This is a genomic window from Streptomyces durocortorensis, from assembly GCF_031760065.1.
Lineage (GTDB): Bacteria > Actinomycetota > Actinomycetes > Streptomycetales > Streptomycetaceae > Streptomyces.
Window position 1 is genome coordinate 5,098,819 of record NZ_CP134500.1, and the last position, 57,671, is coordinate 5,156,489.

Below are 57,671 nucleotides of genomic sequence, written 5' to 3' on the forward strand. Positions count from 1 at the left end.
CCTCGGCGGCCTGGCTCGCGGGCTCCGGCCTGCTGGCGTACACCTGGCCGCCGCTGATGGACCACTCGCTGCGCGACGACTGGCTGGACCAGCAGACCGAGACGGCGTTCACCCTCGCCGACGACCTCGGCAGCGCGCCCTGGTCGACCCTGTCACTGCCGGTGGACGGCGTGCCCGTGGAGTTCCACTACCGCGAGTCCGAGTTCGGCTGGGTGCTCGCCGGGTCGGCGCACACGGGCGTGCACATCGGGGCGTACGGGCGGGGGATGAGCGCGTACGGGCTGGGCTTCTCGGTCGTCAAGGACATCGAGACATACGCGTAGCAGCGTCACCGGGCGGGCCGGCCGACCACCGGCCCGCCCGGTCACCTCATGCGTGGCCGGGCACCGGACCCGCCCCGTGAACGGGTGTCAGAACTTGTTGCGCGGCGTGATGCCCAGCGACATGCCCGACAGGCCGCGCTGACGGCCGCCCAGCTTCCCGGCGATCGAGCGCAGCGCGCTCCCGGCGGGGGAGTCCGGGTCGGACAGGACGACCGGCTTGCCCTCGTCGCCGCCCTCGCGCAGCCGTACGTCGATCGGGATCGAGCCGAGCACCGGCACCTCGGCGCCGACCGTCTTCGTCAGGCCCTCCGCGACCCGGGCGCCGCCGCCCGAGCCGAACACGTCGACCATCTCGTCGCAGTGCGGGCACGGCATGCCCGACATGTTCTCCACGACGCCGACGATCTTCTGGTGGGTCTGCACGGCGATCGAACCGGCGCGCTCGGCCACCTCGGCCGCCGCCTGCTGCGGGGTCGTGACCACCAGGATCTCCGCGTTCGGCACCAGCTGCGCCACCGAGATCGCGATGTCACCGGTGCCCGGCGGCAGGTCGAGCAGCAGGACGTCCAGATCGCCCCAGTACACATCGGCGAGGAACTGCTGGAGCGCCCGGTGCAGCATCGGACCGCGCCACACCACGGGCGCGTTGCCCGGGGTGAACATGCCGATGGAGATGACCTTCACCCCGTGCGAGGACGGCGGCATGATCATGTTCTCGACCTGGGTGGGCTTGCCGTCGGCGCCGAGCATCCGGGGCACGCTGTGCCCGTAGATGTCCGCGTCCACGACGCCTACCTTCAGCCCGTCCGCCGCCATCGCCGCCGCGAGGTTCACCGTCACCGAGGACTTGCCGACGCCCCCCTTGCCGGAGGCGACCGCGTACACCCGGGTCAGCGAGCCGGGCTTGGCGAACGGCACCTCGCGCTCGGCGTTGTTGCCGCGCAGCGCGTTCGCCAGCTCCTTGCGCTGTTCGTCGCTCATGACGTCGAGGGTGACCTCGACCCGCGAGACGCCTTCGACCCGGGCGACCGCCTCGGTCACGTTGCGGGTGATCGTCTCGCGCATCGGGCAGCCGGAGACCGTGAGATACACCGTGACAGCGACTACACCGTCAGGATCGATCTCGACCGATTTCACCATGCCCAGCTCGGTGATCGGGCGGTGGATCTCCGGGTCGTTCACTGTCGACAGTGCCTCAAGCACCGCGTCTTCCGTAGCCATACCGACGATGTTACGGCGCTGGACCCTACGCGCGGGTAGCCCCTCAGCGGTCGCCTTCGTCACTCTCGGCCGGGATCAGCATCTGCCGGTCCTCCATGTCCTTCACCATGTCCTGGAGCTCCGAGCGGATCCAGTCCCGGGTGGCGACCTCGCCGAGGCCCATCCGCAGCGCCGCGATCTCCCGTGTCAGGTACTCCGTGTCCGCGATGGAGCGCTCGTTCTGCTTGCGGTCCTGCTCGTGCGTGACCCGGTCGCGGTCGTCCTGCCGGTTCTGCGCGAGGAGGATCAGCGGCGCTGCGTAGGAGGCCTGGAGGGACAGGGCCAGGGTCAGGAAGATGAACGGGTACTCGTCGAAGCGCAGGTTCTCCGGCGCGAAGATGTTCCACACCACCCAGACGATGATGGTGAGCGTCATCCAGACGATGAACCGCCCCGTCCCCAGGAAGCGGGCGATCCGCTCCGAGAACCGGCCGAACGCCTCCGGGTCGTACTCCGGCAGCAGCCGCCGCCGGGGGGCCCTCGGCTGGTCGATCCGGGCCCGCGGGGGCCGCACCAGGCCCGAGGCGCCGGTCGACGCCGCCTTCGCCCGCTCATCGCCCGCCATGACCGATCCCCTCCTCCCCGTGCAGATCCGTCTCGCGCCAGTCGTCGGGGAGCAGGTGGTCCAGGACGTCGTCCACGGTCACCGCGCCCAGCAGGGAACCGCTCTCGTCCACGACGGGCGCCGAGACCATGTTGTAGGCGGCCAGATAGGCGGTCACCGTCGGCAGCGGGGTGTCCGGCGACAGCGGCACCAGATCGCTGTCCACCAGCGAGCTGACCAGGGTGAACGGCGGGTCGCGCAGCAGCCGCTGGAAGTGCACCGTGCCCAGGTACTTCCCGGTCGGCGTCTCGTCGGGCGAGCGGCACACGTAGACCTGCGCGGCCAGCGCCGGCGACAGGTCCGCCTGCCGGACCCGGGCGAGCGCGTCGGCCACCGTCGCGTCCGGCCGCAGCACGATCGGCTCGGTCGTCATCAGACCGCCCGCCGTCCGCTCCTCGTACGACAGCAGACGGCGCACGTCGGCCGCGTCGTCCGGCCGCATCAGCGTCAGCAGCCGTTCCTTGTCCTCCTCGGGCAGCTCGGAGAGCAGGTCGGCAGCGTCGTCCGGGTCCATCGCCTCCAGGACGTCGGCGGCCCGCTCCTCGGCGAGCTTGCCGATGATCTCCACCTGGTCGTCCTCGGGCAGCTCCTCCAGGACGTCGGCGAGCCGGTCGTCGTCCAGGGCGGCGGCGACCTCCACCCGGCGCTTGGGCGAGAGGTGGTGCAGGGCGTTGGCGACATCGGTGGGCCGCAGCCGTTCGAATGTGGCGACCAGGCTCTCCGCGCCCTGGCCGTGCTCCTCCAGCGAGAAACCGCTGACCGCCGACCACTCCACCGTCAACGTCTCGCCCTTGCGGCGCAGCGCCCCGCCGCGCCCCTTGCGGACGAAGTACTTGTCGATCTCCCAGTCGCGGCGCGCGGGCAGCTGCTGGATGGCCACGTCCAGGACGGTGACCTCCTCGTCGCTCTCCACCAGCCGCACCCGCCGGTCCAGGAACTCGCCGAGGACGAGGCGCTCGGTGGGCCGCTGCTCGAAGCGCCGCATGTTGACCACACCGGGGGTGATGACCTGGCCCGACTCGATCCCGGTCACCCGGGTCATCGGCAGGAAGATCCGCCGGCGGCTGATCACCTCGACCACCAGGCCCAGGATGCGTGGCGGCCGTCCGCCGACCCGCAGCATCGCCACCAGATCACGGACCCGGCCGACCTGGTCCCCGTTGGGGTCGAACACCGGCACCCCGGACAGATGCGAGACGAAGACCCGGGGGGCGCCTGCCGCCATGCTCCGCCTCCTTCCGTGTCCGTGCCCGTCCGGACCGGTGTCCGCCACCGGTGGCCGTCGTGAACCGCCGTACGTCCGGTCTGCCGGCCCGGCCACGCCGACCAGCGGATTTCGGCGGTACGCGGGATCAGGCTAGCCCGTACCGCCGTGCCGTGCCCTGGCGGACCCGTCCGTACGGCTGGTCGGCCGGGGGCGCGTGACTCCCGGGTACGCTGCCGTCTGCCACCCCCGATCGCCGTTGAGAGGCAGTGCGCCCGTGACCTCTTTTGCCCCGGCCGTGCGGAACCATCGCCGGACCGCCCTAGCTCTGGTGCTGTGCGGGGGGCTCGCTGTGGCTCTCACCGCCTGCGGCACGGACGAGGACCCGGACAAGGGGACCAACGGCATCGCGAAACTCACCGCGTCCGAGATCGACACGAAGGCCAGAGCGGCGGCCGACGCCGCGACCTCGGTACGCCTGTCGGGGACGCTCGTCAGCAAGGGCGGCACCTACCGGCTCGACATGAAGCTCAGCGCCAAGGGCGGCATGGGCTCGGTGAGCTCGAAGAAGCAGAGCTTCGCCCTGCTGCGGATCGAGGACGAGCTGTTCCTCAAGGCGCCGGCCGCGTTCTGGACCCACGAGGACGGCAAGGGCGAGAGCGGGGCCGCCGACGCGGCGGCCGCCGACAAGCTGGGCGGCAAGTACGTGAAGGTCCCCGAGGGCGACCCCAGCTACGGGCAGCTGCGCGGCTTCACCGACAAGAAGGTCCTGCTCGACGGGCTGCTCGCGCTGCACGGAGAGCTCAACAAGGGCGGCCGCGACACGGTCGCCGGGCACCGCACCGTCCAGATCCTGGGCGGCAAGGGCGAGGGCGGGGCGTTCGACGTCTCGCTGGAGGACAAGCCGTACCCGGTACGGGTGGCCCGGGGCGGTGGCGGGGGCACGGTCTCGCTGGCCGACTGGGGGCAGTCCTTCCCCCTGGAGGCGCCGGACGAGGACGACACCGTCGACTACGGCGGCCAGCTCCCCAAGTCCTCCGGCTGAGCCCTCCCCGAACTCCGCGTCAGCGCTTGCGGCGGCGCTTGAGCAGCAGCCGGGGGAGCGCCGCGGGGACCGGCTGCCGCGTGGTGGCGGAGGTCGGCAGCGGGGCGGCCGCCAGCGAGCCGTCCGGAAGCTCGGTGCCGACGGTGTCGGGCGTCAGCCGCACCACCGTGCACTCCTTCGCCCAGCGCTCCGTCATCACCTCGGCGTCCGGTGCGTTCAGCCGCTTGCCCTTCAGCTCGGCGACCACCGCCTCCCACTCCTCGGAGCGCGGGGAGAGCACTCGTACGGTCGCGGTCCAGGCGACGATCCGGCCGCCCTTGTCCTTGCTGCGTACGGTCACCTCGGCGCGGCCGCCGTCGGCCAGGCCCTCGGGCAGCGGCTGCTCGCCGGGCCCGCCGCCGACCAGATGCGCCGCGCCCTCGTGCCAGACGTGCCAGACGGCCCGGGCCGGGCCGGTGCCCCGGACCCAGACGAGAGAGGACTTCTTCGTGGCCTCCTCGACGAGGGCCCTCTCCAGCAGGTCGGCGGCGGCATCGGGCGCGGCGGCGTCAGTCATGGGCGCGAGCTTAGACCCACCGGCAATCGGGGGCCCTGGAGACATCCACCGGCACGGCTCAGAGCCAGCCGTTGCGCTTGAGGATGCGGTGGATGGAGAAACACACCACCCCGATGACGCCCAGCACCATCGGATAGCCGTACTTCCACCCCACCTCGGGCATGTAGTCGAAGTTCATGCCGTAGACACCGCAGATCATCGTCGGCACGGCGATGATCGCCGCCCAGGACGTGATCTTGCGCATGTCCTCGTTCTGGGTGACGGTCGCCTGCGCCAGATTCGCCTGGAGGATCGAGTTCAGCAGTTCGTCAAAGCCCAGGACCTCTTCCTGGACCCGGGCGAGGTGGTCGGCGACATCGCGGAAGTACTTCTGGATGTCGGGGTCGATCAGCCGCATCGGGCGCTCGCTCAGCAGCTGCATCGGGCGCAGCAGCGGGGACACGGCCCGCTTGAACTCCAGCACCTCGCGCTTGAGCTGGTAGATCCGGCCCGCGTCCGAACCGCGCGGGGAGCCCTTGGCCGGGGTGGAGAAGACATCGATCTCCACCTCGTCGATGTCGTCCTGCACCGCTTCGGCCACCGCGATGTACCCGTCGACGACGTGGTCGGCGATGGCGTGCAGTACGGCGGACGGGCCCTTGGCCAGCAGCTCGGGGTCGTCCTGGAGCCGGTGGCGCAGGGCGCGCAGGGAGCCCTGGCCACCGTGCCGGACGGTGATGACGAAGTCCCGGCCGGTGAAGCACATCACCTCACCGGTCTCCACGACCTCGCTGGTCGCGGTCAGTTCGGCGTGCTCCACGTAATGGATGGTCTTGAAGACGGTGAACAGCGTGTCGTCGTACCGCTCCAGCTTGGGCCGCTGGTGGGCGTGGACGGCGTCTTCGACGGCCAGCGGGTGCAGGCCGAACTCCCGGGCGATGCCCGCGAATTCGGCCTCCGTCGGCTCGTGCAGGCCGATCCACGCGAAGCCGCCCTCCTCCCGCACCTGAAGCATCGCCTCGTGCGGGGTCGGGATCGCGGGCGTCTCCAGCCGGCGCCCGTCGCGGTAGACCGCGCAGTCGACGACGGCGCTGGAGGCGGACGGGTCGCGGGTGGTGTCGTACCCGCTGTAAGGGGCGCTGTTCTTACGGAGGGACGGGCGCAGGGACGGGCGCACGGCGGCGCGCAGGTCACGGATCATCGACATGGCTGGCTCCTTCACGGAGGGCCGTCGGCGAGGGCGTGGAACAGCCCGGAATGGGGACGTGGGCTCACGTCCGCAAAGCGGGCGGCACCGCGCGGGCGCGATGACGGCGTTCGCTACAGACAGGCAAAAACGAAGGGCTCTTCCGTCACGCGAACCACTGGCGGGGTCGTGCGAACCGCTGACGGGGTCGTACGAACCACTGACGGAGCGTCATCCGGGCGCGGCGGCGATGGCGGCCCGGACAGGCCGACGAGGTGTCGGATCAGCGGGAGAGGCGAGGCGCGGAAGAGCGGTTGGTACTGCACGGTCGACTTGGATCCATGGCAGTCCCCACCTCCTCCGGCCGGTCCCCCGTGGGGGACGACGTGTCGTCGGGACAAAGAGAGCAACGCTTCTGCGTGCTGTCCCGACCGGCGCCCACGCTATCAGCCGTCCAAGGGCCAATCCCGTACTTTGCCCATTCCGTACGCGATCTATGCTCGCGGTATGGCAGAAATTCTCGCTCTGGTCGAGGCCCGGCTCCGTTCCGTCCTCGGGGAACCGGACGCCCGTGCCGATGTGACGTTCCTCGGCACGGACCGCATCGAGGTGCTGCGCTTCCTCGACGGCGATGTGGTGCGCTACGCGACGCTCGGCATGTCGGGGCAGCCGATGGCCGACCCCACCTCACCGCTCGCCGACCCGGTGAAGGGCCCCCGCGCCGAGCTGATCCTGTCGGTACGCGGCGGACTGGCCGACACCGACCAGGTGCTGCGCCCGCTCGCCGTACTGGCCGCCTCCCCGCAGGTCGAGGGGTTGGTCGTGGCCGCGGGCGCCTCGCTGGACCTGGGCGAGCCGCTGTGGCCCGGGGCGCCGTTCACCTCGGTGCTCGTGGCGGAGTCCGGCGGCCTGGTGGAGGACCTGGAGCTGGACGAGCCGATGGACCCGGTGCGCTTCCTGCCGCTGCTGCCGATGACGCACAACGAGGCCGCCTGGAAGCGGGTGCGCGGTGCGCAGGAGCTCCAGGAGCGGTGGCTCGCGCACGGGACGGACCTGCGGGACCCGCTGCGTACATCGGTGGCCTTGGACTGAGGGCTGTCCCGCCAGGGATCGCGGGACAGCCCTCAGGGCCTGCCGTTCGCGTCCGGGGTGGGGATTGCGTGGTTCCCACTCCTCGCCTGCGATCGGGTGATCGTCCTTGACGCGAGGACCGGCGGAGAGGACCGTGGGTCCCTATGAGGGGCGAACCCAGTTGCCCGAAGTGCGGTGGCCGGGTCAGGGCGCCCGGCCTCTTCGCCGACGCCTGGCAGTGCTCCGTGCACGGCCAGGTCCATCCGATGCAGCCGGTCATCCCGCCGAGCGTCGAGGCGCTCGGCGTCGTGGTGCACCGGGCGCAGGTCCCCGTCTGGATGCCCTGGCCGCTCCCCGTGGGCTGGCTCTTCACCGGTGTGGCCAGCGTGGGCGACGACCGCAGCGGCGGCCGCGCGAGCGCCGTGGCCTGCTCGGGGCCCGGACCGCTCGGCGGGATGGGTGAGCTGCTGCTCGTCGCCGAGGAGCTGGGCGTCGGACTCGGCGCGCGGTACGCGGGCATCGACGGACCGGACCCCGGCCCCCATCTGAACGTCGACTCCGCCCCCGACGCCAAGGTGCACGCCGCGGGCCGCCCCACCCCCCTCTGGCACGTCAGGAACGCCCCGGAGGACCGCGCCGTCTTCGCGGGCGAGGCGCGGGGGCTGTGGCTGTGGGCGATCCTGTGGCCCGAGCAGTCGGGGCTGCTCATGTACGACGAGCTGGTGCTGACCGATCTGCGGGACGCCGGGGGAGAGGTGGACCTCGTCCCGTGCGGAGCGCTCACCCCCCGACTGCTCAGCGCGCCCGAGACCCCGCCCCGGCAGACGGGCGAGCGGTAGGGGCGGGACCCGGCGCGGCGCTAAGGTGCCCCCTGCCCGGCCGAGGCGCGTTCCGCGCGGCCGGAGGGGAGGCGGGCGGCGGTTATCCTTGAGCGGTCCCCCGTCCGCCCACGAGCCCTGGAGCCAGCCGTCGTGCGTATCGACCTGCACACCCACTCCACCGCGTCGGACGGCACGGACACCCCCGCCGAGCTGGTCGCGAACGCGGCCGCCGCGGGCCTGGACGTCGTCGCGCTCACCGACCACGACACCGTCGGCGGCCACAAGCAGGCCATCGACGCGCTGCCCGAGGGCCTCACCCTCGTCACCGGCGCCGAGCTCTCCTGCCGCGTCGACGGCGTGGGCATGCACATGCTGGCGTACCTCTTCGACCCCGCCGAACCCGAGCTGGAGCGCGAGCGCGAGCTCGTCCGCGACGACCGGGTGCCGCGCGCCCAGGAGATGGTCCGCAAGCTCCGCGCCCTCGACGTCCCGGTCACCTGGGAGCAGGTCGCCCGTATCGCCGGGGACGGCTCGGTCGGCCGCCCGCACGTCGCCGCGGCCCTCGTCGAACTGGGCGTCGTGGATACCGTCTCCGACGCCTTCACGCCCGACTGGCTGGGCAACGGCGGACGGGCCTACGCCGAGAAACACGAGCTCGACCCGTTCGAGGCCGTCCGTCTGGTGAAGGCGGCGGGCGGGGTCACCGTCTTCGCCCACCCGGCCGCCGTGAAACGGGGCGAGGTGGTCCCCGAGACCACGATCGCCGCGCTCGCCGCCGCGGGCCTCGACGGCATAGAGGTCGACCACATGGACCACGACGAGCCCACCCGGGCCCGGCTGCGCGGCCTCGCCCGCGAGCTGGGGCTGCTGGCGACCGGCTCCAGCGACTACCACGGCAGCCGCAAGTCCGTACGGCTCGGCGAATACACCACCGACCCCGAGATCTACGGCGAGATCACCCGGCGCGCCACGGGAGCCTTCCCGGTGCCGGGCGCCGGCGGACCCGGCCGTATCTAGGGTCTGTCGTCAGACTGCCGCCTGCCGGGCGGCGCCCTTCGGGCAACGACGGCAGTCTGACGACAGACCCTGGGACCCACCCTCTTCCACCGCACCACGTCCCACTCCTCGCGCGCCCTTTCCCCTGCCGTCGTACGCCGACGGCAGGCCGCCCGGGCCCGTGCCCCCCCGTAACGCCCGTTCATCTCTCGCAAGGCTCACTGTGTTCGACGTCGCTGTCTTCGGATCCCTTTTTCTCACCCTTTTTGTGATTATGGACCCACCCGGAATCACGCCGATCTTCCTCGCCCTCACCGCGGGCCGCCCCGCCAAGGTGCAGCGGAAGATGGCGCTCCAGGCGGTCACGGTCGCCTTCGGTGTGATCGCCGTCTTCGGTCTGCTCGGTCAGCAGATCCTCGACTATCTGCATGTCTCCGTGCCCGCCCTGATGATCGCGGGCGGTCTCCTGCTGCTGCTCATCGCACTCGACCTGCTCACCGGCAAGACGGACGAGCCGACGCAGACCAAGGACGTCAACGTCGCCCTCGTACCGCTGGGCATGCCACTGCTGGCCGGCCCCGGCGCCATCGTCTCGGTCATCCTGGCGGTGCAGCACGCCGACGGTCTGGGCGGGCAGCTCTCGGTGTGGTCCGCGATCGTCGCCATGCACGTCGTGCTCTGGCTGACGATGCGCTACTCGCTGGTGATCATCCGCGTGATCAAGGACGGGGGCGTGGTGCTGGTGACCAGGCTCGCGGGCATGATGCTCTCCGCCATCGCGGTCCAGCAGATCATCAACGGCGTCACCCAGGTCATCCAGAACTCCTGAGGCCCGCCCGCACGTCACAGCGCCCCCGCACGGTCCTTCCGTGCGGGGGCGCTTCGTCGTCGGCGAAGCGTTACGAAGCCGCGCCGTCGGCCGGCCGGATGTAGATGCGCCGGCCCACGGCTGCGGCCTGCTGCACGATCCGGTCGACGGAGGCGGCGTCCACGACGGTGCTGTCGACGGCGGTACCGTCGACGTCGTCGAGTCGCATGATCTCGAAGCGCACTGGGGCTTCCCTTCGTCTCGTCGGTTCCTTGCATGTGACAACGGCTTGCCTGGTACAAACATTCCCTACGCTAAGGAAATTTTTTGGATGTCTAAGTACCCGGCCGATATCGCCGAGCGCCTGGACCGCACCAACGACCTGCTCCAGCGCATGCTCATCGAGGTCTCCAAGACGCCGTCGACGCACGCCATCTTCGTGGACGCGGGCTATGTGTACGCCGCGGCCGGCCTGCTCGTCACCGGCACGGAGGACCGGCGCTCCTTCGACCTCGACGCCGAAGGGCTGATCGAGGCCTTCATCGACAAGGCCCGCACGATCTTCGCGGACAGCAGGCTGCTGCGCGTCTACTGGTACGACGGGGCCAGGCGCCGTATCCACACCACGGAGCAGCAGGCCATCGCCGAACTGCCCGACGTCAAGGTCAGGCTGGGCAACCTCAACGCCAACAACCAGCAGAAGGGCGTCGACTCCCTCATCCGCACCGACCTCGAATCCCTCGCCCGGCACCGGGCCATCAGCGACGCGGCGCTCGTCGGCGGCGACGAGGATCTGGTCTCGGCGGTCGAGGCGGCCCAGGGCTACGGAGCCCGGGTGCACCTGTGGGGCATCGAGGCCGCCGAGGGGCGCAACCAGGCGGAACCGCTGCTGTGGGAGGTGGACAGTCAGCGCACCTTCGACCTGGACTTCTGCCGCCCTTATGTCACCCGGCGCCCGGTCACGACGTACGAGGACGACACCCCGGCCCCCTCCCGGGAGGACGTCCGTTTCGTCGGCGCGCAGATCGCCGCCGCCTGGCTCGCCGCCCGGGGTCGCGATTCCCTCGCCGACCTGCTGCCCGGCCACCCGTATCTGCCGGGCTCCGTCGACCAGGACCTGCTGGTGGAGGCCGAACGACTGCTCCAGCACTCGCTGCGCGGCCACGCCCACCTGCGGCGGGCGCTGCGCGACGGCTTCTGGCAGCACCTCCAGTCGCAGTACTGACCGGCGGTCGCCGTCACGGGGCCGCGGGCGGTGCGTCAGGCGACCGGAAAGGTGTCCCAGAACGTGGCGAGCGCCTTCGCGGTCTCCTGCGGCCGGGCGGTGTTGGGGGAGTGCTCGGCCCCGGCGATCGTGGTGCGGCGGGCGTCGAGACGCCGAGCCATGGCGTCGAACAGCTCCACCGGCCACACGTCGTCGCGCTCGCCGGACAGGACGTGGACGGGCAGCCCGACGGCGGCCAGCTCGTCCACCCGGTCCGGTTCGACGCCCAGCTGTGCTCCGGTGGCGATCAGCTGGGCCGGGTCGTGGCGCATCCAGCGCCGGCGCATGTCCTCGCCGTCGCCGGTGTCCGCGTCCTGCGGCGGGTCCAGCGCCTGCATCGCCTGCCACACCTCGTCCATGGACAGCACGGACAGTGCGTCGCTCAGCATCTTCACCTTCTCCCGCTGGGCCGCGACCACTTCGGCGGGGCCCGAGGACATCAGCGTCAGGGAGCGGAACGGGGTGGCGTCCAGCAGGACGGCGGCACGGGCGATCTGCCCGCCGAGCGAGTGCCCGAGCAGATGCAGCCCCCCCTCGCCGGTGCCCTCGCCCCGGCCGTCTCCGTCGCTCTCGCTGTCGGTCAGGGCGGCCGCCTGGGCCAGTACGTCCCGGGCCAACTCGCCCTGGGCGTACTGCTCCTGACGGTCCGCTCCCTCGGACTCGTACTGCCCCCGGCCGTCCACGGCGATCACCCGGTAGCCCGCCGCCGACAGCGGTTCGAGCAGCGCGATGAAGTCCTCCTTGCTGCCGGTGTACCCGGGCAGCAGCAGGGCGGTGGCCCGTGCGGGTGTGGTCGGTACGGCGTCCAGTACGGCGAAGTCCCCGCGCTCGGTGTGCAGGACCCGGGCGGTGGCGCAGGCGGGAGGCGTGAAGGTGGGCGGGCGGCTCATACGGCGAGGCTATCCCCGCCACCCGGGTCCTGGCTCCACGGGGCGGCCGAAACGGCCCCGGCCCCCGCGGGTGCGGGGGCCGGGGCCGTCGGTCGAGCGGTACTGCGGCGGGGCGTCAGCTCTCGGTCGTCGCCGTTGCCTGGCCCGCCGGGCGGGTGGCGCGGCGGCGGCGCGGCTTCGGCTCGGCGGCGGCCTCGCTCACCACGGCCTCGGCCTCGGAGACCACGGCGGCCTCCTGGGTCGCGGTCGAGGTGACGCTCCGCGTGGCGCGGCGGCGACGGGGCTTGGCCTCCGCCTCGGCGGCCGGGGCCTGCTCGGCGGGCGCTTCGACGACGGCCGCCTTCGCGGTGGACCTGGCCTTGGACTTCGCCGGAGCCTTCGCCTTCGCGGGGGCCTCCGCCTCGGCCGGAGCCTCAGCCTTCGCCGGGGCGTCGGCCTTCTTCCGGGACCTCGTCGCCCGGGTCCGGGGCTCCTTGGCCTCGGCGGCCTCCGGGGTCTCGGTGCTCTTCGCCGCCTTGGCCCTGGTCCTGGTGGCCTTGGTCCCGGCGGCGGGCTCCGACTCGTTCGCGGACTCCGCCTTCGCCGTCTCCGGCTTCGACTCGGTCTTCGGCTTCGTGGTGCGGGCCGGGCGGCGACGCGTCCTCGGCTCCGGCTCCGGCTCGGCGGGCGGGGCGATCTGGAAGTCGACCTCGTCGGCCGGCTTCACGATCCGGGCGCGGCGGCGCGGCCTGACGGCCTTCGGCTCGGCGACCGGCTCCGCGATGCCCGCGGCGACCGCCACGGTCTGGAACTCGGCCGGGGCCGGGGCGGCCGGAGCCTGGGCGGCGGGCCGGTCCGTCTCCTCGGCCACCGGCTTCGCGGCGCGGCTGCGACGACGGCGCGGCTTGGACTCCGTCACCGCTTCCGCCGCGGGCTCCGCGACCGGCTCGGCCACGGGCGCGGCTTCGGTCACCGGGGCGGGCTCCGCCACGGGCGCGGCCTCGGCCACCGGGGCCGGTACCGCGGGGGCCTCGGCGACCGCCACAGCCGCCTCGGTGACGCCTTCCGCGGCGCTGACCCGGGTACGGCGACGGCGGCGCGGAGTGCGAGGGGCGTCGGGAGCCTCGTCACCGGCCGGTGCGGCCGGTGCGGCCTCCTTGGCCGGTGCGGGCACCGTCGCCGTACCCTCCTCGACGGAGGAGCCGCCACGGGTGCGGCGGCGCTGACGCGGCGTACGCGTACGGGGCTCGCGCTCCTCGCGGGCCGGAGCGGGGGCGGCGGACTTGCGGCCGCGGCCACCGGTCTCGCCGAGGTCCTCGACCTCCTCCGCGCGCAGCCCGGCACGGGTCCGCTCGGCGCGCGGCAGGACACCCTTGGTGCCCGCCGGGATACCGAGCTCCTCGAAGAGGTGCGGCGAGGTGGAGTACGTCTCCGGCGGGTCCGGGAACTTCAGGTCGAGCGCCTTGTTGATCAGCTGCCAGCGCGGGATGTCGTCCCAGTCGACCAGCGTGATCGCGGTGCCCTTGGCACCCGCGCGGCCGGTGCGGCCGATGCGGTGGAGGTAGGTCTTCTCGTCCTCCGGCGACTGGTAGTTGATGACGTGGGTCACACCCTCGACATCGATACCGCGCGCGGCGACGTCGGTGCAGACCAGAACGTCGACCTTGCCATTGCGGAAGGCGCGCAGCGCCTGCTCGCGGGCGCCCTGGCCGAGGTCGCCGTGGACCGCGCCGGAGGCGAAGCCGCGCTTCTCCAGCTGCTCGGCGATGTCGGCGGCCGTGCGCTTGGTCCGGCAGAAGATCATCGCGAGTCCGCGGCCGTCGGCCTGGAGGATCCGCGAGACCATCTCGGGCTTGTCCATCGAGTGCGCGCGGTAGACGTGCTGCTGGGTGTTCTTGACGGTCGTGCCCTCGTCGTCGGGCGACGTGGCGTTGATGTGCGTCGGCTGCGACATGTAGCGGCGGGCGAGGCTGATGACGGCACCGGGCATGGTGGCCGAGAACAGCATCGTCTGGCGCTTGGCCGGCAGCATCGTGATGATGCGCTCGACGTCGGGCAGGAAGCCCAGGTCCAGCATCTCGTCGGCTTCGTCGAGGACGAGCCCGCGGATGTGGGACAGGTCGAGCTTGCGCTGGCCCGCCAGGTCCAGCAGGCGGCCCGGGGTGCCGACGATCACGTCGACGCCCTTCTTGAGGGCCTCGACCTGGGGCTCGTAGGCCCGGCCGCCGTAGATCGCGAGAACGCGGACGTTGCGGACCTTCCCCGCGGTGAGCAGGTCGTTGGTGACCTGGGTGCACAGCTCACGGGTGGGGACGACGACGAGCGCCTGCGGCGCGTCGGTCAGCTGCTCGGGCTTGGCGCGCCCGGCCTCGACGTCGGCGGGGACGGTCACGCGCTCCAGGAGCGGGAGACCGAAGCCGAGCGTCTTGCCGGTGCCGGTCTTGGCCTGGCCGATGACGTCGGAGCCGGAGAGGGCTACGGGGAGCGTCAGCTCCTGGATGGGGAAGGGGGACGTGATGCCGACCGCCTCAAGGGCTTCGGCCGTCTCGGGAAGAATACCGAGGTCGCGGAACGTAGTCAGGGTGCTGCCTCTTCTGTGAGACGCGGTCCGAGGCGAACGCGGGGGGTCGTACCGTGCCGGGGTTGGTCATCCAGCCGTGGATGGGCCGGGTGGCGCGGGACCACTGCCGTCGCTCGAGCGCTCGTGCCGCTGAGGGGGCCCCTCATCTGCAGGTCGTACGTGTCGTACACACCGCGTGGAGGGCTGTCGGGTCGGAGCCGATCGGGCCACCGACCGGGCATCCTCATTCAAAGGGCGCGCCTCTGGCACAGCAGTGCTCAGTAGGCGCAATACCACTGTACCCCGGATTCGCGCATCTGTGTTGGGCGAATTCATCGGAACGGTATGACGCCGTCCTCTGACCAGGCCCTTCCGCCCGCCGCCGAGCGGGCTATCGTTCGGTTCATGGAGACGCCTGACCACGCCACTGACACCCCCGCCGAAGGCCCCGAAGCCACCGGAATCGCCGCCCAGGACTGGGCCACCGCGTCCGCCGAGCCGCAGTACCGCGCCGCGGTCGTGGACCTGCTCGGCGCCCTCGCCTACGGAGAGCTGGCGGCGTTTGAACGCCTGGCCGAGGACGCGAAACTCGCGCCGACACTCGGGGACAAGGCGGAGCTGGCGAAGATGGCCGCCGCCGAGTTCCACCACTTCGAGCGGCTGACCGAGCGGCTCACGGCGGTGGACGAGGAGCCGACCGCCGCGATGGAGCCGTTCGCCAAGGCGCTCGACGACTTCCACCGCCAGACGGCACCGTCCGACTGGCTGGAGGGCCTGGTCAAGGCGTACGTGGGCGACTCGATCGCGAGCGACTTCTACCGGGAGGTCGCGGCCCGGCTGGACAGCGACACCCGCTCCCTGGTGCTGTCCGTCCTCGACGACACGGGTCACGGGAACTTCGCCGTGGAGAAGGTGCGCGCCGCCATCGAGGCCGACCCCCGGGTCGGCGGGCGGCTCGCGCTGTGGGCCCGTCGACTGATGGGCGAGGCGCTGTCGCAGGCCCAGCGGGTGGTCGCCGACCGCGACGCGCTCTCGACGATGCTGGTGGGCGGTGTCGCGGACGGCTTCGACCTGGCGGAGGTGGGCCGGATGTTCTCCCGGATCACCGAGGCCCACACCAAGCGGATGGCCGCCCTGGGGCTGGCCGCCTAACACGCCTCCGTGCTCCCGGCCCCGCTACTGGGCCGCCGCCGACCGGGTGAGGCGGCGGCCGCGTGGACGGATCAGGAGCGACAGCGTCACCGCCCCGACGGACACGGCCCCGGCCAGCGTCACCGCCACATGGCCGGGGCCCAGCGCCGCATGCGTCAGATACGCGCCGAAGAGGGCGCCCAGCGCGCCGGTGGGGTACACCGCACGGCCGGACGGGAGCCGGTCGGCCAGTGATCGGAGCGCCACCCAGGACAGGGCCAGTCCGAGCACGGCGGAGCCGAAGGATTCCCAGAGCACAGAGGATCACCTCGCGGGGGTGTGCGGGGCGGGCAAATCGGTCGTAGCCGGTACTACCCCTCGCCCACGGAGGGCAACCCTCCAGTGACCCCTTCCGACCCGCGCGGGTAGGTGCGCCCACACAGAAGCGGCCCGGCGGGAACTCCCGCCGGGCCGCTTCCGCGATCCGTTGACCAACGCGTCCCGTGGACTACAGCGCGCCGAACCCCACCCGCCGGGCGGTGGGCTCGCCGATCTCCACATACGCGATCCGGTCGGCCGGCACCAGAACCTTGCGGCCCTTGTCGTCCGTGAGGCTGAGCAGCTCCGCCTTGCCGCCCAGTGCCGCGGCGACCGCGCTCTCGACGTCCTCGGCGGAAAGCCCGCTCTCCAGAACGATCTCGCGGGGCGTGTGCTGCACCCCGATCTTGACCTCCACGGCTATGTCCCTCCGACGGTCAGTCCCTGCGCGGCGAACCGCGCCGTACGCAGCCACATTAGCCCGGCGGAGGCGGCGTTCACGGCCCGACCGGCAACGCCCGCAGCGAACACGGCGTCACCCGCCTTCCGCCGCCGGGCTCAGTGCTGCTCGGCGCCGTGCAGCGGGAAGCCCGCGATGCCCCGCCAGGCCAGCGAGGTCAGCAGCTGCACCGCCGTGTCGCGCGGGATGCTGGAGCCGCTGGAGAGCCAGTAGCGCGCCACCACCTGGGAGACACCGCCGAGGCCCACCGCGAGCAGCATGGACTCGTCCTTGGACAGGCCCGTGTCCCCGGCGATCACGTCGGAGATCGCCTCGGCGCACTGGAGGGAGACCCGGTCGACCCGCTCGCGCACGGCGGGCTCGTTGGTCAGGTCCGACTCGAAGACCAGCCGGAAGGCGCCGCCCTCGTCCTCCACGTACGCGAAATAGGCGTCCATGGTGGCCTCGACGCGCAGCTTGTTGTCCGTCGTCGAGGCCAGTGCCGTGCGGACGGCCTGGAGCAGCGACTCGCAGTGCTGGTCGAGGAGGGCGAGGTAGAGGTCCAGCTTCCCGGGGAAGTGCTGGTAGAGCACGGGCTTGCTGACTCCGGCCCGCTCGGCGATGTCGTCCATGGCGGCGGAGTGGTAACCCTGCGCGACGAAGACCTCCTGCGCGGCGCCCAGCAGCTGATTGCGTCGGGCGCGGCGGGGCAGCCGGGTGCCCCGCGGGCGCGCCGCCTCTGTCTGCTCGATGGCTGTCACGCCGCCTCCCAAATGTGTGTTCCAGCACAGCCGATCCGTACACGCCGCGCCGCACGGCCATCGTACTTTTGGGTAACCCGGGTATGCGCGGCGCGGACGCAGAATTTCACGGACCGGACGGCTGTGGAAGCCACAGTTCTCCCTGGTCGCGAGCAAACCGGGGCGTACTACCGGTAATCGTCCTCGTCGAGCGGGATGACCCTGCTCTGTTCCGCGACGTCGGCCTCGTTCGCGGTGGCCGGATCGAAACCTTCCACCCGTTCGTCGTCCTCGGGCCGGATATCCGCCCGCTGTTCCGCGAAATCAGCCTCCGGGGCCTCGGGGCCCGCTCCGTCCGGCTCGGAGTCCGTGAAGGTGTCCGGGTCGCTCGGGTCGACCGTCATGGGGTGGCTCCCTTCCTTTCCTTGAAGCGTAGGAGCAACACTCCTACCCCGCGATGTGGCCCTGTGACGGCGAACACATGAATCGCCGCGTGATCGTCTCGTAACATTGCCGCATGTCTTCGACCGAGCTGCCGGGTACCCGAGCCGCCGCCGCAGCGGTGGCTCCCGCGGCCAGTGCCGTCCGTGTCGCCGAGGGCGAGCGGCTGCGCTCCGTGTCGCTGCCGGGGATCGGTCTGAGCATCCGCTGCCGGCCGGGCGACCGCACCGGGCTGCCCCCCGCGCTGTACGTGCACGGGCTAGGCGGCTCCTCGCAGAACTGGTCGGACCTGATGCCGCTACTGGCCGACGTGGTCGACGGCGAGGCGGTCGACCTGCCCGGGTTCGGGGATTCGCCGCCGCCGGACGACGGCGATTACTCCGTCACCGGACACGCCCGTGCGGTGATCCGGCTGCTCGACGCGGAGGAGCGCGGGCCCGTCCATCTGTTCGGCAACTCCCTGGGCGGTGCGGTCGCCACCCGGGTCGCCGCGGTCCGCCCCGATCTGGTGCGCACCCTCACCCTGGTCTCGCCCGCACTGCCCGAATGGCGGGTGCAGCGCCCCGCCCTGCCGACCGGCCTTCTCGCGGTGCCGGGAGTCGCTTCCCTGTTCGCCCGGCTCACGAAGGACTGGACGGCGGAGCAGCGGACCCGCGGAGTCATGGCACTCTGTTACGGCGATCCGGCGCGTGTCTCCGAGGAAGCCTTCCGCAACGCGGTGGCCGAGATGGAGCGACGACTGGAGCTGCCGTACTTCTGGGACGCCATGACGCGTTCGGCCCGGGGCATCGTGGACGCCTACACCCTGGGCGGACAGCACAGGCTGTGGCGCCAGGCCGAGCGGGTGCTCGCACCGACCCAGCTCGTGTACGGCGGACGGGACCAGCTCGTCTCGTACCGGATGGCACGCAAGGCGTGCGCGGCCTTCCGCGACGCCCGGCTGCTGACCCTGCCCGAGGCGGGGCACGTGGCGATGATGGAGTACCCGGAGGCGGTCGCCCAGGCGTTCCGGGAACTGCTGGACGATTGCGGCGGGAGCTGATCCGGGGCGTGGGACGACACAGCCGAAAGGGCTCCAAGGCCACCCGCCCGGACGCCGCAGCGGCGGCTCCGGGCGGCGAACGCGCCGCTCCCCGCCCCGCACCCGGCACCGGCCGGCGCAGGCGGACCGGCCCCGCGCCGACCGGCGACGGGCGCTCCCCGTTCTCCCCCGACGCCCCCCAGGTCCGCGGCGGCCACCCCGAACAGCGCGAGCCGGGCGGCGGCTGGGGGACCGGCCCGCAGCCCCGTCACGGGGACGGCTACGGCTCCCCGGGCGCGCAGCCCCGCCCCGGCGACGGCTCCCCCACGGGGGGCGGGTCCCACGGCCTCCCGTATCCGCCGCACCAGCACCCCGCCCCGAACCGCCGCCCCGGCGCCGTGCCGTACGCTTCCGGCCCCCACGGCCCCGTGGCGCACCAGGAAGCCGCGGCCCGGCAGCAGGCCGTGGCGCGCCAGGTGTCCGCCCAGCGGGCGGCCCAGCGCGCCGCGGACGGCCGGGTGGCGCAGCAGCCGGCCGCCGGGCCCCCGGTGCCGGGCCCGCGCCGCGAGTTCGTCGACGCCTTCGACGAGGAGTCGCCCGATTCCGGCGTCGCCACGTCGTCGGCCGCCGACGGCGCCGACGGCGATGCGGGGGAGCCGGACGAGCACCGCGCGCCCCGGGGCGGCAAGGGGCGGACCTTCACCGGCATCGCCGCCGCCGCGGTGACCACTGTGCTCGCGGTCGTGGTGGCGGGGCAGGTCGCCGAGGACTCCGGCGACCGCTCGTCGGCCGCGCGCGCCGCCGACGTGGAGCGGCAGAGCGGCAGCGGGGAAGCCTCCCGCTCCGACCCCCGGCCGACCCCCCGGCAGCCCTCGGCCAAGCCCGAGGTCAAGCCCCTGTCGTACGCGGACAGGATGGCGAAGCCGTATCCGCTCGACCCGGACCTGAAGGCGAGCGGCACGTTCCAGGCGGTGCCCGGTCTGGCGAAGGCCCCCGGAAAGGGCCACAAATACCGCTACCGGATCGATGTGGAGAAGGGACTCTCCCTCGACGCCGGTCTTTTCGCCGAAGCCGTCCAGAAGACGCTGAACGACGACCGGAGCTGGGCGCACAACGGTGCGATGACCTTCGAGCGGATCTCCTCGGGGCACCCGGACTTCGTGATCACGCTCGCCAGCCCCGGGACCACCGGCGAATGGTGCGCCAAATCCGGCCTGGACACCACGGTCGACAACGTCTCCTGCGACTCCGCCGCCACCGACCGCATCATGATCAACGCCTATCGCTGGGCGCGGGGCGCCGCCACGTTCGGCCCGGACAAACTGCTGCCGTACCGTCAGATGCTCATCAATCACGAGGTCGGCCACCGACTGGGCCACAACCATGTGAGCTGCCGCACGCCCGGCGCCCCGGCCCCGGTGATGCAGCAGCAGACGAAGACCCTGGAGCTGGGGGGCATCAAGTGCAAGCCGAACCCCTGGGTGTACCCCGGTAGCTGATCGAGCCCTGTCCGCATGGCGAGACGGCCGTCCTGTCCCGCTGCGGCGGCGGTCCGACCCGGCGAGGTGCGATCCGGCCCGCGGGCGCGAAGGCCGCCGTGGTCTTCCGGGACCCGCTGTCCTCGCTCGGGCCGCCGCTGCCCGGTCGGTGACCGGATCGCCGAGGTGTACCGGGTCCACCGCCCCGTCCCCGTGTTCGATGCGGCCCGCCGGACGGCCCGCAAGGAGCTGGCCGGGGCCTGACTCTCCGTAATAACCGACCGCTGTATCGCGACGGAACGCTACGGGGGCGGGAAAGTTACGACGGTTCACCCCTTTCGGTGGCGCGATGGACAACCGTCCGTCGCGCCACCGGCGTATCCGCTTACGGTCGTCCCGCTGTGAGTCGCCGTTCCAACGGCGGCCGCCCACAAGGGAGATCGGGGGTGTACTCGTGCGGATCGGACTGCTCACCGACGGTGGCTATCCGTATGCGACCGGTGAGTCCAGACTCTGGTGCGACCGACTGGTGCGCGGGCTGCCGCAGCACGAGTTCGACCTGTTCGCCCTGAGCCGCTCCGCCCACCAGGAGGCGCAGGGCTGGGTCCGACTCCCGCACCAGGTCAGCCGGGTGCGTACCGCCCCGCTGTGGACCCCCGAGGACGGCACCCTGCGCGGCAGCGGCGAACGCGGCCTGCTGGCCCGTCTGGTGACCGGCGGCGAGCAGTCCTACGGGCGGCGCGACCGCGCACGGTTCACGGACCACCTCACCGCCCTCGCCGCCGCGATCTGCACCCCCGACGACACCGGCGGAGCCCCCGGGACCGGCCCCGGCGCGGAGCTCTTCACCGAAGGCCTCTACGGTCTGGCCGAACTGGCCCGGGAGCGCGGCGGACTCCACCTCGCCCTGCGCTCGGAGACGACCGTACGGATTCTGGAGGCCGCCTCCAGGGCCCGGGGCACCGGCCGGACCGTGCAGAGCGCCACCGTTCCCGACCACCTCGTCTTCGCCGCCGAGCTGGAACGCGCGCTGCGCCCCCTCTCGCTCGACTGGTACGACCAGGAGAGCCTCGGCGCGGTCGACCTCTGCCATGCGACCTCCGGCGGCGCGGCCGCCCTCCCGGGGCTCCTGGCCAAACGCTTCTTCGGGGTTCCGCTGCTGGTCACCGAGCACGGGGTGCAGCTGCGCGCCCACTATCTGGCCGCCTCCGACGCCCCGTTCGGCGCACCGGTGCGCGCCCTCCTCGCCGGATTCCACGGGCGTCTCGCCACCGAGGTCTACCGCCAGGCGGCGCTGGTCACCCCCGGCAACACGCATGTCCGCCGCTGGCAGCAGCGTTGCGGGGCCGACCCCGCCCGGCAGCGCACGGTCTACCCGGGCATGGCCGCCGAACGCTTCGGCCCGGTCGGTGAGGACGCCGAACGCTTCGGCGCGGCAGGCGCGGGCGGCCCCGCAACGCTGGTCTGGGTCGGCCGGATCGAGCCCGCCAAGGACCTGATCGCCCTGCTCCACGCCTTCGCCGAGGTCCGCCGCGCCGAGCCCGGCGCCCGGCTGCGGATCTTCGGCGCCCCGGCCCCGGGCCTTGAGGGGGGCGCCTATCTGGCCCACTGCCGGGCCCTGGCCGCCCAGCTCTTCCCGGACGAGGCCACCGGCGCGCACACCGAGGGCGTCTGCCCGGTCACCTTCGAGGAGATCGGCGGGCCCGAGGTCCCCGATCTCGCCGAGGCCTACCGCGCGGGCGGCGTGATCGTGCTGTCCAGCGTCGTCGAAGGCTTCCCGGTCAGCCTCGTCGAGGCCATGTTCTGCGGCCGGGCCACCGTCTCCACCGACGTCGGAGCGGTCGTCGAAGTCATCGGCGGCACCGGCCTGGTGGTGCCCCCGCGCAACCCCAAGGCGCTCGCCGACGCCTGCGTGGCGCTGCTGCGCGACCCCGAGCGCCGGGCCCGCCTGGGCGCGGCGGCCCGGGCCCGAGCGCTCGAACTCTTCACCGTCGAACAGAACCTCGCGGCATTTCGCGGCATTTATCTGGAGCTGATGTCACACACTCCGGTGCGCCGGGAGGCCGACACGGTGAACGCCCACGGCGACCCCCTCCTCTTCGCCACCCCGCCAGAGGCCCGCCTCCTCGGCCCCTGGACCCGGGCGGGGCGCCTGCCGGACCGCTCCGGCGAGCCCGAGGGCGTCTGCGCGGCCTCCGGGGGACCGGGGGACGGCGATGCGTGACCACTCGACGCTTCACGACCACGGAGACCAACCCATGCCCCGTCCGGACGACCAGGCCACCGCCACCGCCCCTCCCGCCCCGGCCGCATCCACCGCCGCCCGCCGGGGGCCGGTCGACCCGGTGAAGTCCCTGATGCACGACCACCGGGACCTCTGCGAACGGGCCGTGGACCCCTTGGAGATCGCCGCCGGACTCGAAGCCCACGGCCTCACCGACCGCACCGCCGCCCGCTACCGCCACCGAGACGTCTTCTCGCTCGCCGAGGAGCTGTACGCCCGCATACCGCCCCGTACGAAGGAGCCCGCCGTGAGCGGACCCCCGGACGCCGGGCCGGACACCGAGGCGCGGGCCCTCTGGACGCTCCTCGCCCTGCTCCCGGGGGCCGCCTGCCTGGCGACCGCCGGGGTGCTCCGGCTCACCGAGGGCGTGCTCGGCGGCGGGACGCGGGCCCTCGTCACCGTGGCCGGTGCCCTCCTGGCCTGCCTGGCGCTCCGGCTGTGCCTGAGCCGCGGGCCCCTGCGCGCGCCGGAAGGAGCGGGCCGCGCGGGGATGTACGGCTGCTGGCTCCTGAGCTACGCGGTGTACGGCGAGGAGCTGCTCGCCCAGGTCATGACCGGCGGCCCGGACGGTCCGTGGGACGGCACCCCCGCCCCGCTGCTCGGGCTCGCCGCCGCCATCGCCCCGGCCGCCTGGTGCGCCCACCTCTTCGCCGTCCACGCCCACCGCAAGCTGACCGGCAGCCGTGCCCTGGAGGAGTTCGGCGCGGGAGTGCGGCCCCTGCTCCTCGCGGCCGTCGCCCTCTTCCTCGCCGCGCTGCTGCCCCTGCTGTACCTGGCCGACCTCGGCCTCGACGGCAACGGGACGCCCGCCGCGGCAGCCGCCCTCGGGGTCCTGTTCTTCGTCGCCCGGCTGCTCGCCGCCCACGGACTGCCCGAGCCCGGCACGGTCGCGCTCGCCGCCGCCTGCGCCGTCGAGGCCGCCGCCCCGGCCCTCGTCCTCTCCTCCCGGCTGCCCGGACTCGAACCCCTCGCCCAGCCCGTGAACGCCCTCGTCTCGGCAGGCGGGACGGGGGCCGTGCCCGCCCTCGCCTGCGGAGCAGCCGCACTCGGGCTGCTGCTGCACGCCTCCCTCGCCCTCTCCCGCGCCTCCGCCCACACCCGTACCTGAACCGCTCCCTCACCACGAGCGCCCCACCGCACACCCCCCACCGCACCACTCCCGCGGAGCCGACGCCGCGGGCCTTCCCAGCACCGCACGAACCGACTGACTGACCTAGGAGAAACCCGCCATGACCCCCCAGTCCCCCGCACCGGCAGTGAGCCGTCGGCACCGAGGCGGTGCGCGATGAGGGTGCTGCTGCTCGGAGCCAACGGATTCCTCGGCCGCTTCGTCGCCGACCGCCTGCTCGCCGACCCCGCCGTCCACCTCACGGCCCTGGGCCGCGGCGACGACGCCGACGTCCGGTTCGATCTCGCGGGCGGCAGCCCCGGGGCGCTCACCCGCTTCCTGGACGCCGTCCACCCCGGGGTCGTCGTCAACTGCGCGGGCGCCACCCGTGGCAACGCCCGCGACCTCACCCGCCACAACACCGTCGCCGTCGCCACCGTCTGCGAGGCGCTGCGCCGCAGCGGCTGCGGGGCCCGGCTCGTCCAGGTCGGCTGCGCCTCGGAGTACGGGCCCTCGCAGCCCGGCTCCTCCACCGCCGAGGACGCCGTGCCGCGCCCCGGCGGCCCGTACGGCGTCAGCAAGCTCGCCGCCACCGAGCTGGTCCTCGGCTCCGGTCTCGACGCCGTCGTGCTGCGGGTCTTCTCGCCGGTCGGGCCCGGCACCCCGGCGGGCTCCCCGCTCGGCAGGCTCGCCGAGGCGATGCGCCGGGCCATGCAGGCGGGCGACGGCGAGCTGAAGCTCAGCGGCCTCGGCGTGCAGCGGGACTTCGTCGACGTGCGGGACGTGGCGCGGGCCGTCCACGCCGCCTCGCTCTCCGCCGCCCAGGGCGTCGTCAACATCGGCACCGGACGGGCCGTCCGCCTCCGTGACGCGGCCGCCGTCCTGGCGAGAGTCGCCGGGTACGCGGGCGCGCTCCACGAGCTGGACACGCCCCCCGCACGCCTGCCCATCGGGGCCCCGCGCACCTCCGCCGAGTCCGTCATGGAGCACCTCTCGGCCACCCCGTCCCCGTATCCGGACGGGTGCGGCGCCTGGCAGCAGGCCGATGTCCGCACCGCGCGGGACCGGCTCGGCTGGCGGCCCCGGATCAACCTGGAGGAGTCGCTCGCGGACATCTGGATGGAGGCGGCGTGCCGCATCTGACCGCTCCCGACGCCGCCCGCCGGACCGCGGGCGGCGAACAGCTCGGCTTCGGCGTCCCGGGCTACGCCCACCCGCTGCTCGCCCCCGCCGAGTGGGCCGAGCTGGTCCGCCCCGGCACGCCGCTGCACTGGGCCGTCCTCAACATCGCGGAGGGCCCCGGCTGCCGGCCCGACCCGCACTGCCTGGCGGCGGCGGGCAGGCTGCGCAACGCCCGGGAACGCGCCCTGCACGGCGGGGCCCCGGACGACACCGTCCGGGCCTCCGGCGGCAGGCTGCTGGGCCACCTCGACCTGGCCTTCGGCGAGCGGTCCTTCGGCGATCTGATCGCCGACGCCCGTGCCTTCATCGACTGGTACCGGGTCGGCGGCTTCTACCTCGCCCGCTGCCCGGCCGAGCGGGCCGGGCTGCCGGACGTCCGCCGTCTCACCGGCACGCTCCACGCCCTGCTGGCGGAGAGCGACAGCGCGGACGGCGGCGGCCGCCTGGTCCTGGGGCACGGGACCCATCCGTACCCCGGTTACGCGGAGGCCGCCGACCAGCTGGTCACCTTCCAGGGCCCCTGGACCGACTACCGCTGGTCACAGGTGGCCGAGTGGACGGCGGACTACCCGCCCGAGCGGTTCGCCCACTTCGTCCACGGTGTCCCGCGCACCCACCTGGAGGAGGCCATGCGCATCGCCCGCTGGCAGGGCGCCGGGACGATCTTCTTCACCGACCGGGACGGACGGGACGGACGGAACGGGCAGAACGATCCATTCGCGGCGCTGCCCAGGTACTGGGACGAAATCGTCTCGCGGATCGGACCTGGTATCTCGGAATGAGAAGGGGCGTGGCAGTGTTACCGGAAGAACAACCGTACGTAGTCGATGTGTGCGTAGTCGATGTACGTAAATCCGACCACCTGCATTGTTGAGGTTCCTGTGTCGCTGCCACCCCTGGTCGAGCCAGCCGCTGAGCTCACCGTCGACGAGGTCCGCAGGTACTCCCGCCACCTGATCATCCCGGATGTCGGGATGGACGGACAGAAGCGCCTGAAGAACGCCAAGGTGCTCTGTGTGGGCGCCGGCGGACTCGGTTCGCCGGCCCTGATGTACCTGGCCGCGGCCGGTGTCGGCACGCTGGGCATCGTCGAGTTCGACGAGGTCGACGAGTCGAACCTCCAGCGCCAGATCATCCACAGCCAGGCCGACATCGGCCGGTCCAAGGCGGAGTCCGCCAAGGACTCCGTGCTGGGGATCAACCCGTACGTCAACGTGGTCCTTCACGAAGAGCGGCTTGAGGCCGACAACGTGATGGAGATCTTCGCGCAGTACGACCTGATCGTGGACGGCACGGACAACTTCGCCACCCGCTATCTCGTCAACGACGCCGCGGTGCTGCTGAACAAGCCGTACGTCTGGGGCTCGATCTACCGCTTCGACGGCCAGGCCTCGGTCTTCTGGTCCGAGCACGGCCCCTGCTACCGCTGCCTCTACCCGGAGCCCCCGCCGCCGGGCATGGTCCCCTCCTGCGCCGAGGGCGGCGTGCTGGGCGTGCTCTGCGCGTCCATCGGCTCCATCCAGGTCAACGAGGCCATCAAGCTGCTGGCCGGCATCGGCGACCCGCTGGTCGGCCGCCTGATGATCTACGACGCCCTGGAGATGCAGTACCGCCAGGTGAAGGTCCGCAAGGACCCGAACTGCGCGGTCTGCGGCGAGAACCCCACCGTCACCGAGCTCATCGACTACGAGGCCTTCTGCGGCGTCGTCTCCGAGGAGGCCCAGGAGGCGGCGGCCGGAGCCACGATCACTCCCAAGCAGCTCAAGGAGTGGATCGACGGCGACGAGAAGATCGAGATCATCGACGTCCGCGAGCTGAACGAGTACGAGATCGTCTCGATCCCGGGCGCCAAGCTGATCCCGAAGAACGAGTTCCTCATGGGCACAGCCCTCCAGGACCTCCCGCAGGACCGGCGCATCGTCCTGCACTGCAAGACGGGCGTCCGCAGCGCCGAGGTCCTCGCGGTCCTCAAGTCGGCGGGCTTCGCCGACGCGGTGCACGTGGGCGGCGGCGTGATCGGCTGGGTCAACCAGATCGAGCCCGAGAAGCCGGTGTACTAGACAACCCGTTGGGGAGGAGGGGCCGGTCCGCGCACTGCGGACCGGCCCCTTCCACATGTTCGTACCGCTACCCGCAGGTCGTACCGTCCGCCGGGACCTTCCCGTCCAGGAAGTAGCCGTCCACCGCCGACGTCACGCAGTCGTTGCCGCCGTACGCCCCGTGCCCCTCGCCGTTGTTGGTGAGCATGACGCCGACGCCCTTGCCCAGCTCGTCCGCCATCCGCTGTGCCCCCTCGTACGGGGTGGCCGGGTCGCCGGTCGTCCCGACGACGAGGATCGGGCCCGCGCCCGGGGCGCTCGTCTCCGGGGTGTCGTGCTCCCCCTCGACCGGCCACCGCGCACACCAGCCCGCGGTGTCCCAGGCGAGGAGCGGGCCGAAGACCGGTGACAGCCGACGGAACTCCGGCAGCAGCGCACGGGCCTCGTCCAGGGTGGGCCTGGCCTTGGTGTCGGCGCAGGAGATCGCCCGCTGGGAGTGGCTCTGGGTGTCGTAACGGCCCTGCTCGTCCCGCCCGTTGTACGAGTCGGCGAGCCGGAGCAGGCCGTTGCCGGTGCCGTCGTCCTCCGCCTCTTCGAGGGCGGCCGTCAGGGCGGGCCAGCCGGACTCGGAGTACAGCGGGGTGACGATGCCGGTGATGGCGAGGGATTCGCTCAGCTCGCGGCCGCTGTCGGTCGGCAGCGGGCTCCTGTCGATACGGGCCAGTAGCCGGGCTATGCGCTCGGTGCCCGCCTTCGGGTTCTCGCCGCGGCTCCTGAGGTAGTTCTCCAGGGCGCGCTGGAAGCCCGTGGCCTGGTTGCGGGCGTGCCCTATGCCGTCGGCCGTGGGGTCGATGACCGCGTCCAGCACCGTGCGTCCCACGTTCCGCGGGAAGAGGTGCGCGTACGTACCGCCCAGCTCCGTACCGTAGGAGAAGCCGAAGTAGGACAGCTTGTCGTCGCCCAGGACATGCCGGATCAGGTCCAGGTCGCGGGCGGCGTTGGACGTGCCGACATGGGGGAGGAGTTTGCCGGAACGGCGCTCGCAGCCCGCGCCGAAGTCCGCGGCGTCCTTGACGAACGCGGCCTCCTCCGTCGCCGTGTCCGGGGTCAGGTCGATGCTGCGGTGGGCCTGCTCCTGCTCCTCGTCGGTGCGGCAGCGCACCCCGGAGCTGGCCGCGACCCCGCGCGGATCGAACCCCACCAGGTCGTAGCGGGTGTTGAGCTTTCCGTACGCTTCCGCCGCGCGCGGCAGTATCTCCACGCCCGAACCGCCCGGGCCGCCGAAGTTGAACAGCAGCGAACCGAGCCGCCGCCCCTTGTCGCGTGCCTCCTTGCGGATCAGGGCGAGGGAGAGGGTGTCCCCGGACGGCTTCGCGTAATCCAGCGGTACGTCCACGCGCGCGCAGCGCCACGCGGACCCCGGGGCCCCGCCGCCGCGCGGAGCCTCGCAGAGCTCCCAGTCGAGGCGCTGGGAGGTGAGGGCGGAGGGCAGGGCGGGCGTCCGCGCGGTGTCCTTCGGGCCCGTCGGAGCGGGAGAGGCGGACGAGCCGCCGGGGCGGCCGTCCGCCGGTGCGGCGGCTTCCGGCGCCGTCCCCGACAGGGCACAGCCGGCGAGCAGTACTGTCGCGAGGAGGACTGCTCCCGCTCGAACGGCGGCCCGATGGGCCCGTCGGTGCGCGCGCATGGTCCGGCTCCCCTCCCCGAGCCCCGAAGCCGGTGAAGCGCCGGGCGCCTGCATTGTTCCGCCATGCTAGTCGGCGCCTCTGACAGACCGTCGGGCCAGACCGTCAGAGCGGGCTCCCGGGGCGCGATCAGCCGCAGACCGTGCCCGACTTCGGCACCGTACCGTTCAGCAGATAGCCGTCGACCGCCCGCTGCACACACGCGTCGTTGCTGTTGTAGGCCCCGTGGCCCTCGCCCCGGTACGTCAGCTCGACGCCGACGCCCTCGCCCAGCTGCTGCACCATCGCCTTCGCGCCCGCGTACGGGGTCGCCGGGTCGCCCGTGTTGCCGATGACCAGGATGGGCGCGGCCCCGGGCGCGCTGACGTCGGGGGTCTCCCAGGCACCCGCGACCGGCCAGCCCGTGCAGCCCATCAGGCCCCAGCCCAGGTAGTCGCCGAAGAGCGGGGAGGCCTTGCGGAAGGCCGGCAGTGCCGCCTTCGTCTGCTCCAGGGTGAACCGCTGCTTGCTGTCGGCGCAGTTGATGGCGAGGTTGGCCGCGTTGGAGTTGTCGTACTGCCCGTCCTGCGAGCGTCCGTTGAGCGAGTCCGCCAGTGCGAGCAGCAGCCCGCCGTTCCCGCCGCCCGCCTCGTCCAGGCCCTGTTCGAGCAGTGGCCAGGTCTCCTTGGAGTAGAGCGCGGAGGCGATGCCGGTGGTGGCCAGCGTCTGCGTCAGCGCGCGGTCGCCCAGCCCGTCGATCGGCTGCTCCTCCAGCTCGGCCAGAAGGTCCGCGATCCCCTGCTCGACCTCCTGCGGGGTGGCCCCGGGCAGCGCGCAGTCGTCGCGCTCGGCACAGTCCTCGGTGAAGTTGTCCATGGCGAGCTGGAACCCCTGGGCCTGGCCGAGGGAGGACTGTTCGGCGTTCTTCGTCGGGTCGACCACCGCGTCGAAGACCGCCCGGCCGACCTTGTCCGGGAAGAGGTGCGCGTAGACGCCGCCCAGCTCGGTCCCGTAGGAGATGCCGAAGTAGTGCAGCTCGTCGTCGCCCAGCACCGTCCGCATCAGGTCCATGTCGCGGGCGGCGTTCGTCGTGCCCACGAAGGGCAGTTCAGGGCCGGAGTTCTCCTTGCAGTCCGCGATGAAGTCCTTCTGCCCCTGCACGAACTGCTCCTCCTCGGCCGCGTTGTCCGGCGTGGAGTCCTCCTGATAGAGGGCGTCCAGCTGGGCGTCGTCCGCGCACTCGACGCCCTCGCTGCGGCCGACCCCGCGCGGGTCGAAGCTCACCAGGTCGTACCGGGTGCGAAGCGTGTCGTACTCCGTGCCGAAGGCGGGCAGCGTCGCCACACCGGAGGCGCCGGGCCCGCCGAAGTTGAACACCAGCGAGCCGATCCGCCGCGCCTGGTCCCTGGCCTCGGCGCGGACCAGCGCCAGCTCGATCGTGCGGCCGTCGGGCTTCGCGTAGTCGAGCGGCACGTCCATGAAGGAGCACTCCCACACCGCGCCGCCGGGCAGCGGGGACGGGGACTCGCCGCCGCCCTGGGCCGTGTTCGGGGCCGGACACGGCGACCAGTCGAGCTTCTGGGAGGCCAGTTCCCGGGCGGTGGCGGACGGCGAGGCGGTCGAGGCCCCGGTGGGCGTCGAGGAGCCGTCCCCGTCGTCGCCGTCCGAACAGGCGGCCAGCGGCAGCAGCACGGTGGCGGTGGCGGCGAGGGCGGCGGCGCGCAGGGCGGGGGAAGTCCTCATGACCCCATCGTGCGGCGGGCCGCCGGGGAGCGCGGCCGGGCGCGGTCCATGCGGGTGGCGGTGCACACCCGGCGGGCCACGGCCCCGGCGGCCGACGAGGACTGCCGGCGCACCCCGGTCGGCCGCCGACGAGGACTGCCGGCGGACTGCGTGCCGCCGCCCTCGACGACTACAGCTCGCCCTTGCGCGTCAGCTGGTTGAAGGCGATCCACCCCGGCAGCACCGGCAGCCACAGCGTCATCACGCGGTACAGCAGCACTGCGGGCGCCGCGACCTCGCTCGGCAGTCCGACCGCGATCAGGCCCAGCGTCAGGGCCCCCTCGACCGCGCCCATACCGCCCGGCGTCGGGGCGGCCGAGCCGATCGCGTTCCCGGCGAGGAAGACCACCGCGATGCTCGCGTAACTCAGCTCGGGGACGTCCGGTCCGCTGAACGCCCGGATCGAGGCGTCCAGGCAGAGCACGAACAGGCCGGTCAGCAGCAGCATGCCACCGATGCCGGTGAGCAGCTTCTGCGGCCGCTGGACCACGTCCAGCATGCGCGGCACGACCCCGGCGAACAGCGAGCGCACCCGGGTCACCACGAACTTCCGCAGGAACGGGACCGCCGTCACCACCAGCACCAGCACCGCGACCGTGAGCAGACCCGCGATCACCGTCCGGGACGGGGTCAGCGAGTCCGGGGTCCTCTCCGTACCGGTGAGATAGCCGAACAGCGCCAGCAGCATGACGTGGGCGCCGAGCCCGAAGAGCTGGGAGGCCCCGACGCTCGCCACCGCGAGTCCGGGGCGCACCCCGGCGCGCTGGAGGAAGCGGGTGTTCAGGGCCACGCCCCCGATGGCGGCCGGCGCGACGATCTTCACGAACGAGCCGGCCACCTGCGCCTGCACGGTCTTCAGGAACGGCACCCGCTCCGGCACGAAACCCAGCAGGCTCATGGCCGCCGCCACGTAGCTCAGTGCCGAGAAGCCGAGGGCCGCCGCCACCCAGCCCCACTCCGCCTGCTCCACGACCGCCCCGAAGTCCGCCTGGGTGACCTGGGAGATCACGAAGTACGCGGCGATGGCCCCGGCGATGAAGCTGAAGAGGGTGCGCGGTTTGATGCGCTCCAGCCGCACCGGTTCGACCGGCGCCTGCGGGCGGATCAGGAGGACCTGGCGGCGGATCTGGGCGAGCAGATCCTCATCACGGGCCTCCTCCAGCGCCTCGTCGATGGCCCGCTTCTCGGCCTGCTTCTCGGTCCGGTGGGACTTGCGCCCGGCCTTGCGGTCCGAGGTGTGCTCGCCCCCGGCTCCCTCGGCCCTCGTCCGCTTGGCCGTCTGTGAGGCCTCCACGGCCGATTCCCGCTCGCGCTGCGAACGCTCGCGCGCGATCCGGCGCAGCGCCGCCCGGGTGGACCGGCTCAGCGCGATCGGCTGGAGCAGCGGCAGACAGTCCGCCACGGCGTCCGGACCGAGCACGGCCAGTGCCCCGGCGACGGACCGCTCGGCCCCCACCCGCAGCCCCAGCGTGGTCAGCAACTGGGCCACGTCCATGCGCAGGACCAGATCACCGGCCGCGATCTCGCCGCCGCGCAGATCCGTCACGAACGCCTTGCCGGAACGATCCACCAGGAGGGCGTCACCGGTCAGCCTGCGGTGCGCGATCCGCCGCGACTGGAGGGCCTTGACCTGACGCCAGGCGCTGCGCACCAGATCGTCGGTGATCTCCACGTCCTCCATCGCGTCCAGCGACCGGCCGCCAATGTGCTCGTAGACGAGCATCACCGCGTCGGGCCCCAGCTCGGAGGTGGCGATCAGCTTGGGCGCGTTCGCCCCGGCGGCGATCGCCGCGTACGCGAGGAGCGCCTCCTGCTCCAGCGCCTGGCGCAGCGACTGGATGGAACGCCGCTGGGTGATCCCGCGCAGCGTGAGCCGTCGCCAGGCCCGGTAGAAGAACCCCTGGGCCTGCTGCTCGCGGTCGACGACGGTGACGTCGAGCGGCGGCCCGTCCTCCAGGGTGACCAGATAGCGCCGCCCCCGGTCGCCCTGGTCGACGCTGTCCTTGTCGTCCCTGTCCCGGTCCGGGGTGTCCTCGGCTCGCATCGCCGCGATCGGGCGGAAGCCGACGTGCCGCAGCCCCGCCATCAGGTGCTGGCCGGTCGGGCGGACGTTCGGCGAGCCGACCGCGTACAGCGTGCCGTACGCCACCGTCCAGCCGATCAGGACGGTCAGGATGATCGAGAACGGGGTGGTGTACCCGCCGACGAGCATCGCGAACGCGTCGAGCAGCAGCACCATCCACAGCACCACGCGCCAGCGAGGCCGCCGCGCCATGCCGACCGCCGTCATGTACGCGATGACCGGCGCGAGATAGCCGTGCACCGGGTCGGTCAGCCCGCCCGTCGTCTGCGGCTGGGTCAGCGCGTCCTGGATGGTGCCGGGCGCGGTCCGCGAGACCCACAGGTCGGTGGCGAGGGTCACCCCGTGGGCGAGGACCGCGGCCAGTACGCCGTCCGCGATGCGCAGCCCGTCCCGTTTGATCAGGCGCTCGATGGCGAAGGCGACGGGCACCAGCAGCACGGCGATGCTGGACACCAGACCGGCGATCTTGATCAGCAGATCGGGCGCCTGCTCGGTGCCCTTGGAGATGTCGTCCTCAAGGCCGGTGGTGGTGCCCTGGGCGAAGGCGGCGATCGAGAGCAGGACCGCGATCGCGAACACCCCGATGAGCAGCCGCATCAGGTCGGAGGGGCGGTGGACCCGGGCGGGCAGCAGCGGTTCGTCACCGGAGACCCGGTCGCTCAGGGCGGCATCGGCGGAAGCCAGGGTCGAACCGGTCAGATGGCCGGAACCGGAGACGGACGTGGTGGGGCCGTCGGCCCGGGGAACTCCGGAGCCCGCGGACGCTCCGGAGTCCTCCGGAGCGCTCGACGAGCGCTCCCCGGCATCAGAGGCGTCCGCCGCCTTCGGTGGCTGCACGCCCTGCTCCTTCGTCGCCTCTGGTTCGTCTTCGTGGTCTCGTATCACCGGTCACCGCCCGCACGATGGTGGCACGGCCCGTAGACAGAGGGGGGCATCAGGGTGCATTGCACGGGCGCGGGAAGCGCAACATACGCTCCTTTGCACCTGTGCGCACGCTGTCCGCCCGGACCGCCACCGTTCCGGGCGGGCTGTCGGTGGCGTACGGCAGGATGGGGCGGATGAGCCAGGACCAGACGGGCGGAGGCGGACCCGGCACCGCGCCGACCGGCCCCGAACTGCCGGATTACGCGGAGCGTGTCCTCGACGTCGCCGATCTGATCCCGCCCGGCCGGGTGATGACGTACGGCGATGTCGCGGAGTGGCTGGGCGAGGGCGGGCCCCGCCAGGTCGGCCGGGTGATGGCCTTGTACGGCTCCGCCGTGCCGTGGTGGCGCGTCGTCCGGGCCGACGGGACGCTGCTTCCCGGCCATGAGCTCCGCGCGCTGGAGCACTACCGCGCGGAGGGTACGCCGCTCCGTGCGGCGTCCCGGCAGTCGGAGGGGCACGTGCCGCGCCTCGACATGCGCCACGCCCGCTGGGACGGCACCGGCGCGGACGGACCCGGGCACGAGCAATCTCACACCTGACAGCGTCCGCTCCCGGTGCGACAAGGGGCGCGTCGCACGTGATGCACGTGATGCACGTGACGTGCATGACGCACGTGACGAGAGACGCAGCGCAGCCGCTGCCTCGCGCGCCGCCGCTGGCGTAGCGTCGTGTTCGCGCGGCACGCTCCGCCCCTTTCCTCGACTGCTTTGACCGCTTTCGCTGCCGTGACCGCCTTGGCTGTCCCGGCTGTCCCGACCCTGTTCCTCATCACCTGTACACCCACCAGGACCGGCGATCCACGTGAGTACCTCCTCCACCCGGCACAGTCCGCACCGTGAGTCACGGCCGCGGACCACGAGCGCGTACCGGCTGGTGCGCACTCCGCCCGGGTCCGTGGATCCCCCCCTCCTGGACGCAGGTCAGCGCGCGGTGGTTGATCACCCCGGCGGTCCGCTGCTGGTCCTCGCCGGACCCGGCACCGGGAAGACCACCACCCTTGTCGAGTCCGTCGCCGCCCGGGTGAACCGGGGCGGCGACCCCGCCCGCATCCTGATCCTCACCTTCAGCCGCAAGGCGGCCGTCGAGCTGCGCGACCGGCTGGCGGCCCGGCTCGGCGCGGCGCGCGGCCCGCAGGCGACCACTTTCCACGCCTACTGCTACGCCCTGGTCCGCGCCCACCAGGACGCCGACCTCTTCGCCGACCCGCTGCGCCTGCTGTCCGGGCCCGAGCAGGACGTCACCGTCCGCGAGCTGCTCGCGGGCCAGCTCGACCTGGAGAAGGAGGGCCTGGCCCATGTCCGCTGGCCCGACGAGCTTCGGGCCTGCCTGACCACCCGCGGTTTCGCCGACGAGGTGCGCGCGGTGCTGGCCCGCAGCCGTGAGCTGGGCCTCGGCCCGGACGCGCTGGCCGCCTTCGCCCGCCGCACGGGCCGCCCGGACTGGACGGCGGCGGCCCAGTTCCTCGCGGAGTACCTCGACGTCCTCGATGCCCAGGGCGTCCTGGACTACGCCGAACTGGTGCACCGCGCGGTCCTGCTCGCCGAGCGCCCCGAGGTCGCGGCGCAGCTCGCGGGCGCTTACGACGCGGTGTACGTCGACGAATACCAGGACACCGACCCCGCGCAGGTGCGGCTGCTGCACGCGCTGGCGGGGAACCGGGGGCGTGCGCCGGGCGGTGCCCGGGGGCGCGGTGAGGACACGCGCGGCGGCCGGACGCTGATCGCCTTCGGCGACCCCGACCAGTCCATCTACACGTTCCGGGGGGCTGACGTGAACGGCATCCTCGACTTCCCGGACACGTTCCGCCGGGCCGACGGCACTCCCGCGCCCGTGGGCGTCCTCACCACCTCACGGCGCTCCGGCTCCGGACTGCTCGCGGCGACCCGGCTGCTCACCCGCCGGATGCCGCTGACCCGGCTGCCCGCCGACACCGTCCGCGCCCACCGCGAGCTGCACGCCGTCCGGGAGGGCGGCCGTGTCGAGACGTACACCTACCCGACCGCCTCCACGGAGCTGGAGAACATCGCGGACCTGCTGCGCCGCGCCCATCTGGAGGACGGGGTGCCGTGGCAGGAGATGGCGGTGCTGGTACGGGCCGGGGGCCGCTCGCTGCCCGCCGTCCGCCGCGCCCTCACCTCGGCGGGCGTCCCCCTGGAGGTCGACGGCGACGACCTTCCGCTCCGCCACGAACCGGCCGTCGCTCCGCTGCTGACGGCGCTGCGAGCGGTGGCGACGGCTGCGCTGCGCGACCGTCCCGTGGAACCGAAGCCGGGGCTGGAGCCGGAACCGGCAGTTCAGCCGAAGCCGGAGCCGGAGCCGCAACCGGCAGCTCAGCCGGAGCCGGAACCACAACGAGCGGTTCAGCCGGAACCGGAGCCGGAACCAGAACCGCAACCGGCAGAGGCTCAGCCGGAGGAAGGGCCCGCCCCCTGGCTCGACACCGAGACCTCGCTCGCCCTCCTCACCTCCCCCCTCGGCTCCATGGACGCGGCCGATCTGCGCCGCCTCGGCCGGGCCCTGCGCGACGAGGAACGGGCCGCCGGAATCCGGGTTCCCGCCCCCTCCGACGCGCTGCTGGCCCGCGCCCTGGCCGAGCCCGAGCGGCTCGTCACGCACGATCCGGCGTACGCCCACGGAGCGCAGCGCCTCGGTGCGCTCCTGCGCAAGGCCCGCGAACTCCTGGCGGGCGGCGGCACTGCCGAGGAAGCCCTGTGGACCCTGTGGAACGGCACCCCCTGGCCGCGCAGGCTGGAGGCGGCCGCGCTGCGCGGCGGGGCGGGCGGGCGCAACGCCGACCGCGATCTCGACGCGGTGTGCGCCCTGTTCGAGACGGCGGCCCGCGCCGAGGAGCGCACCGGCGGGCGCGGGGCCCTCAACTTCCTCGAAGAGGTCGACGCGCAGGACATCGCCGCCGACACCCTCTCCCGGCGGACCGCCCGCCCCGACGCCGTACGCCTGATGACCGCCCACCGCTCCAAGGGCCTGGAGTGGCGGCTCGTCGTCGTCGCCGGGGTCCAAGAGGGGCTCTGGCCCGACCTGCGCCGCCGGGGCTCCCTTCTGGAGGCGGACCGGATCGGCCACGACGGCCTCGCCGAGCCGCTGACGCCCGGGGCGCTCCTCGCCGAGGAGCGCCGGCTCTTCTACGTCGCCGCCACCCGCGCCCGCGATCGCCTGGTCGTCACCGCCGTGAAGGCTCCCGCCGACGATGGCGACCAGCCCTCCCGCTTCCTCACCGAGCTGGGCGTGGAACCCCGCGAGGTCACCGGCCGCCCGCGCCGCCCCCTCGCCGTCGCCGCGCTCGTCGCGGAGCTGCGCGCCACCACGGTCGACCCGGCCGCGTCCGACGCCCTGCGCGAGGCCGCCGCCCACCGCCTCGCCCGGCTCGCCGCGCTCACCGACGACGAGGGACGGCCGCTGGTGCCCGCGGCGCACCCGTACCGCTGGTGGGGCCTGGAGGAGCCGACCCGCTCCGTCGTCCCCCTGCGCGACCGCGACCAGCCCGTCACCCTCTCCGGCAGCGCCCTGGACCAGCTCGCCAACACCTGCGCACTCCAGTGGTTCCTGGGCCGCGAAGTGAAGGCCGACGCCCCGGCCACCGCCGCCCAGGGGTTCGGTAACGTCGTCCACGTACTCGCCGACGAAGTCGCATCCGGCCGTACGCCCGCCGATCTCGACGTCCTCATGGAACGCCTGGACTCCGTCTGGAACGGCCTGGCCTTCGACGCCCCCTGGAAGTCCGAACAGGAGAAGGACCAGGCCCGCGCCGCCCTGGAACGCTTCCTGCACTGGCACGTCCTGGACCGCGCCGGCCGCACGCCCGCCGCGAGCGAGCACGACTTCGACGTGACCCTGGAGGCGGGCGATTACGCCGTACGTATCCGGGGCTCCATGGACCGGGTCGAACAGGACGCCGAGGGCCGGGCGTACGTCGTCGACTTCAAGACCGGCAAGGGCGCGCCCACCAAGGATGAGGTGGCCGCTCACCCCCAGCTCGCCGTCTACCAGCTCGCCGTCCGGGAGGGCGCGGTCGACGAGGTCTTCGACGGAAAGCGCCCCGAGCCGGGCGGCGCGGAACTGGTCCAGCTCCGTCAGCCCGCCCCCAAGAAGGAGGGCGGCGACGCCTTCCCCAAGGTCCAGGCCCAGGAACCGCTGGCGGGGGAGTGGGTCTCCGACCTGCTCGCCACGGCCGCCGGAAAGGTCCTGGACGAACGCTTCACGCCCACCACCGGCACCCACTGCACGCACTGCACGTTCCGCGCCTCGTGCAGCGCGCAGCCGGAGGGGCGGCAGGTGGTGGAGTAGGGCCTTTCGTGGGCATCGGCCCGGGTTGTCAGTGGCTCCGGTTACCGTTTCCCACGTGTCCTCACGCATCACCGATCCCGAGCAGCTCAAGGAGCTCCTTGGGATTCCCTTCACCCCGGAGCAGACGGCCTGCATCACCGCGCCGCCCGCCCCGCAGGTGATCGTGGCCGGAGCCGGGTCGGGGAAGACCACGGTGATGGCCGCCCGCGTGGTCTGGCTGGTCGGCACCGGCCAGGTCGCGCCCGAGCAGGTCCTCGGCCTCACCTTCACCAACAAGGCGGCGGGCGAGCTGGCCGAGCGCGTCCGCAGGGCGCTCATCGCCGCCGGGGTCACCGACCCCGACGTCATCGACCCGGACAACCCCCCGGGCGAGCCCACGATCTCCACGTACCACGCGTTCGCGGGCCGCCTCCTCACCGAGCACGGACTGCGCATCGGCCTGGAGCCCGCCACCCGTCTCCTCGCCGACGCCACCCGCTATCAGCTGGCGGCGAAGGTGCTGCGCGAGGCGCCGGGCCCGTATCCGGCGCTCACCCGGTCCTTCCCCACCCTCGTCAGCGATCTCCTGGCGCTCGACGCGGAGCTGTCCGAACACCTCGTACGCCCTCGGGCGCTGGACACGTACGACACCGAGCTGCTGCGCACCCTGGAGAACGCGAAGCTCAGCAACGCCGACCTGCGCAAGATCCCCGAGACCGCAGAGGCCCGCCGCTCGCTCCTCGCCCTCACCGAGCGCTACCGCTCCGCCAAGCGCAGCCGGGACCTCATCGACTTCGGCGACCAGATCGCCCTCTCCGCCGAGCTGGCCCTGACCCGCCCCGAGGTGGGGGAGATCCTGCGGGACGAGTTCCGGGTCGTGCTGCTCGACGAGTATCAGGACACGTCGGTGGCCCAGCGCCTGCTGCTCTCGGCGTTGTTCGGCGGCGGTACGGGGCCGGGGGCGGCCGGTCACCCACCCACCGGTCACGCGGTCACCGCCGTGGGCGACCCCTGCCAGGCGATCTACGGCTGGCGCGGCGCCTCCGTCGCCAACCTCGACGACTTCCCCGAGCACTTCCCGCACGCCGACGGCACCCCCGCCACCCGCTACAGCCTCAGCGAGAACCGCCGCAGCGGCGGCCGCCTCCTCCAGCTCGCCAACGGCCTCGCGGAGCCGCTGCGCGCGATGCACGAGGGCGTCGAGGCGCTGCGCCCCGCCCCGGGCGCCGAGCGCGACGGACTGGTCCGCTGCGCCCTGCTGAACACCCACACGGAAGAGATCGACTGGCTCGCGGACTCCCTCGCCCATCTCGTGCGCACCGGTACCCCACCGGGCGAGATCGCCGTCCTGTGCCGCACCGCGGGGGACTTCCCCCAGATCCAGGCCGCCCTGGTCGCCCGGGACATCCCGGTCGAGGTCGTCGGCCTCGCCGGGCTGCTGCATCTGCCCGAGGTGGCCGACCTGGTCGCCGTCTGCGAGGTTCTCCAGGACCCGGGGGCCAACGCCTCCCTGGTCCGCCTCCTCACCGGACCGCGCTGGCGCATCGGCCCCCGGGACCTCGCCCTCCTGGGCCGCCGAGCCCGCCTCCTCGTGCACCGGGCGGGCGGCGCGGACGACGGCGCCGACCCGGACCGGCGGCTCGCGGAGGCCGTGGAGGGCACCGACCCGGCCGAGGTGATATCGCTCGCCGACGCCCTGGACACCTTCCTGATCGCGGGGGACGCGGCGGACGACGGGCTGCCGTTCTCGGCGGAGGCCCGGGTGCGCTTCGCCCGCCTGGCCCGGGAGCTGCGCGACCTGCGCCGCTCGCTCGCGGACCCCCTGATGGACGTCCTGCACCGCGTCCTGGCCACCACAGGGCTGGACGTCGAGCTGTCCGCCTCCCCACAGGCGCTGGCCTCCCGCCGCCGCGAGACCCTCGCCAACTTTCTGGACATAGCGGCCCGGTTCGCCTCCCTGGACGGTGAGGCGTCCCTGCTCGCCTTCCTCGGCTTCCTGCGGACCGCCGCGCAGTACGAGAAGGGCCTCGACAACGCGCTGCCCGGCGGCGAGAACACCGTCAAGGTCCTCACCGCGCACAAGTCCAAGGGCCTGGAGTGGGACGTGGTCGCCGTGCCCGGACTGGTCACCGGCCAGTTCCCCAGCGGCCAGTCCCGGGAGGCCTGGACCGCCCAGGCCAAGGTGCTCCCGCACGCCCTGCGCGGCGACGCGGCGACCCTCCCGGCCCTGGACGCCTTCGACGGGCTCGACGCCAGGAGCATGAAGACGTTCAAGGAGGAGATGAAGGAGCACCAGCACACGGAGGAGCTGCGCCTCGGCTACGTCACCTTCACCCGCCCCCGCTCCCTGCTCCTCGGCTCCGGCCACTGGTGGGGCCCGTCCCAGAAGAGGACGCGCGGCCCGTCCGCCTTCCTGGAGGCGCTGTACGAGCACTGCGCGGCGGGCCACGGCGAGATCGAGGCCTGGGCGGACGAGCCCGCCGAGGACGAGGAGAACCCGGCCCTCGCGGCACCCGAAACCGACCTGGCCTGGCCGCTCCCGCTCGACGCCGACGCCCTTACCCGCCGTCGCGCCGCCCGGGACACGGTCCTGGCCCACCTGGAGGGCCTGGCCGTCCACGGGGATCAGCAGCCACCGGCGTACGGCACCGGCCCCGACGACGTAACGGCGTACGAGGCTGACCACGACGAGGCGCCGATCGACGAGGGCCACGAGGACTGGGACTGGGACGAGCTCCCCACCGAACGTCCCCCCGGCGCCCCGGCCCCGGAGTCCGTACGGGAGCCCGCACCGCTCATCCCCGCCGCCCGCCACGCCCCGGAGCCCGGCGCCACGGCAGCGCTCACCCCGGAGGAAGCCCGCACCCTCGCCTCCTGGGACCGGGACCTGGACGCCCTGGCCGGGGAGCTGCGCCGGGCCCGCGCCACCGTGCGCGAGGTCCTCGTCCCCGCCTCGCTCTCCGCCACCCAGCTGCTGCTCCTGGCCGAGGACCCCGACGCCTTCGCCAAGGAGCTGGCCCGGCCCATGCCCCGGCCGCCGCAGCCCGCCGCCCGCCGGGGCACCCGCTTCCACGCCTGGGTGGAGTCCCGGTACGAGGAGCTCCCGCTGCCCATGCTCGGCCCCGACGAACTGCCCGGGGGCGACGAGAGCGACGCGGACATCGCCGACGAGCGGGACCTCGCCGAGCTGAAGGAGGCGTTCGAGCGCACCGCGTACGCCCGGCGCACGCCGTACCGGGTGGAGACCCCGTTCCAGATCACCCTCGCGGGCCGGGTGATCCGGGGCCGGATCGACGCCGTCTACCGCACGGGTGACACGTACGAGATCGTCGACTGGAAGACCACCCGCCACCGCACCGCCGACCCCCTCCAGCTCGCCGTCTACCGACTGGCCTGGGCCGAGCTGCACGACCTGCCGCTCACCGCCGTCACCGCCACCTTCCTCTACGTACGCAGCGGGGAGACCGTCCACCCGCAAGGGCTGCCGGGCCGGGCCGAGCTGGAGCGGATCCTGCTGGACGAGCCGGCCCCCGAGGGCGGATAGGCTCAAGAGCATGAGCGAGACCCCGGACAGCGCCGTCCGTACGTACACCGAACAGCACCGCGCAGGCTTCCTCGACGACCTCGCGGAGTGGCTGCGCATCCCGTCCGTATCCGCGCAGCCGGAGCACGACGGGGACGTACGGCGCAGCGCCGAATGGCTGAGCGCCAAGCTCAAGGAGACCGGCTTCCCGGTCACCGAGATCTGGGAGACCCCCGGTGCCCCCGCTGTCTTCGCGGAGTGGCCCAGCGAGGACCCGGGCGCCCCGACCGTGCTGGTTTACGGCCACCACGACGTGCAGCCGGCCGCCCGAGAGGACGGCTGGGACACCGACCCGTTCGAGCCGGTGATCCGGGACGGCCGGATGTACGGACGCGGTGCAGCCGACGACAAGGGCCAGGTGTTCTTCCACACCCTCGGGGTCCGCGCCCACCTCGCCGCCACCGGCCGCACCACCCCGGCCGTCCACCTCAAGCTGCTGATCGAGGGCGAGGAGGAGTCGGGCTCCCCGAACTTCCGCGCGCTGGCCGAACAGCACGCGGACCGCCTCGCCGCCGACGCCGTGATCGTCTCCGACACCGGCATGTGGGACGAGGAGACGCCGACCGTCTGCACCGGCATGCGCGGCCTCGCGGAGTGCGAGATCGAGCTGTACGGCCCCGCCCAGGACATCCACTCGGGATCGTTCGGGGGAGCCGTCCCCAACCCTGCCACCGAGGTCGCCCGCCTGGTCGCCGCTCTCCACGACGAGAACGGCCGCGTAGCGATCCCCGGCTTCTACGACGGGGTCACCGACCTCACCGACACCGAGCGGGCGCTCTTCGCCGAGCTGCCCTTCGACGAGGCGACCTGGCTGCGTACGGCGAAGTCGCAGGCGTCGCACGGCGAGGCCGGGTACTCCACGCTGGAGCGCGTCTGGGCCCGCCCCACCGCCGAGGTCAACGGCATCGGCGGCGGCTACCAGGGCGCGGGCAGCAAGACGATCATCCCCTCCTCCGCCCTGGTGAAGATCAGCTTCCGGCTGGTCGACGGCCAGGACCCCGACCGCGTACAGCAGACCGTCCGCGCCTGGGCCGAGTCCCGCATCCCGGCGGGCCTCCGCCACAAGATCGCCTTCCAGCCCGCCACCCGCCCCTGCCTGACCCCGCTGGACCACCCCGCCCTCCAGGCGGTCGCCGGCGCGATGGGCCGGGCCTTCGGCAAGAAGATCCTCTTCACCCGCGAGGGAGGCTCGGGCCCGGCCGCCGACCTCAGGGACGTCCTCGGCGCCCCCGTACTCTTCCTCGGCATCTCCGTACCCTCCGACGGCTGGCACGCCCCCAACGAGAAGGTCGAGCTGGACCTGCTGCTGAAGGGCGTGGAGACGACCGCGTACCTGTGGGGAGAGCTGGCCGAGGCGCTCGGCCGGTGACACTGCTGAACCCGCTGAACCCGCCGCACCTCCATGTACCTCCGCACACCCGATCCGCCCAGGGGGAGTAGGAAGCACCTGTGAGCACCTTCGACAACGCCACCGCAGACCGCCCGATCGGCCTCACCGCGCCGGGCGGCATCGACCGCGCGGCACACCACCGCCTCGACGAGGCCTGGCTGTCCGTGGCGTGGAGCCACCCGACGACCCGCGTCTTCGTCGTCTCCGGCGGGCAGGTGCTGATCGACGACACCCCCGACGGGGGCACCGAGATCGTCATGACCCCGGCCTTCGAGGCCCCGGTCACCGAGACCCACCGGTACTTCCTCGGCACCGACGAGGAGGGCGTCAGCTACTTCGCGCTCCAGAAGGACTCGCTGCCCGGCCGCATGGACCAGTCGGCCCGCCCGGCCGGACTCCGCGAGGCGGGCCTGCTGCTGGGCCCCCGAGACGCGGGCCTCATGGTCCACGCGGTCGCCCTGGAGAACTGGCAGCGCCTGCACCGCTTCTGCTCCCGCTGCGGCGAGCGCACCGTCATCGCGGCGGCCGGACACATCCGCCGCTGCCAGGCCTGCGGCGCCGAGCACTACCCGCGTACGGACCCGGCGGTCATCATGCTCGTCACCGACGACCAGGACCGGGCCCTGCTGGGACGCCAGGTGCACTGGCCGGAGGGCCGCTTCTCCACGCTCGCCGGGTTCGTCGAGCCGGGGGAGTCGATCGAGCAGTCCGTGATCCGCGAGGTGTACGAGGAGGCGGGCGTCACCGTCGGCGAGGTCGAATACATCGCCAGCCAGCCGTGGCCCTTCCCCTCCAGCCTGATGCTGGGCTTCATGGCCCGGGCGACCTCCTCGGAGATCAACGTCGACGGCGAGGAGATCGAGGAGGCCCGCTGGTTCTCCCGCGAGGACCTCACGGCGGCCTTCGAGTCCGGTGAGGTCATGCCCCCGTTCGGCATCTCGATCGCGTCCCGGCTGATCGAGCTCTGGTACGGCAAGCCGCTCCCGAGGCCGGGCAGCGTGCGGCACCCGGCCTGAACGGCCCCAGGAAATACCGCTGCCCCCGGCGGTGCCGGGGGCAGCGGGGCGCGCGAAGAGCCCAGGGTCAGGCGGCGAGCGCCTGCTTCACTTGGGCGAGCGACGGGTTCGTCATGACCGACTCGGTGCCCGAGGGGGCCACGATCAGCAGGGTCGGCACCGTCTGGTTCCCGCCATTCGCCTTCTCGACGAAAGCGGCCGATTCCGGGTCGTGCTCGATGTTGACCTCGTTGTACGCGATGCCCTCGCGGTCCATCTGGCTCTTCAGCCGACGGCAGTAGCCGCACCAGGTGGTGCTGTACATCGTCACAGTGCCCGCCATGTCGCTGGCGCTCCTTCGTCTCGTCCGTACCGCTGCGCGGCCGGCAGCGTCACTTGCGGTCCGGCGGCTTTCCCGCGCGTTCCCGCACGGAATGGAACGTACGGGACACGGCCACCATTCCCACAACCGCCCCGGCCGGGGCGCACGGGACCTCCGCACGGCACACTCCGGCACACCCGGGCACGCCACACCCCGGCGCACTCGGGCCACCCGGGCAAGCAGCGATCACCCGGGCACGCACCAGTGCGCACCGGTACGACGAATACCGCATCCCTGTGGACAACCGCCGCACCCGCCCCGTGCGACCTGGCAGCATGGCGGGGTGACAGCAGCAACGCACTCCACCCTCTTCCCGCAGGTTCCCGAGACCCCGGACGCCGTGCTCGACGGGCTCGACCCCGAGCAGCGCGAGGTGGCACTCGCCCTGCACGGACCGGTGTGCGTGCTGGCCGGAGCGGGGACGGGCAAGACCCGCGCGATCACCCACCGCATCGCGTACGGGGTGCGTGCGGGCATCCTCCAGCCCGCCACCGTGCTCGCCGTCACGTTCACCAACCGGGCAGCCGGAGAGATGCGCGGCCGCCTCCGCCAGCTCGGCGCGACGGGCGTCCAGGCTCGGACCTTCCACTCCGCCGCACTCCGCCAGCTCCAGTATTTCTGGCCGAAAGCCGTCGGTGGCGAGCTGCCCCGACTGCTGGAGCGGAAGGTGCAGCTGGTCGCCGAGGCCGCCGCCCGCTGTCAGCTCCGGCTCGACCGCAACGAGCTGCGGGACGTCACCGGCGAGATCGAGTGGGCCAAGGTCACCCGGACCGTCCCCGCTGACTATCCCGCCGCGGTCGCCAAGACCCATCGGGACGCCCCCCGCGACCCGGCGGTCCTGGCCCAGATCTACTCCACGTACGAACAGCTCAAGCGCGACCGCTCGGTCATCGACTTCGAGGACGTGCTGCTGCTCACCGTCGGCATCCTCCAGGACCGCCACGACATCGCCGACCACGTGCGCGGCCAGTATCAGCACTTCGTCGTGGACGAGTACCAGGACGTGAGCCCGCTCCAGCAGCGGCTGCTCGACCTCTGGGTCGGCGACCGGGACAACCTCTGCGTCGTCGGCGACGCCAGCCAGACGATCTATTCCTTCACCGGGGCCACCCCCGACCATCTGCTGAACTTCCGCACCCGCCACCCCGGGGCGACCGTCGTCAAGCTGGTCCGGGACTACCGCTCCACCCCCCAGGTCGTCCACCTCGCCAACGCTCTGCTGAGCCAGGCCCACGGCAAGGCGGCCGACCACCGGCTGGAGCTGGTCTCGCAGCGCGACAAGGGCCCCGAGCCGGTCTACGCGGAGTATCCCGACGAGCCCAATGAGGCGGAGTCCACCGCCCGGCGCATCCGCGACCTGATCGCGGCGGGTGTCCCGGCCGGGGAGATCGCCGTGCTCTACCGGGTCAACTCCCAGTCCGAGGTCTACGAACAGGCCCTCGCGGACGCCGGGGTGCCCTACCAGCTGCGCGGAGCCGAGCGGTTCTTTGAACGCGCGGAGGTCCGGGAGGCGGGCACCGCCCTGCGCGGCGCAGCCCGCGCCGGGCGCAACGACTCCCTGCTCGACGGGGCGGAGGACCTGGCCTCCCAGGTCCGGGCCGTGCTCTCCACCAAGGGCTGGACGACCCGCCCGCCCGCCGGGTCCGGGGCGGTCCGCGACCGCTGGGAGTCGCTGGCTGCGCTGGTGCGCCTCGCGGAGGACTTCGAGGCGGCCAAGCCGGGGGCGACCCTGACCGATCTGGTGCGCGAGCTGGACGAGCGGGCGGCCGCCCAGCACGCCCCGACGGTCCAGGGGGTGACCCTGGCCTCGCTGCACTCGGCGAAGGGCCTGGAGTGGGACGCCGTGTTCCTGGTCGGGCTGACCGAGGGCATGATGCCGATCGCGTACGCCAAGACCGACGAGCAGGTCGAGGAGGAGCGCCGCCTGATGTATGTGGGCATCACCCGCGCCCGCGTCCACCTCTCGCTCTCCTGGGCGTTGTCCCGGTCGCCCGGGGGCCGGGCGGGCCGACGGCCGACCCGCTTCCTGAACGGGCTGCGCCCTGGTTCGGGCTCGGCCGGCGCCCGGGGCGGGGCCGGGGGAGGCGGAGGGATCGACCGGGGATCCGGGCGGGCCCCGTCCGCCGGGCCGACCGCGGCGGCGGCGCGGAAGCCGCACAAGCCGGTGCGCTGCCGGGTCTGCGGCCGGACGCTCACCACCGCCGGAGAGATGAAGCTGATGCGCTGCGAGGAGTGCCCGTCCGACATGGACGAGGCGCTGTACGAGCGGCTGCACGACTGGCGCGCCGCCCAGGCGGCCGTGCTCGGCCAGCCGGACTTCTGCGTGTTCACCGAGAAGACCCTCATGGCGATCGCCGAGGCGGCGCCGTCCACCGAGGGCGAGCTGGTCGTCATCCCCGGCGTCGGCACCCGGAAGCTGAACCGCTTCGGTGCCGATGTTCTGGCCATCTGCGCAGGTCAGGCGATTGATGACGAGCCCGAGGAGGGCCCCGGCAAGGCCTGAGAAAAACTCGTCCAGAAAATAGTTTGCGCCCGCCCCAGTCGTCACCATAGGTTCTTAACCACGGGAACAGCGACTTCTCTGAAGCCCTGACTCCGTGCTGTACTTATCCGAATACGCAGGACCGGCCCCGGCCGGTCCCCCCGAGACGCCGAGAGGAGGCGATTGAAGTGATCAGCATCATCGAAACCCAGAAAATGACCGATCTCTCGGTCGTCTCCGCCTGTTCGCTCGGCCTCGCCCGCTCCTCGGCTGCCTCGCTTCACGCCACCGGTCTGTCCGGCATCTCTGCCGCACGTCCGCTGTCCCCGGCGAGCCTCCCCGTGATGCGGGAGCGCAATGAGCGACCGATCGAGGCACCGGCGGCAGCAGTAGCGAAGGCAGCACAGGCTCAGGCCTATGCCTTTGCGGCAGCCGGTGCCGGAGCCAAGAAGCAGACGCAGCAGCACCACACGATGTGGGCCTTCCGTGGGCCTGAACCCTGGAGTGATCCAGCCTGATCCAGCATCAGGTCGGCGCCTTCAGGGCCGCGGAACCCCACTCGGGATCCGCGGCCCTTTTGTTTTGTCCGAACGGACGAGACGGAACGAAGGAGCCTCGGGACAAGCAGGACCTGGTACCAGCAGCCGCCAACCGGCCAACAGGCCGGCACGACCAGACGAGGACACCACCCACCGTGCACACCGAAACGCACGCCCCGTCAGTACCGCTCTCCACCCCGATCTCGCCGCCCGGCTCCACGGAGGACTCCACCTTGACCCCGCTCACCACGCTCACCGCGCTCGACGACGCCATCGAGAACCTCGGCGTCCCCGTCCCCTGCCGCTCCTACGACCCGGAGGTCTTCTTCGCCGAGTCGCCGGCCGACGTCGAGTACGCCAAGTCCCTCTGCCGCACCTGCCCGCTGGTCGAGGCCTGCCTCGCCGGCGCGAAGGACCGCCGCGAGCCGTGGGGCGTCTGGGGCGGCGAACTGTTCGTCCAGGGTGTCGTCGTGGCCCGCAAGCGGCCGCGTGGCCGTCCGCGCAAGAACCCGGTCGCAGCGTGACCGCCACCTGTGGGGTCCCCGCCCCCACACACCGGAACCGCCTCGGAACGATCGACCGCCCCCAGACTCATGACCCCCGGAATCAGGCACCAATGATCACCCCCACGAAGGAGCCCGTCGGCTCCGCCACCCCCGACGTCACCATCATCGGCGCGAACGACTCGCGTCAGAACAGGACCCGCGAAATGCAACTCATCCCAGAAGCCCTGGCGCGTGCGCATATGCACGACCGCCTGCGAGAGGCCCAGGAGGACCGCCAGTCGGCCCGCCTGGTCGCCGCCCGCCGGATGCAGCGCCGAGCGGAGCGCGCCTCCCTGCGCGCCCGCCGTGCGCTGGCCATGGCGGTCATGCACTGACCGTGCGACCGATCACTCCACCACGGGGCCGTCCGACAGGACGGCCCCGTGGTGCGTTGTGCCGCCGCGCGTCCGCCCGCTCGCGGGGATATCGTCACGAGGTGGACGAGGAGACCTATTCCCCTGACCGGCCTGCCGACGGACGCGTGGTGTGCGCCCGCTGTGGGACCGCCGCCGACGGCGACACGGCCCCTCCGACCTGGCTCTGCTCCATGGAGGACGGACGCCGTCTCCACTTCTGCGAGGACTGCGCCCGCCTCCACATCCGCGCGATCGAAAGCCGCCTCGACTCGCTCTGGTGGTAACCGCGCCCCGCCCCCGTCCTACGTCTGGACGGCCTCTCCCGCCTGCTCGCCCTTCTCGCCGGCGTACGAAGTGAGCTCCGCAGCCTGCTCGGACTCGGGGTCCTGCTGGAACTCCGAGTCCGCTTCGAACTCCAGGGCCTCCTCAGGCTGCGCGGACTCCGCGACGAACCCCGGCAGCCACGCTTCGAGCTCGTCCCGCAGCCGGACCGTCGCCCCCAGCTGACACAGCACTCCGATCGTGCTGAGGGTCACCCGGTGTATCAGCACATACGACGGCGGAAGGTTCAGCTGACGGCCCAACTGGTGGGCGGGGGAGCGTGGATCGGCTATCCGGGCCGCCTGCTCACGGATCCAGCCCCGGGTGAAGGCGAACTCCTCCACCTGCGCGGGCTCGATGATCGGAAGCAGATAGTCGAGGACCGCGTCCGGGTCGAGCTCGATCGACTCCTTCACGAACCCTTCCTCACGCAACAGCCCGTACACCGCCGCGGCCTCGCCCTCCAGCGCCAGCCGCAGGGAGTCGCCGATGTTCCGCGGCAGCCCGCCCGGCAGCCGGTCGACCGTGCCGAAGTCCAGGACCCCCAGACGCCACGCCCCCGCCGGGCCTCTCGCCTGGTCCTCCGCCGGGCCACTCGCCTTGTCCCCCGCCTGGGGCAGCAGCCGGAAGTTGCCCGGATGCGGGTCGGCGTGGAGCAGGCCGGTGCGTGCCGGGCCGGAGAAGAGGAAACGGGCCAGCAGCTGACCCGCCCGGTCCCGCTGTTCCGCGGTGCCCTGCGTGATGACCTCGGACAGCGGGATTCCGTCGATCCACTCGGTCACCAGCACCTGATCGGACTGGTGTACCACCTGGGGAATCACCACATCCGGGTCATCCGCGAACTCCGCCGCGTGCTCCCGCTGCGCCTGCGCCTCCAGCTCGTAGTCCAGCTCCTCCGATACGCGGTCGCGCAATTCCTTGATGAGCGGCTTGATGTCCATGCCCGGGACGAGCGGGCCGAGCAGCCGGGCGAAACGGCTCAGCTGGGCGAGATCGGAGAGCAGTGCCTCGCCCGCGCCGGGATACTGCACCTTCACCGCGACCTCGCGGCCGTCGTGCCACACCGCACGGTGGACCTGCCCGATCGAGGCGGCGGCCGCCGGAGTGTCCTCGAACTCCAGGAAATACTCCCGCCAGTCCTCCCCGATCCGCTCGGCGAGGACCCCGTGGACCGTGCGGGCGGGCAGGGGTGGCGCGGCCTCCTGAAGCTTGGTCAGCGCGGCCCGGTAGGGACCGGCGACCTCCTCGGGAAGCGCCGACTCGAAGACGGAGAGCGCCTGGCCCAGCTTCATGGCCCCGCCCTTCAGCTCTCCCAGGGTCTTGAACAACTGGTCCGCCGTGCGCTGCTGGACCTCGCGGGCGACGAGCTCGGCGGACTTCCCGCCGATCCGCTTGCCCAGGCCCCACGTGGCGCGGCCGGCGAAGCCGAGTGGGAGCGCGGCCAGCTTGGCGGTACGCGTAACCGCCTTCCGGGGAAGATCAGACATGTGCCCCTCCAGTTCCCAGACTGCCGTGCCGCTCCAGCCTCCGGTGTCACTCCGTCGACGGCGGTCACCCGGCCATTGTGTCCTGCGCCGGAAAACTGCCCGAGGCCCGATCCCCCTTAGCGGGTGTCCGACAACTCCGAGTCGGCTCACGGGCGCTCTCGGTCCCGCCGCAGGAACAGTCCGCATGCGGGCCGATCCGCTCGGAGCGCCAGTCCAGCAACGGCAGAGCGGCCTCCCAGCGAGCGCCCGTGCTGGCCGGGAGGTCCCCGTCCAGAAAGGCCAGGGCATGGGCCGCGGCGAGACCGGCGACCGCGGTGGCAAGCCCCAGATCGCAGGCGGGCCCCGCGCCCCGCCGCCCCGAACGCCACTGGGCCAGCATCCGGGGCCACTGCGAATCCCGGTCCGTGCGATGCAGCTCCAGGCACCCCGCGCAGCCGGTGCCCCCGGGCAGCACCAACGGTCCGACCACCCCCGTCGCCTCGATCACTCCCGCATAGAGATGAGGAGTACCGGACGCGATCCAGGGCGCCGCGGTGTCCGGAAGGGGCGCGTACACCGCGAGGCCGTCCCGGGGCGCGACGACGACCAGCGAAAGACCGGGCTGTCCGGCGCCCCCGTCAAACCTCGCCCCCGCCCCCGCCGACCGGGGAGCCGGTCCGGGCGCGGACCGGCGGACGAGGCGGCGGGCGGCCACGTCGCGTCGTTCCCCCACGGACGCCGGAGGCAGCCCCGCGGGCGCCACATCCCAGAGCTCGGCCCGCCCCCCGTCCAGCACTTCAACCTCGCCCACCCCCGCACCCGACAACAACGAGGCGATCGACGCACCCACCCGCCCCGCGCCCCGCACCTGGACCCGCATCGCCCGCCGGGCCGCCATCCGGCGCAGGCCGCCGCCCGGTTCGGGATGGACGATGGAGAGCGAGGCCACATCGGGACGTTGACGATCCATCACCTCGGCCCGTCGGCGCAGCGCATCGGTGTCCGGGGCCGCCGATCTCGGATCGTCGAGGAGCCCGGCGTCCGTCAAGCGCGAGAGCAGCAAATCGACATGACGCTCCGACAGGTCCAGAGCCCTGGCTTCCTCGTAAAGGAGTGGCAGGCCGCGTGTGCCGTCGAGCAGTTCCAGGAAACTTCCGGTGGCGATGTCCACCGGACCGAGCGTCACGGCGTGTGCGGGCGTCACCCCGAACTGCACGGTGTTCCGTCCGCGCCAGGCACGGCGCAGTGCGGGCTTCAGCATCGGATGCATGACTTCTCCCCCGAGTCCCCGAGCGATGTTGCGATCACGGATTCGCGAGCCGTACCCCGCGAGTCCTTGTCAGCATGCGGGCCGACGGCGAACCCTGCGCAGAGTTGTCCACAGGCGGGGGGCGTTAGTCGTTCAAATAGTGCAAGCCGGCGTACGGATCGTCGCCGAACCGTCCCCGGGGCGGGACTTCCCGCGCGGACAGCGGGTAACGTCGTGGCGTGCCCGCCGACCCGTCGTCCGGCTTCGCCGGGGAGTTCCCCGCGCGCAGGTCCGGAAGCCATCAGCGCAGCGCGGCAGCCCATCCGGCCCGCGCTTCGGCGACGAGCGCGGTCGAGGTCCGCAGGAGCACCCGGCGCAGGAAGTCGGTCTCCGCGTACCGGGAGGGTGACCGCACGATCGTGCTCATCCCCGCACGGATGTCCGAGGCTGAGGAGCGGCGCTGGGTGGGCGTGATGCTCGACAAGCTCGCCGCCCAGGAGAGCAAGCGGGTCCTGGGCGACACCGAGCTCGCGGAGCGCGCCGCGCGGCTGTCGGCCCAGTATTTCGACGGTCGCGCCCGGCCCGTCTCGGTGCGCTGGGTGACCAACCAGAACACCCGCTGGGGCTCGTGCACCCCGGCCGAGGGCAGCATCAGGCTCTCCCACCGGTTGCAGGGCATGCCGGAGTACGTCGTCGATTACGTGCTCCTCCACGAGCTGGCTCATCTGCTCGTGCCCGGGCACGGCCCGGGGTTCTGGCAGTTGCTGGAGTCCTACCCGCGCACCGAGCGGGCCCGCGGCTACCTCGAAGGTGTGGTGGCGGCCGAGCAGCTGCCCCACCTGCCCGCCGCCCGTGAGGAGTGACACGGGCACGGGTTTCCGAGCCACGCTCGGTGATCCCGAAGGGCCGCGTTCGGCGATTCTGTACCGGGTGTGTACCGGCTTGGTCGGATGTCGTCGATTGCGGTTAGCCTGGCGCGACGCATTCACCTTCCGGATGGGGGACGGTCGTTACGCATGGCCAGGGAATTCCAACGCGGCCACAAGGCCAAGATCAGTGACCTCACGGCAGGGACAGATCTGTACGTAGGTGTGCAGATCGCCGCCCCGGGGCTGACCTTCGACATCAGCTGCTTCGGCCTCGACGCCAACGAACAGCTCTCGGACGACCGGTATTTCATCTTCTTCAATCAGCCCAAATCGCCCGAGGAGTCCATTCAGCTCCTCGGCGCGCAGTCCGGCGACACCGAGTCCTTCCGCGTCACGCTCGACCGTATTCCGGCCGCCATCCAGAAGCTCTCGTTCACCGCGACCCTCGACGGCGCGGGGCAGATGTCGCAGATCGGCCCGGGGTACATCCGGATCGTCGCGGGCGGCGAGGAGGTGGTCAGGTACTCCTTCAGCGGATCGGAGTTCACCACCGAACGTGCGGTGATGCTCGGCGACTTCTATATGAAGGACGTCTGGCGCTTCGCCGCCGTCGGCCAGGGTTTCGACGGCGGACTCGAAGCGCTCCTGAAGAACTTCGGCGGCGAGGTCGCGGAGGAAGAGCCCCCGCCGCCCGCTCAGACCGCGGCCCCCGGGTTCGCCCCGCCGGCCCAGGCCACCGCGCCCCCGGCGTTCGGCGCCCCGCCCGCCGCTCCTGCGCCACAGGCCCCGCAGCCCGCGCCGTCCTTCGGTGCCCCGGCCACGCCCACGCCGCCGCCCGCGCCGCACCAGTCGATGCACGCGGCGCCGACGATCGCGGCCCCGCTGGCGCCCCAGGCGCCTCAGCCGCCCCAGGCCCCGTCCCCGTACGGCCAGCCCCAGCAGCCGCAGCTCGGGCAGATTCCCGGACAGGTGCCGGGCCAGGGCGTCCCGCCCGCCGCACCCTTCGGCCAGCAGGCCCCGGCTCCGTACGGACAGCCCGCACCGGCCCCGTTCGGACAGCAGCCCCCCGGCTCCATGCCCCAGGGCGTCCCGCAGGGAGTTCCGGCCACCGGCGCGGGTCTTCAGGCGGCGCTCCAGCCGTACAAGGAGACCCCGACCGGGCAGCGCTGGACCCCGCAGAACAAGCAGCTCATGCGGGTCGACCTGACCATGGGCGGCGCCGGAGTGCTGGCCCGCCAGGGCAGCATGGTGATGTATCAGGGCAAGGTCGACTTCGGCTACAAGAGCGCCGGGTTCGTCGGTCGCGCGGTAGGCAACGCCACCGGCCAGGAGATGCAGCTCATGCGCTGTACCGGCCGCGGTCAGGTCTTCCTCGCCGAGGAGGGCTCGTATCTGCACCCGATCGAGCTCCAGGGTGACGCCATCTGCGTCTCCGCCGAGAACGTCCTCGCCTTCGACGAGTCCCTCCAGTACGAGGTCCGCAGGATCGAGGGGCACGGCATCCCCGGCGGCGCTCTGTTCACCATGCAGTTCCAGGGCACCGGCACCGTGGTCATCAAGACCCACGGCACCCCGGTCGTCCTGCCGGTCACACCCACCACGTTCGCCGACTGCAACGCCGTCGTCGCCTGGTCGGCCGCCTCCCAGGTGATCATTTCCAGCCAGGTCCGGCTGCGCCGTAACGCGTACCCGGGACACAGCGGGGAGACCGTGAACCTCCAGTTCCGGGGAGCACCCGGCAACTTCATCGTCGTCCAGCCCTACGAGGTCTGAGGGAGCCCGTCATGAACCAGCAACTCGCGGGCTTCGCCCCGACCCCCGTCAGCGCCCGCATGGAGAACCACGGTTCGGCCATGCTCAAGGTCGCCATGGCCTCCGGACAGGACCTCTACGCACGCACCGGCTCGATGGTGGCGTACGAGGGCTTCATCCAGTACGAGCCCAACCCGCCCGCCGTCCGGCAGATCGCCTCCCAGTGGATCACCGGCGAGGGCGCCCCCGTCATGAAGTGCTCCGGCGACGGGCTGCTCTACCTCGCCGACTACGGCGCCGACGTGGTCGTCATCAACCTCAACAACGACTCCATCTCCGTCAACGGCACCAACCTCCTCGCCTTCGACGCGCACCTCACCTGGGGTGTCGAGAAGGTCAAGGGGATGGCCAAGTTCGCCGGACAGGGACTGTGGAACGTCGTCGTCCAGGGCACCGGATGGGTGGCCATCACCTCCCGGGGCACCCCGATCGTCGTCGACTGCGGACGCGGCGAGGACGAGACGTACGTCGATCCGGACGCGCTGGTCGCCTGGTCCCCGAACCTCAAAGTGAAGGGCAAGCGCAGCTTCAAGGCCGGGGCGCTGATCGGCCGCGGCAGCGGCGAGGCGTACCAGATGGCCTTCTCCGGCCAGGGCATCGTCGTCGTCCAGCCGAGCGAGGACAGTACGGACCGCCTGCGGATCCGGAACTGAGGGGGAGGGAGAACACAGCATGCAGAGTCCGCTTTTCAGCCACACCGAGCAGCAGACCCAGGACCGGTACGCCATCCAGAACCCGCAGCTCCTGCGGGTCGCGCTGACCGGCCACGACGACGTCCTCGCCCGCAAGGGCGCGATGGTCGCCTACCAGGGCCTGATGGACTTCGACGGGGAGTACCAGCCGCAGGCCCAGCGCAGCGCCCGCGCGCGGACCGGCGAGGGCCTCGACCTGATGCGCGTGTCCGGCCAGGGCACGGTCTACCTCGCCAACCTCGCCCAGCACATCCACGTCGTGGACGTCGACCGCGACGGGATGACCGTGGACAGCTCCTACGTCCTCGCGCTCGACTCCTCGCTGCACACCGAGGTCATCGCGGTGGACAGCCAGTACGGGATCTCCGGCAGCGGCAAGTACCAGCTCAACATCTCCGGCAGCGGCAAGGTCGCCCTCATGACCTCGGGCCAGCCCCTGATGATGCAGGTCACGCCCGAGAAGTACGTCAGCGCCGACGCCGACGCGATCGTCGCCTGGTCCAGCTCCCTGCGGGTACAGATGCAGGCCCAGACGCACTCCACGGGTGTCTTCCGGCGCCGCGGCAACACGGGGGAGGGCTGGGAGCTGAGCTTCCTCGGACAGGGCTTCGCCCTGGTCCAGCCGAGCGAGGTCATGCCCCCGCAGAACGCCCAGATCGGTGAGGGCGCCCGCGCCCAGTTCGGCATCGGCCAGCAGGGCTCCCACGGCCAGAACCAGAACAACGCCTGGAACTGACCGGCGCCCGCAGAGCACAGCAGTAAGGGGCGGCCTCCACAGAGGCCGCCCCTTACACATATCTCTCTCAGCCTGCCGCTACAGCCGGGACCGCGTCGCCTCCAGCAGCCGTACGACGGAGGTGTCGGCCACCGAGGCCACCTCGTCGTAGGCGAACCAGCGCAGCTCCAGCGACTCCTCGCTGATCCGCTCCGCCGCACCGGCCGGGGCCAGCGCCGCGTACTGCACGTCCAGGTGCCAGTTACAGGGCGACGGAATGGGATGCCGGTCCAGCCGGACCGGTCCGCCCGGCAGCAGCGTGAGCCCCGGTACGCCGGACTCCTCCGTGGCCTCACGGAGCGCCGCAGCCTCCAGCGTGGCGTCGCCCGGCTCGCAGTGTCCGCCCATCTGGAGCCACATCCGCAGCTTCCGGTGCAGGGTGAGCAGCACCCGGCCGTGCTCGGGATTGATGACCAGGGCGCTGGCCGTGACGTGCCCGGCCTCGCAGGCCTTCCACATGCCGTCGCCGTGCAGTGCCAGATGGTCCAGATACGCCTGCCGCAGCTCCGCCTGGCCGTCGCCGGTCCCGTGCTCGGGGGCGTAACCCTTCAGTACGAGGGTGGCGTCGTCGTGCAGCGTCACTGGTCGCGGCCGTCCTTGCCGTCTTCCTTGCCCTCATCGTTCTCGGAGGGCTTCCGCGGGCCCTTCGCCGCCTCGCCGAGCATCTTGTCCAGCTCGGAGAAATCGGCCTGCTCGTGGTGCACGAAGCCGTCCGGGTCGTCCAGGTCGCGGGCGGTCGGCAGCATGTCCGGGTGCGCCCACAGCGCGTCGCGGCCCTCCAGGCCCCGGGCGTCCGTGAGCGAGGCCCACAGCCGCGAGGCGTCCCGCAGCCGCCGCGGGCGCAGCTGAAGGCCGATGAGCGTGGCGAACGTCTGCTCGGCCGGACCACCGGAGGCACGCCGCCTGCGCATCGTCTCGCGCAGCGCGTCGGCCGAGGTCAGCCGGGACTTCGCGGCCTCGTGGACCACCGCGTCGACCCAGCCCTCCACCAGGGCGAGAGCCGTTTCGAGCCGGGCCAGGGACGCCTTCTGCTCGGGCGTGTCCTCGGGCTGGAACATGCCCTGCTGAAGGGCGTCCTGCAACTGCTCCGGCTGCGAGGGGTCGAACTGGCCGACGACGTCCTCCAGCTTGCTGGTGTCGACCGTGATGCCACGGGCGTACGCCTCGACGGCACCGAACAGATGCGACCGCAGCCACGGCACATGGGCGAAGAGCCGCTGGTGAGCGGCCTCGCGCAGGGCCAGATACAGCCGGACCTCGTCCTGCGGGACGCTGAGGTCCTTGCCGAACCGCGCCACGTTCAGCGGGAGGAGCGCGGCCTTGCCCGCCGGGCCCAGCGGCAGCCCGATGTCGGTGGAACCGACCACCTCACCGGCCAGCACGCCGACGGCCTGGCCGATCTGCTGGCCGAACATGGCGCCGCCCATCGACCGCATCATGCCGATCAGCGGGCCCGCCATGGCCTGCATCTCCTCGGGCAGCACATCGCCCATCGCCAGGCCCACCCGCTCGGCCACCGGGTCGACCAGCTGCTGCCAGGCCGGCAGCGAGGCCTCGACCCACTCCGCGCGGCTCCACGCCACGGTGGAGACCGAACCGGAAGGCATCGAGGTCACGCCGTCGAGCCAGAGGTCCGCCAGCCGCAGCGCCTCGTCGACCGCCGTGCGCTCCGACGGGCCCACACTGGCGTCCTTGGTGCCGTCCGGCGTGCCCTGCGAGACCGTCTGGCGGGCGATCTGCTTGGCCATGTCCCAGTTCACGGGACCGCCCTCGTAGCTCAGCATCTGACCGAGCTGCTGGAAGGCCGCGCCGAGATCGTTCGGATTCATCGAGCCGAACATCGCGGCGAACGGGTTGTCGCCGCCCGCTCCCGGCCCGAAGCCGAACGGGTTTCCCATCCCGCCCGCGCTCTGCCCACCCTCGGTGGGGTCCTTCTTCTTGCCCTCGTCGCCGTTCTCCGGCTCCTCCGGCGGAAGGCCGAATCCGAATGGGGTGTCACTCACGGGTTTCCTCGGCTCCTAGGGCCGCCGGCTCGAACCGACGGCGACTGCCCGACATCACCATCCAGCGTAGACACCACGCCCGCTTCGGGCCTCAGTGCTCCGCCGACTCCCGGCCTGCGGCAGGATGGACGCCACCTGGTACGTACGCGTCATTCGGGTACGTACTGAAGACAACCGCTGGAGACGCCCGGTGAGTTCCCCAGATCCGCAGGTTCGCGCAGCGCGAAACCTGACCGACCCCTCGCCCGAAAGCACAACCGAAAAGAAACGCCCCAGGACCCCCAGGAACCGGGGCCCCGTCGTCGCGGTCACCGGCGCCGCGACCGGCATCGGCGAGCTGCTGACCGCGCACCTCGCCGCATCCGACGCGATCAAGCAGGTCATCGCGATCGACGAACGCCGCGGCGAGGTCTCCGAGGCGACCTGGCACATCCTGGACGTCCGGGACCCGGCCATCGCCGAGAAACTGCGCGGCGCGGACGTCGTCGTGCACCTGGCCCTCGATCTCGACCTGGAGACCGACCCCGCCGCCCGTACCGCGTACAACGTACGGGGCACCCAGACGGTCCTCACCGCCGCGGCGGCCGCAGGGGTTCACCGGGTCGTGCTGTGCACCTCGGCGATGGTCTACGGGGCGCTGGCCGACAACGATGTGCCGCTCTCCGAGGACGCCGAGCTGCGTGCCACCGCGGAGGCCACCGGCGTCGGCGACCTCCTGGAGATCGAGCGGCTGGGCCGCCGCGCGCCCCGC

50 protein-coding genes (2 of these 50 only partly in view) are annotated in these 57,671 nt (G+C 72.5%); 30 read left to right on the forward strand and 20 right to left on the reverse strand.

What is annotated here, in order from left to right:
* On the forward strand, positions 1-323 hold the 3' end of the coding sequence (locus RI138_RS22735) for a hypothetical protein (protein ID WP_311121402.1). 340 nt of this gene lie to the left of the window's left edge; 323 of the gene's 663 nt are visible here — the last part of the coding sequence; the start codon falls outside the window, past its left edge; the stop codon is at positions 321-323.
* Positions 324-410: 87 nt separating this feature from the next.
* Here the strand turns inward: RI138_RS22735 and RI138_RS22740 are convergent, their stop codons facing one another.
* Genes RI138_RS22740 through RI138_RS22750 form a run of 3 tightly spaced genes read right to left on the reverse strand, consistent with a single transcriptional unit; the run spans position 411 to position 3,412 of the window.
* Positions 411-1,544, reverse strand: coding sequence for an Mrp/NBP35 family ATP-binding protein (locus tag RI138_RS22740; RefSeq protein ID WP_311121403.1), 1,134 nt, complete (start codon positions 1,542-1,544; stop codon positions 411-413).
* A gap of 43 nt (positions 1,545-1,587) precedes the next feature.
* Entirely contained in the window at positions 1,588-2,148 is a 561-nt protein-coding gene (locus RI138_RS22745; protein ID WP_096626984.1) for a DUF1003 domain-containing protein, read from the reverse strand.
* Positions 2,135-3,412: a magnesium transporter MgtE N-terminal domain-containing protein gene (locus RI138_RS22750; protein ID WP_311121404.1), complete on the reverse strand. Its 1,278-nt coding sequence runs from the start codon at positions 3,410-3,412 to the stop codon at positions 2,135-2,137. The genes RI138_RS22745 and RI138_RS22750 overlap by 14 nt, the downstream gene beginning before the upstream one ends.
* A gap of 256 nt (positions 3,413-3,668) precedes the next feature.
* Here RI138_RS22750 and RI138_RS22755 point away from each other — a divergent pair, with 256 nt between their 5' ends.
* Complete coding sequence (locus tag RI138_RS22755; protein ID WP_311121405.1) at positions 3,669-4,436, forward strand: hypothetical protein; 768 nt, start codon at positions 3,669-3,671, stop codon at positions 4,434-4,436.
* Positions 4,437-4,455: 19 nt separating this feature from the next.
* Here the strand turns inward: RI138_RS22755 and RI138_RS22760 are convergent, their stop codons facing one another.
* On the reverse strand, positions 4,456-4,992 hold the full coding sequence (locus RI138_RS22760; protein WP_311121406.1) for a hypothetical protein: 537 nt from the start codon (positions 4,990-4,992) through the stop codon (positions 4,456-4,458).
* Between the two features lie 58 nt (positions 4,993-5,050).
* Positions 5,051-6,178, reverse strand: coding sequence for a magnesium and cobalt transport protein CorA (locus RI138_RS22765; RefSeq protein WP_096626988.1), 1,128 nt, complete (start codon positions 6,176-6,178; stop codon positions 5,051-5,053).
* Positions 6,179-6,664: 486 nt separating this feature from the next.
* Here RI138_RS22765 and RI138_RS22770 point away from each other — a divergent pair, with 486 nt between their 5' ends.
* The 4 genes from RI138_RS22770 (at position 6,665) to RI138_RS22785 (ending at position 9,874) form a co-directional block, all read left to right on the forward strand.
* Positions 6,665-7,249 carry a suppressor of fused domain protein gene (locus tag RI138_RS22770; protein ID WP_311121407.1) on the forward strand — a complete coding sequence of 195 codons (585 nt, stop codon included), beginning with the start codon at positions 6,665-6,667 and terminating at the stop codon, positions 7,247-7,249.
* 143 nt (positions 7,250-7,392) lie between these two features.
* A complete protein-coding gene (locus RI138_RS22775; protein WP_311121408.1) occupies positions 7,393-8,067 on the forward strand; it encodes a DUF6758 family protein in 675 nt (224 codons plus the stop codon).
* Between the two features lie 132 nt (positions 8,068-8,199).
* Positions 8,200-9,066 carry a PHP domain-containing protein gene (locus RI138_RS22780; protein ID WP_311121409.1) on the forward strand — a complete coding sequence of 289 codons (867 nt, stop codon included), beginning with the start codon at positions 8,200-8,202 and terminating at the stop codon, positions 9,064-9,066.
* Between the two features lie 202 nt (positions 9,067-9,268).
* Positions 9,269-9,874: a MarC family protein gene (locus tag RI138_RS22785; protein WP_311121410.1), complete on the forward strand. Its 606-nt coding sequence runs from the start codon at positions 9,269-9,271 to the stop codon at positions 9,872-9,874.
* Between the two features lie 70 nt (positions 9,875-9,944).
* Here RI138_RS22785 and RI138_RS22790 read toward each other — a convergent pair whose 3' ends face one another.
* Entirely contained in the window at positions 9,945-10,097 is a 153-nt protein-coding gene (locus RI138_RS22790) for a hypothetical protein (RefSeq protein ID WP_096632998.1), read from the reverse strand.
* 87 nt (positions 10,098-10,184) lie between these two features.
* Between RI138_RS22790 and RI138_RS22795 the strand changes: the two genes are divergently transcribed.
* Positions 10,185-11,078 carry an NYN domain-containing protein gene (locus tag RI138_RS22795; protein WP_311121411.1) on the forward strand — a complete coding sequence of 298 codons (894 nt, stop codon included), beginning with the start codon at positions 10,185-10,187 and terminating at the stop codon, positions 11,076-11,078.
* Positions 11,079-11,113: 35 nt separating this feature from the next.
* Here RI138_RS22795 and RI138_RS22800 read toward each other — a convergent pair whose 3' ends face one another.
* Together RI138_RS22800 and RI138_RS22805 are read right to left on the reverse strand one after the other, a co-directional pair.
* A complete protein-coding gene (locus tag RI138_RS22800) occupies positions 11,114-12,007 on the reverse strand; it encodes an alpha/beta fold hydrolase (protein ID WP_311121412.1) in 894 nt (297 codons plus the stop codon).
* Between the two features lie 115 nt (positions 12,008-12,122).
* A complete protein-coding gene (locus RI138_RS22805; protein WP_311122983.1) occupies positions 12,123-14,477 on the reverse strand; it encodes a DEAD/DEAH box helicase in 2,355 nt (784 codons plus the stop codon).
* Between the two features lie 474 nt (positions 14,478-14,951).
* On the opposite strand from RI138_RS22805, the gene RI138_RS22810 reads away from it, so the two are divergent.
* On the forward strand, positions 14,952-15,698 hold the full coding sequence (locus tag RI138_RS22810) for a ferritin-like fold-containing protein (RefSeq protein ID WP_096632994.1): 747 nt from the start codon (positions 14,952-14,954) through the stop codon (positions 15,696-15,698).
* Positions 15,699-15,722: 24 nt separating this feature from the next.
* Here the strand turns inward: RI138_RS22810 and RI138_RS22815 are convergent, their stop codons facing one another.
* The 4 genes from RI138_RS22815 to RI138_RS22830 form a co-directional block, all read right to left on the reverse strand.
* Positions 15,723-15,995, reverse strand: coding sequence for a hypothetical protein (locus RI138_RS22815; protein WP_311121413.1), 273 nt, complete (start codon positions 15,993-15,995; stop codon positions 15,723-15,725).
* A gap of 190 nt (positions 15,996-16,185) precedes the next feature.
* Entirely contained in the window at positions 16,186-16,413 is a 228-nt protein-coding gene (locus RI138_RS22820) for a DUF3107 domain-containing protein (RefSeq protein WP_093693231.1), read from the reverse strand.
* 140 nt (positions 16,414-16,553) lie between these two features.
* On the reverse strand, positions 16,554-17,195 hold the full coding sequence (locus RI138_RS22825) for a TetR/AcrR family transcriptional regulator (RefSeq protein WP_311121414.1): 642 nt from the start codon (positions 17,193-17,195) through the stop codon (positions 16,554-16,556).
* Positions 17,196-17,362: 167 nt separating this feature from the next.
* Positions 17,363-17,578, reverse strand: coding sequence for a hypothetical protein (locus RI138_RS22830; protein ID WP_096632990.1), 216 nt, complete (start codon positions 17,576-17,578; stop codon positions 17,363-17,365).
* Between the two features lie 113 nt (positions 17,579-17,691).
* On the opposite strand from RI138_RS22830, the gene RI138_RS22835 reads away from it, so the two are divergent.
* The 7 genes from RI138_RS22835 to moeZ all read left to right on the forward strand — a co-directional run bounded on the left by RI138_RS22835 (position 17,692) and on the right by moeZ (position 26,748).
* On the forward strand, positions 17,692-18,657 hold the full coding sequence (locus RI138_RS22835) for an alpha/beta fold hydrolase (RefSeq protein ID WP_311121415.1): 966 nt from the start codon (positions 17,692-17,694) through the stop codon (positions 18,655-18,657).
* Between the two features lie 8 nt (positions 18,658-18,665).
* Complete coding sequence (locus tag RI138_RS22840; RefSeq protein WP_311121416.1) at positions 18,666-20,135, forward strand: DUF3152 domain-containing protein; 1,470 nt, start codon at positions 18,666-18,668, stop codon at positions 20,133-20,135.
* Positions 20,136-20,568: 433 nt separating this feature from the next.
* Complete coding sequence (locus RI138_RS22845; protein ID WP_311121417.1) at positions 20,569-22,338, forward strand: DUF3492 domain-containing protein; 1,770 nt, start codon at positions 20,569-20,571, stop codon at positions 22,336-22,338.
* A gap of 34 nt (positions 22,339-22,372) precedes the next feature.
* Complete coding sequence (locus RI138_RS22850) at positions 22,373-23,506, forward strand: hypothetical protein (RefSeq protein ID WP_311121418.1); 1,134 nt, start codon at positions 22,373-22,375, stop codon at positions 23,504-23,506.
* Between the two features lie 177 nt (positions 23,507-23,683).
* A complete protein-coding gene (locus tag RI138_RS22855; RefSeq protein WP_096631801.1) occupies positions 23,684-24,649 on the forward strand; it encodes an NAD-dependent epimerase/dehydratase family protein in 966 nt (321 codons plus the stop codon).
* On the forward strand, positions 24,637-25,470 hold the full coding sequence (locus RI138_RS22860; protein ID WP_311121419.1) for a spherulation-specific family 4 protein: 834 nt from the start codon (positions 24,637-24,639) through the stop codon (positions 25,468-25,470). The genes RI138_RS22855 and RI138_RS22860 overlap by 13 nt, the downstream gene beginning before the upstream one ends.
* A 99-nt stretch (positions 25,471-25,569) precedes the next feature.
* Complete coding sequence (gene moeZ, locus RI138_RS22865) at positions 25,570-26,748, forward strand: adenylyltransferase/sulfurtransferase MoeZ (RefSeq protein ID WP_096631804.1); 1,179 nt, start codon at positions 25,570-25,572, stop codon at positions 26,746-26,748.
* 67 nt (positions 26,749-26,815) lie between these two features.
* On the opposite strand, the gene RI138_RS22870 is transcribed toward moeZ, so the two are convergent.
* From RI138_RS22870 to RI138_RS22880, 3 genes are all read right to left on the reverse strand, one after another.
* Positions 26,816-28,411 carry an alpha/beta hydrolase gene (locus RI138_RS22870; RefSeq protein ID WP_311121420.1) on the reverse strand — a complete coding sequence of 532 codons (1,596 nt, stop codon included), beginning with the start codon at positions 28,409-28,411 and terminating at the stop codon, positions 26,816-26,818.
* Between the two features lie 127 nt (positions 28,412-28,538).
* Positions 28,539-30,131: an alpha/beta hydrolase gene (locus RI138_RS22875; protein ID WP_311121421.1), complete on the reverse strand. Its 1,593-nt coding sequence runs from the start codon at positions 30,129-30,131 to the stop codon at positions 28,539-28,541.
* Positions 30,132-30,300: 169 nt separating this feature from the next.
* Positions 30,301-33,090 (reverse strand): lysylphosphatidylglycerol synthase domain-containing protein, encoded by a 2,790-nt coding sequence (locus RI138_RS22880; protein WP_311121422.1) that lies wholly within the window; start codon positions 33,088-33,090, stop codon positions 30,301-30,303.
* Between the two features lie 221 nt (positions 33,091-33,311).
* On the opposite strand from RI138_RS22880, the gene RI138_RS22885 reads away from it, so the two are divergent.
* The 5 genes from RI138_RS22885 to nudC all read left to right on the forward strand — a co-directional run bounded on the left by RI138_RS22885 (position 33,312) and on the right by nudC (position 43,450).
* Positions 33,312-33,719: an MGMT family protein gene (locus RI138_RS22885; RefSeq protein ID WP_311122984.1), complete on the forward strand. Its 408-nt coding sequence runs from the start codon at positions 33,312-33,314 to the stop codon at positions 33,717-33,719.
* A gap of 262 nt (positions 33,720-33,981) precedes the next feature.
* Positions 33,982-37,482, forward strand: coding sequence for an ATP-dependent helicase (locus RI138_RS22890; protein ID WP_311121423.1), 3,501 nt, complete (start codon positions 33,982-33,984; stop codon positions 37,480-37,482).
* Between the two features lie 55 nt (positions 37,483-37,537).
* A complete protein-coding gene (locus RI138_RS22895) occupies positions 37,538-41,005 on the forward strand; it encodes an ATP-dependent DNA helicase (RefSeq protein ID WP_311121424.1) in 3,468 nt (1,155 codons plus the stop codon).
* Positions 41,006-41,015: 10 nt separating this feature from the next.
* Complete coding sequence (locus RI138_RS22900) at positions 41,016-42,413, forward strand: dipeptidase (RefSeq protein ID WP_311121425.1); 1,398 nt, start codon at positions 41,016-41,018, stop codon at positions 42,411-42,413.
* 80 nt (positions 42,414-42,493) lie between these two features.
* Entirely contained in the window at positions 42,494-43,450 is a 957-nt protein-coding gene (gene nudC / locus RI138_RS22905) for an NAD(+) diphosphatase (protein WP_311121426.1), read from the forward strand.
* A 67-nt stretch (positions 43,451-43,517) separates the two neighbouring features.
* On the opposite strand, the gene RI138_RS22910 is transcribed toward nudC, so the two are convergent.
* Positions 43,518-43,772 (reverse strand): glutaredoxin domain-containing protein, encoded by a 255-nt coding sequence (locus tag RI138_RS22910; RefSeq protein ID WP_006127421.1) that lies wholly within the window; start codon positions 43,770-43,772, stop codon positions 43,518-43,520.
* Positions 43,773-44,094: 322 nt separating this feature from the next.
* Between RI138_RS22910 and RI138_RS22915 the strand changes: the two genes are divergently transcribed.
* The 5 genes from RI138_RS22915 to RI138_RS22935 all read left to right on the forward strand — a co-directional run bounded on the left by RI138_RS22915 (position 44,095) and on the right by RI138_RS22935 (position 48,017).
* Complete coding sequence (locus tag RI138_RS22915; protein ID WP_311121427.1) at positions 44,095-46,314, forward strand: ATP-dependent DNA helicase UvrD2; 2,220 nt, start codon at positions 44,095-44,097, stop codon at positions 46,312-46,314.
* 167 nt (positions 46,315-46,481) lie between these two features.
* Positions 46,482-46,811 (forward strand): hypothetical protein, encoded by a 330-nt coding sequence (locus RI138_RS22920; RefSeq protein WP_096631822.1) that lies wholly within the window; start codon positions 46,482-46,484, stop codon positions 46,809-46,811.
* A 176-nt stretch (positions 46,812-46,987) separates the two neighbouring features.
* Positions 46,988-47,356 carry a WhiB family transcriptional regulator gene (locus RI138_RS22925; protein WP_065491124.1) on the forward strand — a complete coding sequence of 123 codons (369 nt, stop codon included), beginning with the start codon at positions 46,988-46,990 and terminating at the stop codon, positions 47,354-47,356.
* A complete protein-coding gene (locus RI138_RS22930; RefSeq protein WP_311121428.1) occupies positions 47,353-47,712 on the forward strand; it encodes a hypothetical protein in 360 nt (119 codons plus the stop codon). The genes RI138_RS22925 and RI138_RS22930 overlap by 4 nt, the downstream gene beginning before the upstream one ends.
* 101 nt (positions 47,713-47,813) lie before the next feature.
* Positions 47,814-48,017, forward strand: coding sequence for a hypothetical protein (locus tag RI138_RS22935; protein ID WP_096631826.1), 204 nt, complete (start codon positions 47,814-47,816; stop codon positions 48,015-48,017).
* A gap of 18 nt (positions 48,018-48,035) precedes the next feature.
* Here RI138_RS22935 and RI138_RS22940 read toward each other — a convergent pair whose 3' ends face one another.
* The gene (locus RI138_RS22940; protein ID WP_311121429.1) at positions 48,036-49,541 is read right to left on the reverse strand and encodes an ABC1 kinase family protein; all 1,506 of its coding nucleotides are present in this window, start codon (positions 49,539-49,541) and stop codon (positions 48,036-48,038) included.
* 64 nt (positions 49,542-49,605) lie between these two features.
* Positions 49,606-50,790, reverse strand: a complete 1,185-nt coding sequence (locus tag RI138_RS22945; RefSeq protein ID WP_311121430.1) for a ThiF family adenylyltransferase — start codon at positions 50,788-50,790, stop codon at positions 49,606-49,608.
* A 218-nt stretch (positions 50,791-51,008) separates the two neighbouring features.
* Between RI138_RS22945 and RI138_RS22950 the strand changes: the two genes are divergently transcribed.
* The 4 genes from RI138_RS22950 (at position 51,009) to RI138_RS22965 (ending at position 54,878) form a co-directional block, all read left to right on the forward strand.
* The gene (locus tag RI138_RS22950; protein WP_311121431.1) at positions 51,009-51,632 is read left to right on the forward strand and encodes a M48 metallopeptidase family protein; all 624 of its coding nucleotides are present in this window, start codon (positions 51,009-51,011) and stop codon (positions 51,630-51,632) included.
* A 153-nt stretch (positions 51,633-51,785) separates the two neighbouring features.
* Positions 51,786-53,411 carry a TerD family protein gene (locus RI138_RS22955; protein WP_311121432.1) on the forward strand — a complete coding sequence of 542 codons (1,626 nt, stop codon included), beginning with the start codon at positions 51,786-51,788 and terminating at the stop codon, positions 53,409-53,411.
* A gap of 11 nt (positions 53,412-53,422) precedes the next feature.
* On the forward strand, positions 53,423-54,103 hold the full coding sequence (locus tag RI138_RS22960; protein WP_311121433.1) for an AIM24 family protein: 681 nt from the start codon (positions 53,423-53,425) through the stop codon (positions 54,101-54,103).
* Between the two features lie 19 nt (positions 54,104-54,122).
* Positions 54,123-54,878: an AIM24 family protein gene (locus RI138_RS22965; protein WP_311121434.1), complete on the forward strand. Its 756-nt coding sequence runs from the start codon at positions 54,123-54,125 to the stop codon at positions 54,876-54,878.
* Between the two features lie 78 nt (positions 54,879-54,956).
* Here the strand turns inward: RI138_RS22965 and RI138_RS22970 are convergent, their stop codons facing one another.
* Positions 54,957-55,499 (reverse strand): NUDIX hydrolase, encoded by a 543-nt coding sequence (locus RI138_RS22970; RefSeq protein WP_311121435.1) that lies wholly within the window; start codon positions 55,497-55,499, stop codon positions 54,957-54,959.
* Positions 55,496-56,920: a zinc-dependent metalloprotease gene (locus RI138_RS22975; RefSeq protein WP_096625758.1), complete on the reverse strand. Its 1,425-nt coding sequence runs from the start codon at positions 56,918-56,920 to the stop codon at positions 55,496-55,498. The genes RI138_RS22970 and RI138_RS22975 overlap by 4 nt, the downstream gene beginning before the upstream one ends.
* Positions 56,921-57,110: 190 nt before the next feature.
* On the opposite strand from RI138_RS22975, the gene RI138_RS22980 reads away from it, so the two are divergent.
* A protein-coding gene (locus tag RI138_RS22980; protein WP_096625760.1) for an SDR family oxidoreductase crosses the window boundary here: on the forward strand, positions 57,111-57,671 show its 5' portion. Its footprint extends 591 nt past the window's final position; only the first 561 of its 1,152 coding nucleotides appear in the window; it begins with the start codon at positions 57,111-57,113; its stop codon lies off the right edge, out of view.

What these genes read in the sequence shown, in the direction of transcription:
- RI138_RS22740 (WP_311121403.1), bottom strand. Translation starts at nt 1,544, where the DNA reads ATGGCTACGGAAGACGCGGTGCTTGAGGCACTGTCGACAGTGAACGAC.
- RI138_RS22745 (WP_096626984.1), bottom strand. Translation starts at nt 2,148, where the DNA reads ATGGCGGGCGATGAGCGGGCGAAGGCGGCGTCGACCGGCGCCTCGGGC.
- RI138_RS22750 (WP_311121404.1), bottom strand. Translation starts at nt 3,412, where the DNA reads ATGGCGGCAGGCGCCCCCCGGGTCTTCGTCTCGCATCTGTCCGGGGTG.
- RI138_RS22760 (WP_311121406.1), bottom strand. Translation starts at nt 4,992, where the DNA reads ATGACTGACGCCGCCGCGCCCGATGCCGCCGCCGACCTGCTGGAGAGG.
- RI138_RS22765 (WP_096626988.1), bottom strand. Translation starts at nt 6,178, where the DNA reads ATGTCGATGATCCGTGACCTGCGCGCCGCCGTGCGCCCGTCCCTGCGC.
- RI138_RS22770 (WP_311121407.1), top strand. Translation starts at nt 6,665, where the DNA reads ATGGCAGAAATTCTCGCTCTGGTCGAGGCCCGGCTCCGTTCCGTCCTC.
- RI138_RS22775 (WP_311121408.1), top strand. Translation starts at nt 7,393, where the DNA reads ATGAGGGGCGAACCCAGTTGCCCGAAGTGCGGTGGCCGGGTCAGGGCG.
- RI138_RS22795 (WP_311121411.1), top strand. Translation starts at nt 10,185, where the DNA reads ATGTCTAAGTACCCGGCCGATATCGCCGAGCGCCTGGACCGCACCAAC.
- RI138_RS22800 (WP_311121412.1), bottom strand. Translation starts at nt 12,007, where the DNA reads ATGAGCCGCCCGCCCACCTTCACGCCTCCCGCCTGCGCCACCGCCCGG.
- RI138_RS22810 (WP_096632994.1), top strand. Translation starts at nt 14,952, where the DNA reads ATGGAGACGCCTGACCACGCCACTGACACCCCCGCCGAAGGCCCCGAA.
- RI138_RS22830 (WP_096632990.1), bottom strand. Translation starts at nt 17,578, where the DNA reads ATGACGGTCGACCCGAGCGACCCGGACACCTTCACGGACTCCGAGCCG.
- RI138_RS22835 (WP_311121415.1), top strand. Translation starts at nt 17,692, where the DNA reads ATGTCTTCGACCGAGCTGCCGGGTACCCGAGCCGCCGCCGCAGCGGTG.
- RI138_RS22850 (WP_311121418.1), top strand. Translation starts at nt 22,373, where the DNA reads ATGCCCCGTCCGGACGACCAGGCCACCGCCACCGCCCCTCCCGCCCCG.
- RI138_RS22855 (WP_096631801.1), top strand. Translation starts at nt 23,684, where the DNA reads ATGAGGGTGCTGCTGCTCGGAGCCAACGGATTCCTCGGCCGCTTCGTC.
- RI138_RS22870 (WP_311121420.1), bottom strand. Translation starts at nt 28,411, where the DNA reads ATGCGCGCGCACCGACGGGCCCATCGGGCCGCCGTTCGAGCGGGAGCA.
- RI138_RS22875 (WP_311121421.1), bottom strand. Translation starts at nt 30,131, where the DNA reads ATGAGGACTTCCCCCGCCCTGCGCGCCGCCGCCCTCGCCGCCACCGCC.
- RI138_RS22885 (WP_311122984.1), top strand. Translation starts at nt 33,312, where the DNA reads ATGAGCCAGGACCAGACGGGCGGAGGCGGACCCGGCACCGCGCCGACC.
- RI138_RS22900 (WP_311121425.1), top strand. Translation starts at nt 41,016, where the DNA reads ATGAGCGAGACCCCGGACAGCGCCGTCCGTACGTACACCGAACAGCAC.
- RI138_RS22910 (WP_006127421.1), bottom strand. Translation starts at nt 43,772, where the DNA reads ATGGCGGGCACTGTGACGATGTACAGCACCACCTGGTGCGGCTACTGC.
- RI138_RS22940 (WP_311121429.1), bottom strand. Translation starts at nt 49,541, where the DNA reads ATGTCTGATCTTCCCCGGAAGGCGGTTACGCGTACCGCCAAGCTGGCC.
- RI138_RS22945 (WP_311121430.1), bottom strand. Translation starts at nt 50,790, where the DNA reads ATGCATCCGATGCTGAAGCCCGCACTGCGCCGTGCCTGGCGCGGACGG.
- RI138_RS22955 (WP_311121432.1), top strand. Translation starts at nt 51,786, where the DNA reads ATGGCCAGGGAATTCCAACGCGGCCACAAGGCCAAGATCAGTGACCTC.
- RI138_RS22960 (WP_311121433.1), top strand. Translation starts at nt 53,423, where the DNA reads ATGAACCAGCAACTCGCGGGCTTCGCCCCGACCCCCGTCAGCGCCCGC.
- RI138_RS22965 (WP_311121434.1), top strand. Translation starts at nt 54,123, where the DNA reads ATGCAGAGTCCGCTTTTCAGCCACACCGAGCAGCAGACCCAGGACCGG.